The organism is Erythrobacter fulvus (genome assembly GCF_028595285.1).
Lineage (GTDB): Bacteria > Pseudomonadota > Alphaproteobacteria > Sphingomonadales > Sphingomonadaceae > Erythrobacter > Erythrobacter fulvus.
The window spans coordinates 108,590-164,713 of record NZ_JAQQXQ010000007.1 but is presented as its reverse complement, the minus strand read 5'-3'; the positions used below and the strand labels follow the sequence as shown (position 1 = coordinate 164,713).

Annotated in this window: 51 protein-coding genes, 1 tRNA gene and 1 pseudogene (2 of these 53 only partly in view); 20 read left to right on the top strand and 33 right to left on the bottom strand. The window is 64.3% G+C overall.

Translation table 11 applies throughout. From position 1 onward, the window contains the following. From OIK40_RS10740 to OIK40_RS10710, 7 genes are all read left to right on the top strand, one after another. Positions 1-149, top strand: partial view of an alpha/beta fold hydrolase gene (locus tag OIK40_RS10740; RefSeq protein WP_273678327.1) — the 3' end only. 832 nt of this gene lie to the left of the window's left edge; only the last 149 of its 981 coding nucleotides appear in the window; its start codon lies beyond the left edge, outside the window; it ends in the stop codon at positions 147-149. Between the two features lie 80 nt (positions 150-229). Further along, positions 230-934 (top strand): aspartate/glutamate racemase family protein, encoded by a 705-nt coding sequence (locus tag OIK40_RS10735; RefSeq protein ID WP_273678326.1) that lies wholly within the window; start codon positions 230-232, stop codon positions 932-934. Positions 935-1,226: 292 nt separating this feature from the next. After that, positions 1,227-2,393 carry a deoxyguanosinetriphosphate triphosphohydrolase gene (locus OIK40_RS10730; RefSeq protein ID WP_273678325.1) on the top strand — a complete coding sequence of 389 codons (1,167 nt, stop codon included), beginning with the start codon at positions 1,227-1,229 and terminating at the stop codon, positions 2,391-2,393. Then, a complete protein-coding gene (locus tag OIK40_RS10725) occupies positions 2,386-3,102 on the top strand; it encodes an NAD(P)H-binding protein (RefSeq protein ID WP_273678324.1) in 717 nt (238 codons plus the stop codon). Before OIK40_RS10730 ends, OIK40_RS10725 begins: the two co-directional genes overlap by 8 nt. Further along, entirely contained in the window at positions 3,099-3,551 is a 453-nt protein-coding gene (locus OIK40_RS10720) for an ABA4-like family protein (RefSeq protein WP_309557540.1), read from the top strand. The genes OIK40_RS10725 and OIK40_RS10720 overlap by 4 nt, the downstream gene beginning before the upstream one ends. A gap of 71 nt (positions 3,552-3,622) precedes the next feature. Next, positions 3,623-5,185: a long-chain-fatty-acid--CoA ligase gene (locus OIK40_RS10715; protein WP_273678323.1), complete on the top strand. Its 1,563-nt coding sequence runs from the start codon at positions 3,623-3,625 to the stop codon at positions 5,183-5,185. Next, positions 5,182-5,781 (top strand): DUF938 domain-containing protein, encoded by a 600-nt coding sequence (locus tag OIK40_RS10710; RefSeq protein WP_273678322.1) that lies wholly within the window; start codon positions 5,182-5,184, stop codon positions 5,779-5,781. Before OIK40_RS10715 ends, OIK40_RS10710 begins: the two co-directional genes overlap by 4 nt. Here the strand turns inward: OIK40_RS10710 and OIK40_RS10705 are convergent. Together OIK40_RS10705 and OIK40_RS10700 are read right to left on the bottom strand one after the other, a co-directional pair. Beyond that, positions 5,778-5,909, bottom strand: a complete 132-nt coding sequence (locus OIK40_RS10705; RefSeq protein ID WP_273678321.1) for an Entericidin EcnA/B family protein — start codon at positions 5,907-5,909, stop codon at positions 5,778-5,780. The two genes, OIK40_RS10710 and OIK40_RS10705, sit on opposite strands and share 4 nt — an antisense overlap. 47 nt (positions 5,910-5,956) lie before the next feature. Continuing rightward, positions 5,957-6,880, bottom strand: a complete 924-nt coding sequence (locus OIK40_RS10700; RefSeq protein ID WP_273678319.1) for a DMT family transporter — start codon at positions 6,878-6,880, stop codon at positions 5,957-5,959. Between the two features lie 65 nt (positions 6,881-6,945). Between OIK40_RS10700 and OIK40_RS10695 the strand changes: the two genes are divergently transcribed. Further along, on the top strand, positions 6,946-7,188 hold the full coding sequence (locus OIK40_RS10695; protein WP_273678318.1) for a hypothetical protein: 243 nt from the start codon (positions 6,946-6,948) through the stop codon (positions 7,186-7,188). 195 nt (positions 7,189-7,383) lie between these two features. Here the strand turns inward: OIK40_RS10695 and OIK40_RS10690 are convergent, their stop codons facing one another. Continuing rightward, positions 7,384-8,922: a TadA family conjugal transfer-associated ATPase gene (locus OIK40_RS10690; protein WP_273678317.1), complete on the bottom strand. Its 1,539-nt coding sequence runs from the start codon at positions 8,920-8,922 to the stop codon at positions 7,384-7,386. A 319-nt stretch (positions 8,923-9,241) separates the two neighbouring features. On the opposite strand from OIK40_RS10690, the gene glmS reads away from it, so the two are divergent. Beyond that, positions 9,242-11,077 carry a glutamine--fructose-6-phosphate transaminase (isomerizing) gene (glmS, locus tag OIK40_RS10685; RefSeq protein ID WP_273678316.1) on the top strand — a complete coding sequence of 612 codons (1,836 nt, stop codon included), beginning with the start codon at positions 9,242-9,244 and terminating at the stop codon, positions 11,075-11,077. A gap of 150 nt (positions 11,078-11,227) precedes the next feature. Next, the gene (locus OIK40_RS10680) at positions 11,228-13,531 is read left to right on the top strand and encodes a putative bifunctional diguanylate cyclase/phosphodiesterase (protein ID WP_273678315.1); all 2,304 of its coding nucleotides are present in this window, start codon (positions 11,228-11,230) and stop codon (positions 13,529-13,531) included. Between the two features lie 3 nt (positions 13,532-13,534). On the opposite strand, the gene purQ is transcribed toward OIK40_RS10680, so the two are convergent. Both purQ and purS read right to left on the bottom strand, forming a co-directional pair. After that, complete coding sequence (purQ, locus tag OIK40_RS10675; RefSeq protein WP_273678314.1) at positions 13,535-14,224, bottom strand: phosphoribosylformylglycinamidine synthase subunit PurQ; 690 nt, start codon at positions 14,222-14,224, stop codon at positions 13,535-13,537. Then, a complete protein-coding gene (gene purS, locus OIK40_RS10670; RefSeq protein ID WP_273678313.1) occupies positions 14,224-14,466 on the bottom strand; it encodes a phosphoribosylformylglycinamidine synthase subunit PurS in 243 nt (80 codons plus the stop codon). The genes purQ and purS overlap by 1 nt, the downstream gene beginning before the upstream one ends. Before the next feature lie 314 nt (positions 14,467-14,780). Here purS and OIK40_RS10665 point away from each other — a divergent pair, with 314 nt between their 5' ends. Beyond that, a complete protein-coding gene (locus tag OIK40_RS10665) occupies positions 14,781-17,027 on the top strand; it encodes a TonB-dependent receptor (RefSeq protein ID WP_273678312.1) in 2,247 nt (748 codons plus the stop codon). Positions 17,028-17,104: 77 nt separating this feature from the next. Here the strand turns inward: OIK40_RS10665 and OIK40_RS10660 are convergent, their stop codons facing one another. From OIK40_RS10660 to infA, 7 genes are all read right to left on the bottom strand, one after another. After that, on the bottom strand, positions 17,105-19,990 hold the full coding sequence (locus tag OIK40_RS10660; RefSeq protein ID WP_273678311.1) for a M16 family metallopeptidase: 2,886 nt from the start codon (positions 19,988-19,990) through the stop codon (positions 17,105-17,107). Positions 19,991-20,060: 70 nt separating this feature from the next. Then, positions 20,061-20,864 (bottom strand): phosphoribosylaminoimidazolesuccinocarboxamide synthase, encoded by an 804-nt coding sequence (purC, locus tag OIK40_RS10655; protein ID WP_273678310.1) that lies wholly within the window; start codon positions 20,862-20,864, stop codon positions 20,061-20,063. Between the two features lie 39 nt (positions 20,865-20,903). Continuing rightward, a tRNA-Phe gene (locus OIK40_RS10650) sits at positions 20,904-20,978 on the bottom strand. A gap of 122 nt (positions 20,979-21,100) precedes the next feature. After that, on the bottom strand, positions 21,101-21,286 hold the full coding sequence (gene yacG / locus OIK40_RS10645; protein WP_273678309.1) for a DNA gyrase inhibitor YacG: 186 nt from the start codon (positions 21,284-21,286) through the stop codon (positions 21,101-21,103). After that, on the bottom strand, positions 21,283-22,242 hold the full coding sequence (locus OIK40_RS10640; protein WP_273678308.1) for an Rne/Rng family ribonuclease: 960 nt from the start codon (positions 22,240-22,242) through the stop codon (positions 21,283-21,285). Before OIK40_RS10640 ends, yacG begins: the two co-directional genes overlap by 4 nt. After that, the gene (locus OIK40_RS10635; RefSeq protein WP_273678307.1) at positions 22,235-22,807 is read right to left on the bottom strand and encodes a Maf family protein; all 573 of its coding nucleotides are present in this window, start codon (positions 22,805-22,807) and stop codon (positions 22,235-22,237) included. The genes OIK40_RS10640 and OIK40_RS10635 overlap by 8 nt, the downstream gene beginning before the upstream one ends. Before the next feature lie 15 nt (positions 22,808-22,822). Further along, positions 22,823-23,068, bottom strand: a complete 246-nt coding sequence (infA, locus tag OIK40_RS10630; protein ID WP_007163491.1) for a translation initiation factor IF-1 — start codon at positions 23,066-23,068, stop codon at positions 22,823-22,825. Between the two features lie 222 nt (positions 23,069-23,290). Here infA and OIK40_RS10625 point away from each other — a divergent pair, with 222 nt between their 5' ends. Then, positions 23,291-26,464, top strand: coding sequence for a TonB-dependent receptor (locus OIK40_RS10625; RefSeq protein WP_273678306.1), 3,174 nt, complete (start codon positions 23,291-23,293; stop codon positions 26,462-26,464). On the opposite strand, the gene OIK40_RS10620 is transcribed toward OIK40_RS10625, so the two are convergent. The 3 genes from OIK40_RS10620 to OIK40_RS10610 form a co-directional block, all read right to left on the bottom strand. Next, positions 26,461-27,654, bottom strand: a complete 1,194-nt coding sequence (locus OIK40_RS10620; protein WP_273678305.1) for a BaiN/RdsA family NAD(P)/FAD-dependent oxidoreductase — start codon at positions 27,652-27,654, stop codon at positions 26,461-26,463. The two genes, OIK40_RS10625 and OIK40_RS10620, sit on opposite strands and share 4 nt — an antisense overlap. Positions 27,655-27,758: 104 nt before the next feature. Beyond that, complete coding sequence (locus tag OIK40_RS10615) at positions 27,759-29,171, bottom strand: peroxidase family protein (RefSeq protein ID WP_273678304.1); 1,413 nt, start codon at positions 29,169-29,171, stop codon at positions 27,759-27,761. A gap of 221 nt (positions 29,172-29,392) precedes the next feature. After that, positions 29,393-30,649: an APC family permease gene (locus OIK40_RS10610; protein ID WP_273678303.1), complete on the bottom strand. Its 1,257-nt coding sequence runs from the start codon at positions 30,647-30,649 to the stop codon at positions 29,393-29,395. Between the two features lie 95 nt (positions 30,650-30,744). Here OIK40_RS10610 and uvrC point away from each other — a divergent pair, with 95 nt between their 5' ends. Further along, positions 30,745-32,706: an excinuclease ABC subunit UvrC gene (uvrC, locus tag OIK40_RS10605; RefSeq protein ID WP_273678302.1), complete on the top strand. Its 1,962-nt coding sequence runs from the start codon at positions 30,745-30,747 to the stop codon at positions 32,704-32,706. 38 nt (positions 32,707-32,744) lie between these two features. Here uvrC and OIK40_RS10600 read toward each other — a convergent pair whose 3' ends face one another. From OIK40_RS10600 to OIK40_RS10590, 3 genes are all read right to left on the bottom strand, one after another. Beyond that, positions 32,745-33,659: an OmpA family protein gene (locus tag OIK40_RS10600; RefSeq protein ID WP_273678301.1), complete on the bottom strand. Its 915-nt coding sequence runs from the start codon at positions 33,657-33,659 to the stop codon at positions 32,745-32,747. 192 nt (positions 33,660-33,851) lie between these two features. Then, the gene (locus tag OIK40_RS10595; protein WP_273678300.1) at positions 33,852-35,672 is read right to left on the bottom strand and encodes a DUF885 domain-containing protein; all 1,821 of its coding nucleotides are present in this window, start codon (positions 35,670-35,672) and stop codon (positions 33,852-33,854) included. Positions 35,673-35,792: 120 nt separating this feature from the next. Continuing rightward, on the bottom strand, positions 35,793-37,289 hold the full coding sequence (locus tag OIK40_RS10590) for a carotenoid oxygenase family protein (RefSeq protein ID WP_273678299.1): 1,497 nt from the start codon (positions 37,287-37,289) through the stop codon (positions 35,793-35,795). Positions 37,290-37,425: 136 nt separating this feature from the next. Between OIK40_RS10590 and OIK40_RS10585 the strand changes: the two genes are divergently transcribed. Continuing rightward, positions 37,426-38,241, top strand: a complete 816-nt coding sequence (locus OIK40_RS10585; RefSeq protein WP_273678298.1) for a universal stress protein — start codon at positions 37,426-37,428, stop codon at positions 38,239-38,241. A gap of 97 nt (positions 38,242-38,338) precedes the next feature. Here OIK40_RS10585 and OIK40_RS10580 read toward each other — a convergent pair whose 3' ends face one another. The 7 genes and pseudogenes from OIK40_RS10580 to hisG all read right to left on the bottom strand — a co-directional run bounded on the left by OIK40_RS10580 (position 38,339) and on the right by hisG (position 45,234). After that, on the bottom strand, positions 38,339-39,262 hold the full coding sequence (locus OIK40_RS10580; protein ID WP_273678297.1) for an acyl-CoA thioesterase: 924 nt from the start codon (positions 39,260-39,262) through the stop codon (positions 38,339-38,341). Between the two features lie 33 nt (positions 39,263-39,295). Continuing rightward, positions 39,296-39,506: pseudogene (locus tag OIK40_RS10575) on the bottom strand (transcriptional regulator); the annotation flags it as partial. Positions 39,507-39,605: 99 nt separating this feature from the next. Beyond that, positions 39,606-41,726: a sodium-translocating pyrophosphatase gene (locus OIK40_RS10570; protein WP_273678296.1), complete on the bottom strand. Its 2,121-nt coding sequence runs from the start codon at positions 41,724-41,726 to the stop codon at positions 39,606-39,608. A 186-nt stretch (positions 41,727-41,912) separates the two neighbouring features. Continuing rightward, positions 41,913-42,770, bottom strand: a complete 858-nt coding sequence (gene thiL, locus OIK40_RS10565) for a thiamine-phosphate kinase (protein ID WP_273678295.1) — start codon at positions 42,768-42,770, stop codon at positions 41,913-41,915. Between the two features lie 15 nt (positions 42,771-42,785). After that, on the bottom strand, positions 42,786-43,256 hold the full coding sequence (gene nusB, locus OIK40_RS10560) for a transcription antitermination factor NusB (protein WP_273678294.1): 471 nt from the start codon (positions 43,254-43,256) through the stop codon (positions 42,786-42,788). Then, entirely contained in the window at positions 43,253-44,548 is a 1,296-nt protein-coding gene (gene hisD / locus OIK40_RS10555) for a histidinol dehydrogenase (protein ID WP_273678293.1), read from the bottom strand. Before hisD ends, nusB begins: the two co-directional genes overlap by 4 nt. Beyond that, a complete protein-coding gene (gene hisG / locus OIK40_RS10550; protein ID WP_273678292.1) occupies positions 44,545-45,234 on the bottom strand; it encodes an ATP phosphoribosyltransferase in 690 nt (229 codons plus the stop codon). Before hisG ends, hisD begins: the two co-directional genes overlap by 4 nt. Positions 45,235-45,279: 45 nt before the next feature. Here hisG and OIK40_RS10545 point away from each other — a divergent pair, with 45 nt between their 5' ends. Further along, a complete protein-coding gene (locus tag OIK40_RS10545; protein WP_273678291.1) occupies positions 45,280-46,368 on the top strand; it encodes a DUF2332 domain-containing protein in 1,089 nt (362 codons plus the stop codon). Here OIK40_RS10545 and OIK40_RS10540 read toward each other — a convergent pair. Genes OIK40_RS10540 through OIK40_RS10525 form a run of 4 tightly spaced genes read right to left on the bottom strand, consistent with a single transcriptional unit; the run spans position 46,365 to position 48,838 of the window. Continuing rightward, positions 46,365-47,261 carry an alpha/beta fold hydrolase gene (locus OIK40_RS10540; RefSeq protein ID WP_273678290.1) on the bottom strand — a complete coding sequence of 299 codons (897 nt, stop codon included), beginning with the start codon at positions 47,259-47,261 and terminating at the stop codon, positions 46,365-46,367. The two genes, OIK40_RS10545 and OIK40_RS10540, sit on opposite strands and share 4 nt — an antisense overlap. Then, positions 47,258-48,070: an SDR family NAD(P)-dependent oxidoreductase gene (locus tag OIK40_RS10535; RefSeq protein WP_273678289.1), complete on the bottom strand. Its 813-nt coding sequence runs from the start codon at positions 48,068-48,070 to the stop codon at positions 47,258-47,260. The genes OIK40_RS10540 and OIK40_RS10535 overlap by 4 nt, the downstream gene beginning before the upstream one ends. 52 nt (positions 48,071-48,122) lie before the next feature. Further along, positions 48,123-48,575, bottom strand: coding sequence for an NUDIX hydrolase (locus OIK40_RS10530; protein ID WP_273678288.1), 453 nt, complete (start codon positions 48,573-48,575; stop codon positions 48,123-48,125). Continuing rightward, positions 48,572-48,838, bottom strand: coding sequence for a BolA family protein (locus OIK40_RS10525; RefSeq protein ID WP_273678287.1), 267 nt, complete (start codon positions 48,836-48,838; stop codon positions 48,572-48,574). Before OIK40_RS10525 ends, OIK40_RS10530 begins: the two co-directional genes overlap by 4 nt. A 78-nt stretch (positions 48,839-48,916) precedes the next feature. Between OIK40_RS10525 and OIK40_RS10520 the strand changes: the two genes are divergently transcribed. Further along, a complete protein-coding gene (locus OIK40_RS10520; RefSeq protein ID WP_273678286.1) occupies positions 48,917-49,510 on the top strand; it encodes a DnaJ domain-containing protein in 594 nt (197 codons plus the stop codon). Here OIK40_RS10520 and OIK40_RS10515 read toward each other — a convergent pair. Then, positions 49,507-50,133, bottom strand: a complete 627-nt coding sequence (locus OIK40_RS10515) for a glutathione S-transferase family protein (protein WP_273678285.1) — start codon at positions 50,131-50,133, stop codon at positions 49,507-49,509. The genes OIK40_RS10520 and OIK40_RS10515 overlap by 4 nt on opposite strands. Before the next feature lie 23 nt (positions 50,134-50,156). Beyond that, entirely contained in the window at positions 50,157-51,008 is an 852-nt protein-coding gene (locus OIK40_RS10510) for an oxygenase MpaB family protein (RefSeq protein WP_273678284.1), read from the bottom strand. Between the two features lie 117 nt (positions 51,009-51,125). Between OIK40_RS10510 and cobS the strand changes: the two genes are divergently transcribed. Together cobS and OIK40_RS10500 are read left to right on the top strand one after the other, a co-directional pair. After that, positions 51,126-52,115: a cobaltochelatase subunit CobS gene (gene cobS, locus OIK40_RS10505; protein ID WP_273678283.1), complete on the top strand. Its 990-nt coding sequence runs from the start codon at positions 51,126-51,128 to the stop codon at positions 52,113-52,115. Between the two features lie 113 nt (positions 52,116-52,228). Then, positions 52,229-54,352, top strand: a complete 2,124-nt coding sequence (locus OIK40_RS10500; protein ID WP_273678282.1) for a transglycosylase domain-containing protein — start codon at positions 52,229-52,231, stop codon at positions 54,350-54,352. Positions 54,353-54,362: 10 nt separating this feature from the next. Here the strand turns inward: OIK40_RS10500 and OIK40_RS10495 are convergent, their stop codons facing one another. Beyond that, positions 54,363-54,764, bottom strand: coding sequence for a PaaI family thioesterase (locus OIK40_RS10495; protein ID WP_273678281.1), 402 nt, complete (start codon positions 54,762-54,764; stop codon positions 54,363-54,365). Then, positions 54,757-55,239, bottom strand: coding sequence for a PaaI family thioesterase (locus OIK40_RS10490; protein ID WP_273678280.1), 483 nt, complete (start codon positions 55,237-55,239; stop codon positions 54,757-54,759). Before OIK40_RS10490 ends, OIK40_RS10495 begins: the two co-directional genes overlap by 8 nt. Positions 55,240-55,369: 130 nt before the next feature. On the opposite strand from OIK40_RS10490, the gene OIK40_RS10485 reads away from it, so the two are divergent. Next, positions 55,370-55,528, top strand: coding sequence for a hypothetical protein (locus OIK40_RS10485; RefSeq protein WP_273678279.1), 159 nt, complete (start codon positions 55,370-55,372; stop codon positions 55,526-55,528). Between the two features lie 43 nt (positions 55,529-55,571). Further along, positions 55,572-56,124, top strand: partial view of a hypothetical protein gene (locus tag OIK40_RS10480; RefSeq protein ID WP_273678278.1) — the 5' portion only. The gene runs 359 nt beyond the window's last position; only the first 553 of its 912 coding nucleotides appear in the window; its start codon is at positions 55,572-55,574; its stop codon lies off the right edge, out of view.

Below are 56,124 nucleotides of genomic sequence, written 5' to 3'. Positions count from 1 at the left end.
CCGAACATCTACCGAACAGCACATTGCACATTTACAACGGGATCGGCCATTTGCCTCACGAGGAGGCGGTCACAGCGAGCGTGAACGACCTCAAAGCGTGGCTTTCGAGCCTTGATCGTCCTCGACAGACGGATGAATCGCAAGAATAGGCAGCGCGCTATGGACGCGGCTTTGCATTGGCCGCTAAGTCAGCGGATTACCCCCCACCCTAGGATTCGAGGACTTCCATTTGCGCAAACTGGGGATCATCGGCGGCATGAGCTGGGTGTCGACGGCGATGTATTACGACCGCATCAACCGCATCGTCCAGAAGCGCGCCGCCCCGATGGCCAGTGCCCCGCTGCTGATCGAAAGCCTGGATTTCTGCCAGCTCTACGCCCTTGTCGAGGAACGCGACTGGCAGCGTGCGGCAAGCGTGCTGATCGACAGCGCGCGCAGGCTTGAAGGGGCGGGGGCACAAGGCCTCATCATCGGCGCCAATTCGATGCATCGCCTGTATGATGATGTCGCGGCGCACGTGAACATCCCGATCCTGCACATCGCCGAGTATGTCGGCATGGAGATCAAACGCGCCGGCCTGACCAATGCCGCCCTGATCGGCACCCGCAACGTGATGACCGAAAGCTTCTACCGCAAGCGGCTGGTCGCGCACGGGATCGACTTGCTGCCGCCCAGGATGGAATTCGTCGAGATGCTCGAAAAGATCATTTATGACGAACTGATGGTCGGCAAGGTGACGCGCGAGGCGCAGCGCACCATGAAGACGATCATCACCAACAAGGCGCAGGAAGGCGCGCAGGCGATCGTACTGGCCTGCACCGAACTTGATCTGGTGGTGGACGTCGATGCCAACATACTGCCGGTGTTCGACAGCACCCGAATCCACTGCGAGGCCGCCGCCAACTGGATCCTCGAACAGGAAGGGGTGCATTAGTCACCGCTTCGTCCTTTAACCGAAACGTTCTGGCGCAAGCCGGGCTTGCACCTGATGCAACAGGCTGAGGTAACCTTTAAGTGCGCCTGCGAAATTTGTCGTAACGAAAGTCAGGCAGGTTTCGGGTCTTCGGGTCGCACCGACAGGCCCATGGGGCTGCTCTCCTTCCCCCCCAATCACCGGTGAGTAGCCCCATAATTTCCTCCGTTCACAGGGTTTCACGCGGATTACCGCAAGGTTGCCTGTCTGTTCCGGTTGAGCCGCAGCGCGCGCTGACCTAATCGCTCGTCCCGTGACCAACCGCGCCCCTTATGCTGCCGATCCGCATGCCCATGGCGGGCGTGAATGGAGCCGCGACACCGGCGGCGAACAACGCGGGCCCCGCACCGCTTTCCAGCGCGACCGCGATCGCATCATCCATTCGATGAGCTTCCGCCGGCTGAAGGCCAAGACGCAGGTCTTCATCTCGCCGCTGGGGGATCACTATCGCACGCGCCTGACCCACAGCCTCGAAGTCGCGCAGATCGGACGGGTGATAGCCCGCTCGCTGGGGTTGGACGAGGATCTGACCGAGGCGCTGTGCCTTGCGCATGATCTTGGCCACCCGCCGTTCGGTCATGCGGGGGAATCCGCCCTGTCCGAGGCGATGGCGCGCCACGGCGGCTTTTGCCACAATGCGCAGGCACTGCGCACGGTGATGCGGATCGAATGCCCCTATCCCGAACATGACGGGCTGAACCTGACGTGGGATCTGCTGGAAGGGCTGGCCAAGCATAATGGGCCGGTGATCGCCCCCAACTGGGCGCTTGCCGAACTCGACGCGGCCTTCCCGCTGATGCTTGGCACCTGGCCCTCGCTTGAAGCGCAGGTGGCGGCCGTGGCGGACGACATCGCCTATGACAATCACGACATCGACGATGGCTTGCGCGCCGGTTTTCTTGATCTCGACGATCTGATGACGCTCGATTTCGTTGCCGACCAATGGCGCGCGGTGGAACGGCGTTTTCCCCGTGCCCCGCACGACCGGCTGCTGCGCGAAATGGTGCGCGACCAGATCGGCTTGATGGTCAATGACGTGCTTGAACATACCGCCGCGCAGGTGAAGGGCATGCGCTCTGTTGCCGAGGTGCGCGAGGCCGGGCGCCAGCTCGCCGGGTTCTCGCCCGCCATGGCAGCGCAGGAAAGGCGGCTGAAAGCCTTCATGTATGATCGCCTTTATTATCACTCCGAGCAGGTCGCTGCCGCAGAGCGCGCGCGCGACGTCGTGGCGCGGCTGTTTGCCGCCTATGCGCAGGATGCGCGGCTGATGCCGGAGGACTGGCAGGCACGATTGCCGGAACATGATCCCCAGCGCGCCCGGGTGATTGCCGATTTCATTGCCGGGATGAGCGATCGTTTCGCGATGCAGGCCTGCACCGCGATCTATGGCGAACGACCTGCGGGGCTGGTCAATGTCTGAAACCCGTGCCCCCGTGCGGATCGCGCTGGTTGGCGCAACCGGTCTTGTCGGCCGCAAGGTGATCGAGCTTTCGAGCGCGGGTGACGAGGCGCGCATCGTCGGCATCGCCCGGCGCGAGGCGCCACTTCCGCCCGGCGCACGGATGGAGATGTTCGTTGCCGAGCCCGACAAGTGGGGCGAGGTGCTCGAAGCGGTGCGCCCGCGCGCGCTGATCTGTGCGCTCGGCACGACCTGGAAGAAGGCCGGACGCGACGAGGCGGCGTTCCGCGCGGTCGATCACGATCTGGTGCTGGCGACTGGCCGGGCAGCCCAAGCCGCCGGCGTGCCCAACATGGTGCTGGTAAGCGCAGCCGGGGCCGATGCGCGTTCCAAGAGCTTTTACATGCGGGTGAAGGGCGAGACCGAGGAGGCGCTCTCCCGGGTCGGGTTCAAGCGGCTCGATATTCTGCGTCCGGGGCTGCTTAAGGGCGAGCGGGTCGATGACCTGCGCTTTGCCGAGCGTGCCGCGATCATCGCCGCCCCGCTGATCGATCCGCTGCTGTCGGGATCGTGGGAGCGGTATCGTTCGATTGACGCAAGCATGGTGGCCGAGGCGGCGCTGGGTCTGGCACTGCGGCGGGCCGGAGGGCGCTTTACCCACGATAACGAAGCGATGCGCCGCGCCGCGCGCGAATGGCGGCGGGTGCGCGAGACGGAGAACGTCGAATGATCGACTGGGATGCGCTGTTCAGCATGGTCAACGGCCTCGCGCTGATCGCGTGGGTGCTGCTGATCTTTCTCCCGCGCTGGCCCGCGCTGCTTTCGGGGGTGCTCTATCTCGGTGTCGGTCTTTTGTGCCTGATCTATGCCGCCAGCCTGATCGGGCTGCTGAGCGGCCTGATCCCCAATCCCGAAGGCGGGGGGGCGGACTTCACGACTATCGAAGGGGTGCAGGCGATCTTCGCGACCAAGGCCGGCACGACGATCGGCTGGACCCATTACCTCGCCTTCGATCTGTTCGTGGGCCTGTGGATCGCGCGCGACGGGGATGCGAAGAAAGTGTCGCGCTTCATTCAGGCGCCGATTTTGCTGGCGACATTCATGGCCGGGCCGTTGGGCCTGCTGGTATGGCTGGGCCTGCGCGAGCCGGCCGCGCGCAAACAGGGCCGGTTTCGCTAAATCGCAGGTAGACCGGCGCGCCTGCTTTGGCCTAACCCTGATCCCACACGCTTTTGGGAGAGAGCACGGCCATGGCGCGAAACGCCTATCACGATTTTTCGACCTTCGACGAGATCATGCACTTCTGGGCGAAGGAGCGGCCCGACGGGCACGCCTTCGATCAGTATGGGCGAGTGACGACCTATGCCGCGGCCGATCACCTTACCCGGCAATTGATCGCGCTGCTCCAGTCGCGCGGTATCGCGGCGGGAGACCGGATCGCATGGCTCGGCAAGAACCGAGACATCTATTTCTTGCTCTACATTGCTGCCGCGCGGATGGGGGCGGTGATGGTGCCGATCGGCTGGCGCCTTGCCCCGCGCGAAATCGCTTACATCCTCGGCGATACCGAGGCGAAGCTGCTGTTCGCGGACGCCGAATTCGTCGAAACCGCGCACATGGTTGCCGGTGACGTGCCCGCCAATCCCGAAGTGATCGAGGGTGAGGCCGCGCGGCTGGCAGCGCAGGGTTTCGAGCCTGCTGAATATGCCCCGCCCGGCCCGCATGATCCGGTGCTACAGCTTTATACCTCGGGCACGACGGGCAATCCCAAGGGCGCGATGCTGTCGAACAACAACCTGCTGGGGCTGCGCAACCCGGGTTGCGAAGCCGGGCTGGACTGGCAGTTCTACGAACCGGGCGATTGCATGTTGGTCGCCATGCCCTGCGCGCATATCGGCGGGACGGGGCTGGTCAACATCGCCGTCGCTAACGGGGTAAGAAGCGTGGTGCAGGCGGAGTTCACCCCCGTGGGCGTGCTGGAAGCGATCGAGGCCGGGGCGACGCACATGTTCATCGTGCCGGCTGCGCTGCAAATGGTGGTGCAGCACCCGCGCGCTGCGACGACCGATTTCGGCAATCTCAAATACCTGATGTACGGCGCCGCGCCGATGCCCCTAGAACTGCTCAAGGAAGCGGTGCGCACCATGCCGACCACGAAGTTCCTGCAGGCTTACGGCATGACCGAGACGTCAGGCACGATTTCGATCCTGCCGCCTGAGGATCACAGCCTTGAAGGCAACCAGCGGATGCGTTCGGCGGGCAAGGCCTGTCCGGGGGTGAGCATTGAAGTGCGCGGGCCCGACAACAAGGAAGTCTCGCGCGGCGAGATCGGCGAGGTCTGCATCCTCTCGCCGTCCAACACCGCAGGCTACTGGAAACTGCCCGAAGCCACCGCGAAAACGATCGACCCGGACGGCTGGCTTCACACCGGGGACGCCGGCGTGATGGACGAGGACGGCTATGTCTACATTCAGGACCGCATCAAGGACATGATCATCTCCGGCGGCGAGAACGTCTATCCCGCTGAAGTAGAAAGCGCGATCTACGGCCACCCCGCCATCGCCGAGGTCGCAGTGATCGGCGTGCCGAGCGCCAAGTGGGGCGAGGAGGTCAAGGCCTGCGTCGTCGCCAAGCCGGGGCATGAAGTGGACGAGGCCGACGTCATCGCCTGGGCGCGTGAACGGATCGCCGCCTTCAAGGCCCCCAAGAGTGTCGATGTCATCCCGCTGATGCCGCGCAATGCCAGCGGCAAGATCCTGCGCCGCGAGCTGCGCGCGCCCTATTGGGAAGGGCAGGAGCGGCAGGTCTCGTGAAGCAGCACGCCCCCGCCACCCTGCGCAACCGCGAGCCCATCGCCGAGGTGCTGACGAGCGAGTTGCCCGGCAGCGGCACGGTTCTCGAAATTGCTGCTGGCACGGGGGAGCATGCGGTGTTCTTCGCCGAGAGGTTCCCCGCGATTCACTGGCAGCCGACCGATCCGTCGCCCGAGGCTCTGGCCTCGATTGCCGATTATCGCGCGGATCATGCGGGCGGCAATCTGGCCGCGCCGCTGCTGCTCGATGCTTGCGCACCCGTCAGCTGGCCCCTTGCCCAAGCCGATGCGATAGTATGCATCAACATGGTGCATATCAGCCCGTGGGAAGCGACCCTTGGCCTGTTTGCCGGCGCTGCCCGCTTGCTGGCCGCCAGCGGAGGGCCGCTGATCCTTTATGGCCCCTATATCGAAAAGGGCGTGGAAACCGCGCCCTCCAACCTGGAATTCGATGCCAGCCTGAAGGCGCGCAATCCGCTCTGGGGCCTGCGCGAGGCCGAGGCGCTCGATGCCTTGGCGGCGCAGCACGGCATGGCCCGCAGCGCGCGCTACGCTCTGCCGGCCAACAACATCACGCTTGTATACCGAGCGGTTTAATCGATCGCGCGCTTGCCCGCGCGGCCAACCGACTTGATGTCGTCGCCCAGCCCGTCAACCGTGTTGCAGGCGGTGCCTGTGATGGTGAGCGCGGCGAGCGCGGCGGCAATGATAGTCTTGCGAATCATGAGAGTGAATCCTTTCGTCGAATCCTTCAACGCATGAACATGGATATCTATTCCTGACCAGCGCGTGAAGCGGCGGTCCGTTCCCTGGCCAGTTGCCGTTCGCGCCACGCGATCAGCACTCCCGCGCCGATGATCAGCGGTGCGCCAAGCCACAGGCTGGCGGGCGCTGCGCGGTCGAAGACGTAATAGCCGTAAAAGGTCGCCCACAGCAGCGCGGTGTAATCAATCAGCAGGATCACCGCAGCCGAACCGAAGCGCAGCGACGTGGTGAGCAGCATCTGCGCCAGCGCCCCCATCAGCGCCATGGCCAGAATTATCGCCCAGGTTTCCGTGTCATGCGCAGCCATCGCGAAAGGCAGGCCCAGCGCCGCCACCGGAGCGCTGAGTGCTGCGAACCAGAACACGATGCTCCACGGGTTTTCGGTGGTGTTGAGATCCTGGATCTGGAAACTGATCAATGCGACCATGAAGGGCGCGATCAGGCCGACGATCACTCCCGCGACGGTTACGCCCTGATGCAGTCCCGCGCCCGGCTGCATCACCACCAGCACGCCGGCAAATCCGATACCCACCGCAGCCCAGCGATAGGGGCCGATCTTTTCGCGGAACAACACCAGCGCGATCAGCACCGCGAAAATCGGCGCGGTAAAGCTCAGGGTGGTCGCCTCCGCCAGAGGCAGCAGCAGTACCGCCCCGTAAGTGAACAGCATACCGAGCAGGCCCGTTGCCGCGCGCCGGGCATGGGCACCCAGCCTATTCGTGCGCAGCAGCGCCAGACGACCGGTCAGAGCAAGGCCCGTGCCCAGCAACACGGTGGCCAGCAATTGTCGCCAGAAGATCAGTTCGATCAGATGCGCACCGCGTTCGCCCGCAAGCTTGACCAGCATGGCCATGGTGGCCAGCGCCGCCGCAGTCAGCAGGCGTACGCCGAGCGCGAGCAACGGGCGGGGGCGGGCGATTGAGCCATCCATCATCCCTGCGCTTGGCCGAGCGGCAGGGATTGCGCAAGCGCCCGGCGAGCCTAAATGGGCAGCCGATGGAACTTCTCGCCCGCTTCGAACTGCTCAGCGATGCCGCGCAGCTTGCCGTGATCGGCGGGCTGTTCTGGGTGTTTGCCGGTTTTGCCGGGGTGATGGAACGTCGCCGGATGAAGCGGCGCGACGTTACGCGGCTGGAACAGGTCGGCTGGGTGCCGTGGCTGGGCCTGTTCATGGGCGCGGCAATCATCGGCGGCGGCTGCCTCGCGATGAGCCTGCCCGTGGTGCTAGGGAGTTTGTAGTACACTCGCTCGGTCATTTGACGCCAAACGAACCCGAAGGGTTCGCAAGCGCGACCGCGCGCCGGCCGGTCAGGCCGAACAGCGTGCCGCCAAGGCAGGCCACAAAAACGAACCCGCAGGCATCGCAAGGCCGACCGGCTGTCGGCCGGTTAGGCCGCAGCTATCGGGCCGGAGGGCCCGATAGCGCCTGCCTCGTCAGAGGCAGGCCTCAAGATAAGCCTGGTCAAAGCCGAACTGCCGCGCCTTTTCCAGCGTGTAGGGACGCAGGCCTGACGAGCGGAACTCGCCGAGGATCTTCCCGTCCTCGCTCTCGTCGAGATATTCGAACTTGAACAGCTCCTGCGTCACGATCACGTCGCCTTCCATCCCGATCACCTCGGTGATGTTGGTGGTGCGGCGCGAACCGTCGCGCAGACGCTTCACCTGCACGATCAGGTCGACCGATTCGGCGATCTGGCGGCTGATGGCTTCCTTGGGGATCTTGATGTCGCCCATCAGGATCATGTTTTCCATACGGCCAAGGCATTCGCGCGGGCTGTTGGCGTGCAGCGTACACATCGAACCGTCGTGACCGGTGTTCATCGCCGCGAGGAGATCGAAACACTCCGCGCCGCGGATTTCGCCCAGGATAATGCGGTCAGGACGCATACGCAGGGCGTTCTTCACAAGGTCGCCGATGGTGATCGCGCCTTGGCCTTCGAGGTTCGGCGGGCGGGTTTCGAGCGGCAGCCAGTGCGGCTGCTGCAGGCGAAGTTCTGCCGCGTCTTCGATGGTCAGCACGCGCTCGCCCGGGTCGATCATCTTCGACAGGGCGTTGAGCATGGTGGTTTTACCCGAACCCGTACCGCCCGAGATGACGATGTTCATCCGGCATGCGCCCGCGATCTTGAGCGCGGTACACATCTTGTCCGACATCGAACCGAAGTCGCGCAGCATGTCGAGCGTGATCGGCTTTTCGGAAAACTTACGAATCGAGATCGCAGTGCCGCGCAGCGAGAGCGGCGGGACGATCACGTTCACACGCGAGCCGTCCTTGAGGCGGGCGTCGGCGAGCGGGGTGGTCTGGTCGACGCGGCGGCCGACCTGGTTCACGATGCGCTGCGCGATCTGGAACAGGTGCTGTTCGTCGCGGAAGCGGATCGGGGCGAGCTGCAGCTTACCCTTCTTTTCGATGTAGGTCTGATCCGGGCCGTTGACCATGATGTCGGACACGTCCGGATCGTTGAGCAGCTCTTCGAGCGGGCCGAAACCGAGCAGTTCGTCGATCAACACCTTTTCCAGCGCGAACTGTTCGCGCCGGTTAAGCGTGACCTTCAGCTCGGCCAGCACTTCCATGATGATCGGACGGAATTCTTCGGAAAGCTCTTCCTTCGACAGGGTCGCGGCCGCTTCCGGGTCGACACGTTCGAGCAGGCGCGGAAGCACCTGTTCCTTAATCTTGTGGACGCTGGCTTCAAAGCCGCCGACTTCGGAATTGCCGTCGTTGACGGCCGCCATGCGTTCGTTGAGGCGGTCGATCGCCTCGGCACTGCTGGTCGGACGCGAAGGCGCGGCAGACGGAACAGCTGCGGGGCCTTCCCCGGCTCCTTCGCCCGGGATCGGCGGAAATTGTTCGCCGCCGCGCTGCGCGGTTGCCGGCGTACCGGCCCCCTTCATCGGCCTTGCCACCCCGAAAGCCGGTCTGCCGCCGGGCTTCAGTCCGCCAGCATTGCCCTTCTTACCGAATGCGCTCATTCCCAGCCCCCAAGGCTTGTCATCATATCATCCACCCCTGTCGCCAATCGTGCGAAAGGTGTCTTCCGAGAAATGGTGAATAGGGAGGAAAGCTTATTTTTTCCCTAAAGCCGGGTGCATCGCACCGCTGGCCGAAGTGGATTGTGCCGGCTCGGTGCTGAACGTCCATCTCGCTCGCGTGCCGACGCAAATCCTGACGAGTGCAGGACTGATTATCATTGCCGGGCTCTATCTTTGGCACGGTACTGCACACAGGGCCTTGCCGCAGAATCGCCAGCGGCTAGAGCATGACGCGGACAACAAGAGGGATCATCCGGCTATGTGCGGCATCATCGGGATCGTAGGCAGCTTCAGCGTGGCCGACCGGCTGGTCGACGGCCTCAGGCGGATGGAATATCGTGGCTATGACAGCGCCGGGATCTGCACGCTTCACGATGGTGCCCTGGTGCGCCGCCGGGCGGAGGGCAAGCTTGCCAACCTTGCGCGCGTGCTGGAGAGCGATCCGGCACCGGGTAATGTCGGCATCGCGCATACCCGCTGGGCCACCCACGGCGCGCCGACGGCGGCCAATGCCCACCCGCATGCGACCGGCGAGGTCGCCATTGTCCACAACGGAATCATCGAGAATTTCAAGGAACTGCGCGGCGAACTCGCCGCACAGGGCCGGGTATTCGAAAGTGAAACCGACAGCGAGGTGGTTGCACACCTGATCTCGGCCGAGGTCGAGCGCGGGGCCGATCCCGTCGAAGCCGTGCGCGAGGTTCTGCCTCGGCTGCGCGGTGCCTTCGCGCTCGCCATCGCATTCCGTTCGCACCCCGATCTGCTGATCGGCGCGCGGCTCGGCTCGCCGCTGGTGGTCGGCTACGGCCCCGAAGGCGACGAGGCAGAGATGTATCTCGGCTCCGACGCGCTGGCGCTGGCTCCGCTTACGCAGCGCATCACCTATCTCGAAGAAGGCGACTGGGTGGTGATCCGCCGCGACAGCGCGCAAATCTACGATCTCGAGAACAAGCCCGTCACCCGCGAAATCCGCGCGTCGGGCGCATCGGCAGCGGCGGTGGAGAAGGGCAATTACCGCCACTTCATGCAGAAGGAGATCTACGAGCAGCCGACCGTGGTGGCGCAGACGCTCGCCTCCTACCTGCGGCGTTCGGACAATTCGGTGGCCCTGCCGCAGATGGATTTCGACCTGTCGGCGGTGCGCCGTCTGACTATCGTCGCCTGCGGCACATCCTTCTATGCCGGGATGGTTGCCAAATACTGGTTCGAACAATTCGCGCGCGTTCCGGTCGATATCGATGTGGCGTCGGAGTTCCGCTATCGCGAACCGGTGCTGGAGGAGGGTGGACTCGCGCTGTTCATCTCGCAGAGTGGAGAGACGGCCGATACGCTGGCGGCGCTGCGGCACTGCAAGGCTCACGGCCAGACCATCGCGGTGGTCGTCAACGTACCGACCAGTTCCATGGCACGCGAGGCAGACCTGCTGCTGCCCACCCATGCCGGTCCGGAAATCGGCGTCGCTTCAACCAAGGCATTCACCTGCCAGTTGGCGGTGCTGGCCGCGCTGGCCGCGCATATGGCGGTGAAAAAGGGCCGTCTGACCCGCGAGCAGGAGGCCGAGATCGTGCATCACCTGCTCGAAGCGCCCGCTGCGCTCAATGCCGCGCTCGACCATGACGACGATATCGCCGCGATGGCGCACCTTGTCGCCCCGGCGCGCGACGTTCTTTATCTGGGGCGCGGACAGGACTATCCTCTGGCTCTTGAAGGGGCATTGAAACTAAAGGAAATCAGTTACATCCATGCCGAGGGCTATGCTGCGGGCGAAATGAAACATGGCCCCATTGCGCTGATCGACGACGCCGTGCCGGTGGTTGTCATCGCGCCGTCCGGCCCGCTGTTCGAAAAGACTGTCTCCAACATGGAAGAAGTGCGCGCGCGCGGCGGACAGGTGGTGCTGATTTCCGATGCCAAAGGCCTCGAAGAGGCGGGCGAGGGCTGCATCGCCACGATCGAAATGCCCGTGGTCCACCCGCTTATCGCGCCGCTGGTATATGCCATTCCAGTGCAATTGCTGGCCTATCACGTGGCGGTGGTAAAGGGCACCGACGTCGACCAGCCGCGCAATCTCGCGAAGTCGGTTACCGTGGAATAGCCTTCCTCCGATTACCCCTGCGACCGGTTAATCACTCGCGGCCGCGAATGATCTGCTTAATTTACCGCAATCTAACCTTTGACGGTTAAGCGCATTTGCGTGAGCGAACCGCCTTCATCCCGAGCGCCGTTGAGCCCGGCAGATCTGCCTGTGACCGACGTTCTCGGACTGTCGGACAAGGGTAATTTCGACTGGGCGCGGCTGAGAGGCCTGCAATATCCGGCGCTTGCCAAGCTCGCTTTCTACCGCATCTTCGTTCACGCGATCCTCGCCGTGTTCGTCGCGCAGATATATCTTCCCAAGGTCGGGATCACGTGGCTCGTGATCTGGATTACGGTGCTGGCGGGCATCCACTGGCGCGGCACCCGGATCGACCTTTCACTTGCCGATGCCGATCGCAGACGGGTGACCCGCGGGGAATTTCACAAGCAGGCGACAACCGCTATCCTGTCCGGGCTGGCCTGGGGGGCGGGAATAGTCGTGTTCCCGTTCTACGGAACGCCCGGCGATCTGATGGCTTTCATGATGATTGTCGCTGTGTTGGTATCGGGCTCGGTGTTCTTCTACACGGCCGCGCCTTTCGGGATTATCTGCTTCAGCACCATCATCTCGCTTGCGGCGGTGCTCCATCTCGGGCTGACGGGCATGTGGTTTGCGGCGGTGGCGACGCTGCTGTTCATGATCGTTGCGCTGCTGGGAACTGTCGAAGTCGGACGCACTTTCTTGTCCGCGCGGTTTGCCGAAGCGGCGGTGAGCGAGAAGGAGCAAGTAGTTTCGCTGCTCCTGCGCGAATTCGAAGAGAACGAAGCCGACTGGCTGTGGGAGGTCGACACCGCGCGTCGTCTGCGTTCGGTCAGTCCGCGTTTTGCCTTTGCCCTTGGCCGTCCGCAGGTTGAGGTGGAGGGCTTGCCGCTGCTTGAACTGGTGGCCGGGCGCAGCTGGGCGAGCGGACAGTTTCCGGCAAGTCTCCACGATCTCGCCGAACGGCTGAAGAACCGCGAAAACTTCTCCAACATGCTGGTGCAGGTCTCGATCCTCGGCGAGGAGCGCTGGTGGGAGCTTTCGGGCACACCGATGCGCGACGATCGCGGACGCTTCACAGGCTTCCGCGGGGTGGGTTCGGACGTAACCGAGCAGCGCAAGTCGTCCGAAAAGATCGCCTTCCTTGCGCGCTTCGACACGTTGACGCAGCTGCCCAACCGCCTGCAGCTGACAGAGGCACTGGGCGAAGCGCTGCGTTACGCCGAACAGTGGCGCACGCGCTGTGCGCTGATGATGGTCGATCTCGACCGCTTCAAGTCCGTCAATGATTCGCTCGGGCACATGACCGGCGACAAGCTGCTGGCGCAGGTGTCAGCCCGGCTTAAGTCGCTGATGGGCGAAAACCAGTTATGTGGCCGGCTCGGCGGGGACGAATTCGCCATTGTCATCCGCGATCTGGGCAGCACTGACGAGGTTGACCGTCTGGCCACCCGGGTGATCGAGAGCCTGTCGGAGCCCTATCAGGTCGATCAGCATACGCTATATGTCGGTGCCAGCGTTGGCTCCGCGCTTGGTCCGCGCGACGGCAAGACGGTCGAGGAACTGATGCGCAACGCCGACCTTGCGCTGTACCGCGCCAAGGATGCCGGCGGGGGAGAACATCGCCGCTTCGAACCGGTGCTGCATGCGTCGGCCGAGGAACGGCGCCAGCTCGAAGTGGCACTGCGCAAGGCGCTGGGCCGCGACGAGATGGAACTGCACTATCAGCCGGTGGTCGATTCCCGCAGCGAAACCGTGGTCAGTTTCGAAGCGCTGGTGCGCTGGAACAGCGCGGACCACGGCTTTGTCAGTCCCGGAAAGTTCATCCCGCTGGCCGAGGACACGCGCCTGATCGTGCCGATCGGCAAGTGGGTGATGCGCAAGGCCTGCGAAGAGGCGCGCAATTGGCCCGAACACGTGAAGGTCAATGTCAACGTCTCGCCCGAGCAGCTGCTTGAACCCAGTTTTCACGAGGAAGTTGTCGAGGCGCTGGCGGCCACCGGACTGCGGCCCGAACGGCTGGAGGTGGAAGTGACAGAGAGCATCTTCCTGCGCGATGCCAGCGTGGCCCGCAACGCGCTCGAACAGATCATGGCTCTGGGCTGTTCGGTCGCGCTCGATGACTTCGGGACCGGCTATTCATCGCTTGGCTACATCCGCAAGCTGCGCTTCTCCACCATCAAGGTAGACCGCACCTTCGTGCAGGGCGCCGCGCAGGGGAGTGCGGAAAGCCTTGCCATCATCAACGCAGTGGTGGCGATGGCAAAGAGCCTCGACATGACGACAACTGCCGAGGGCGTCGAAACCGAAGAGGAGGCGGAACTGATCCGCAATCTGGGGTGCGACAAGATTCAGGGCTATTACTTCGGTCGCCCGATGGCCAGCCATGATGCGCAGAGGCTGTTCAGCACCCAGCGCCAGATCCGCGCCTGATCCTTAGGCGCTGGCGAGCGCCGAAAGGATGTTCTCGAACAACCGACGACCATCCGCGCCTCCCAGTGCCGTCACTGCAGCCGGTTCGATTGCGCGTTCGGGATGCGGCATCATGCCCAGCACACGTCCATTTTCGCTCAGCACCCCGGCAATGTCGCGCGCCGAACCATTGACGGGCTCGGCATAGCGAAAAGCGATGCGGCCTTCGGCTTCGAGCCGGTCGAGGGTTTCGCTATCGGCGAAGTAATTGCCATCATGATGGGCGACCGGAATGTGCAGCGCCTCGCCTGCGGTAAAACCCGCGGTGAACAGCGAATCCGTGTTCTCAACGGTCAGCTTGACGGTGCGGCAGATAAAGCGCTGTCCGGCATTGCGCATCAGCGCGCCGGGCAGCAGGCGTGCCTCGGTAAGCACCTGGAAGCCGTTGCACACACCCAGCACCGGTACCCCGCGCTCTGCTGCAGCCACCACCGCGCGCATGATCGGGCTCATCGCCGCCATTGCGCCCGAGCGCAGGTAGTCACCGTAGGAAAAGCCGCCGGGCAGGGCGATCAGATCGAGCCTGTCGGGCAGGTCGGCATCGCCATGCCACACGCGGATTGCGGGCTGGCCCGAAACTGCCTCAAGCGCCACCGCCATGTCGCGGTCGCAATTGGAGCCGGGAAAGGTGATTACGGCGGCGCGAAAGCCCATCACTTGCCTCCTTCGCCGGTCTCGATCGTGAAGTTCTCAATCACGGTATTCGCAAGCAGCTTCTCGCACATCTCGGTGAGTGCGGCCGGGTCCGTATCATCGGCGACATCGAGTTCGATCAGACGGCCCACACGCACATCCTCGACCCCGGCAAAGCCCAGGCCTTCGAGGGCATGGTGCACGGCGCGGCCCTGCGGATCGAGCACGCCGGGCTTCAGACGGACAAGGACGCGAACTTTCATGGGCAGGGGCTCCTCGTTGAGGGGTGGGCCGGGGGCATGTTTGCGCCGCTATAGCGTGCGCGCGCCGCGGTGCAATCGCATCGCTGCGGCTTCTGCACCGCGCGCGGGCAACGCTCCGGCTAATCGGGTTCGGTCATACAGCGGTCGCACTGCGGCAATTTCTGTAACTTCGATGCAACAACTGCAAACAGATTGCCGTCCGAGCCCCGGTTTCGCCCCGCAAAGGCGCCCGCGAATCTCGCCCGAATCGGAGAAAACTGTCAGCGCATTCAACTGCGCCCACTCTCTCCTTTCAAACCAAAGGGACTTGCCCGATGTCTCAGCGTTTCCATGCCAACCGTGCCGCACTGGCCGGATCGACCATTCTTGCCGCCGCCGCCGCTTTTGCTTTTGCCGCACCCGCCGCCGCGCAGGACGGCGAGTCTGCTGCCAGCGAAGAAGGCCAGCTTGCCACGATCATCGTCACCGCCAACCGTCGTCAGGAAAACCTGCAGGACGTGGCGGTTTCGGCCGAGATCCTCGATCAGGGCCGTGTCGATACGATCTTCAGCGCCGCCGGCGACGTGACCGCGCTGGCCGGTTCGGTGCCGGGCCTCAACATCGAAAGTTCGAACGGCCGTGTGGCTCCGCGCTTCTACATCCGCGGCCTCGGCAATACGGACTTCGATCTTGCCGCATCGCAGCCGGTCTCGGTGCTGCTCGATGACGTTGTGCTCGAGAATGTGACGCTCAAGAGCTTCCCGATCTTCGACGTTGAACGCATCGAAGTGCTGCGCGGCCCGCAGGGCACGCTGTTCGGGCGCAATACGCCGGCCGGTATCGTCAAGGTCGATTCGATCAAGCCCAGCCACGAGACCGACGTGCGCGCCGCGATGTCGTTCGGCAGTCTCGATACCATTTCGCTGAGCGGCGCAGCCGGCGGCTCGATCGTCGAAGACGTGCTGGCCTTCCGTGTCGCTGCCCAACTCCAGCGTCGCGGCGACTGGATCAGCAACGGCTTTACGGGCGAGGAAGACGTGCTCGGCGGGTTCACCGATTTCGCGGTGCGCGGACAGCTGTTGTTCACCCCGACCGAGCGTTTCAGCATGAATGCGTCGGTTAACTTCCGCGATCTGGACGGTTCCTCCACTTTCTTCCGCGCTAACGTGCTCGGGCCGACCGCCAACCAGCCGACCAACACCAACAAGCTGAACGACAATTACGATCGCGACACGGTGTTCTATGATGCGGGCGGCGGGAACAAGGCGAACTACCAGCAGTTCGGCGTCACCTTGAACACCTCCTACGAATTCGACTTCGCCACACTGACCTCAATCGGCAGCTACTGGACCAGCGAAGGTTCGAGCCGCGGCGATGTCGATGGCGGCTTCGGCGCGTCGTTCCTGCCGGTGATGGGCCCGGGCTTCATCCCGTTCCCGTCCGACACGCAGGATTCGATCGACCTTGAACAGTACACGCAGGAAATCCGCCTTGCTTCGAACGGCGACGGCCCGCTGAGCTGGCAGGTCGGCGGTTTCTACTTCGAAAGCGATTTCGACGTCACCACCGTCGGCTTCACCTTCCCGCCGCCGGTCACCGTCAACCACACCAACGAAGCCTGGGCGCTGTTCGGGCAGCTTTCCTATGCACTGACCGATAGCCTGAAGGTAACCGGCGGCCTGCGCTACACCGACGATCAGAAGGATTTCTTCGTAGTGTCGGGCGCCGCGCCGCAGCCGGTCAGCGTGCAGGATGATCAGTTCGACTGGGACATCGCCCTGTTCGCCGATGTGTCGGATGACGCCAGCGTCTATGCCAAGATCGCCAACTCGTTCCGCGGGCCGACCATTCAGGGCCGCGACGTCGCGTTCTTCTCGGCTCCGTCGGTGGCGCAGTCGGAAAACATCACGTCCTACGAAGTCGGTTTCAAGACCGAGCTGGCCGATCGCCGCGTGCGGCTGAACGGTGCTGTCTTCTATTACACCGTCGAGGATCCGCAGTTCACGGCCGTGGGCGGGGCAGGCAATCTCGTCCAGCTGATCAACGCCAACAAGGGCGAGGCTTACGGCTTCGAACTCGACAGCGCGTTCCAGATCACGCCGGAATTCCTTGTGACGCTTGGGGTCGCCTACAACAACACCGAGATCAAGGATAACGCGCTTGCCGTCGGCATTTGTGCGCAGTGCACCGTGACCGATCCGACCGTGGACATCGGCGGTACCACCCGTGCGCTGGTGGGCGGCAACCCGTTCCCCAATGCGCCCGAATGGAGCGGCGATCTGACCGCGCGCTACGGCATCCCGGTGGGCAATAGCGGTGAATTCTTCATCTTCACCGACTGGACCTATCTCGGCGAGACCAACTTCCTGCTGTACGAAAGCCGCGAATTCAACGCCGGCAGCCGCATCGAAGGCGGCCTGCGGGTGGGTTATTCGGGCAATAATGGCGAGTGGGAACTGGCCGCCTTCGCCCGCAACATTACCAATGAAGACAATGTGCTGGGCGTGGTGGACTTCAACAACAACACCGCCTTCGTCAACGATCCGCGCGTGATCGGCGTATCATTCGGCGTGAAGTACTGAGGGTATGCGCCCTCTCGGGGGCGCGCCGCAAAGGGGAAAGCCGGCAGGGGGCGACCTGCCGGCTTTTTCTTTGCCTGCTAATCGGCCGTCGCGGCGGTCGCAGCTGCTTCGGGGATGACGGTGAAGGCCACCGCGCCCGCGGGATCGAGATATTTGAGCGCGGTCTGGTGGATGTCCTCGGGGGTGATCGCCGCCATTACCGCGGGCGTCGCCTTGAACCGTTCAAGGCGCTCCGGCTCGCTCTGCGCGCGCGAGGCAAGCCTGATCCAGCCGCCCAGATCCTTGAGGGCATTGTTGTAATCCTCCAGATAGGGTTTGCGCGCGCGTTCGATCACATCGGCGTCGAGCGGCGATGCGCGTAGATCGGCAATCAGCGCATCGACCGCAGCCTGCGTGGCCGCGCGCTGGTCGGCGGCGACCGAGGCGCTGATGATGAATACGCCATAGCCGGGATAGTAATGGCTCGGCTGCGACCCGGCCGAGGGGGAATAGGCCTGCCCCAGCTCCTCGCGCAGCCTGTCGGTCAGTTCCAGCCGGACGATGCGCGACAACAAATCGAGCCGCAGAGTCTCGCCGTGATCGCTGTCGTCGGTGGTAGGCCAATGCCATTGCAGCAGGGCCTGATCAGGCTCGCCGGTGTGGGTCAGCACCCGTTCGCCCCGCGTGGTGGTGAAGCTGCGGTCGCGGTTGTCGCTGCGCGGATTGAACGCTGCCTCGCGTTTCGGCAGTGCGCCCAGGGTCGAAGCGACCGCCGCGATGGCGGCTTCCTCGTCGAGATCGCCGACCAGCGCCACCTCGATCGCGCCGTTCGCCAACCGGTCGCCGATCGCGCTGCGCAGTTGTTCGTAATCGAGCGCGAAGAAGGCCTCGCGCGGTTGCAGGGTAAAGCGTGGGTCGTTGTCCGACAGGATGCCCCCGCTCGCCGCCGCCAGCGCCCTGCCCGGAGTGGAATCGAGCGTATTGAAGAAGTTGTCGATGTTCTTGCGGAACCGCTCGACCCCTTCGGCCCGGTAGCCCGGATCGGTCAGAGTTGCGGCCATGACCTGCAATTGCAGCGTCAGGTCGCGCGGCGTGGTAATCACCGAAGTGGTGAAGGCATCGGTGCTGCTGTTGAGATCGAAGCCGACGCTGCGCCCGGCAAGCACGCTGGTGATCTCGTCCTGACTATGCTTGCCAAGGCCGCCGGAGGGCAGGGCCGCGGTGAGATAGGTTGCCAGAGGCGCTTCGCGGGTGTTCATCAGATCGCCGCCGTCCACTGCGAGCGTAACTCCGATACGATCCTTGCGTACGTCGGTTTTTCTGATCGTCAGCCTGACGCCGTTGTCGAAGCGGATCTGCCTGAGGTCCAGCAACGGTTCGACTGTGTCGCTGACCACCGTGCCCGGCGTGCCGAAATCGGTGTAGGCGAAGGCCAGCGGGCCATTGTCGACCGGCGCGGTGATGGCGAGCGCCATGCCCTCGCCAAAGGCGCTGCGCAGCGCAACTTCGCCGCCTTCGGGCGAGGTGCGGCCGGTGAAGCGGATCAGCGGCTCTGCGAGCGGCGCGGCATCCTCCCGCACTGCCTCCCATAGCGCCTGCGGGGTCATTTCTGGGGCGAGCCGCTCGAACTCGGCGAGTTGCCATTCGGGGGTCACCGGCACCCGTTCGTTCCCTGCCAGCGCCAGCGCTGCGCCGACAAACACGTTGTTACCGCGCGTGTCGGCGGATTTTACCGCATTTTCCAGCGCGGTTCGCCGATTGGCGAGCTGTTCGTCGACTTCGACTTGGGTGAAGCCGAAGGTCAGCGCCTGATTGACCTCGCGCACCGCGGCGAGGACGCCCTTGTTCCACTCGCCATCGGCGCTGTTGATGCTGAGGCTGGTGATGCGCGCATCTTCGAAGATGTCGGCGGTGCCGAAGCCCGCGCTCCGGAAGGGCGCATCGGCCCCGCGCGCTAGTCGCGCAAGGCGGCGGTTGATGATCGCGTAGCCGAGGCTGCGCAGCGCAGCGGCGCGGCGGTTCGCAATGGTATCCGGATCGTCGCGCCAAGGGGCGAGGCGGCTGATGGTGACGCTTTCGGGCAGGGCGGGATCAATGTGGATGTCGGTCAGGCCCTTGGCCGTCACGTCGATCGGCCCGGCCTCTGGCTCGGCGGGGGCAGGGGCGGGCGCCCAGCTGGCAAAGCGTTCGCGGATGGCGGCCTCGACCACCTCGACCGGGAAGTCGCCGACCACCACGAGTACCGTGTTGGCCGGGCGATAGGTGCGCTCGTAAAGCGCGCGGATTTGGGCGGCGGTGGCGTTTTCGAGCACTTCGGCCGTGCCGATCGGCAGGCGCTCGGTATAGCGCGCGCCGGGGGCGAGGAAAGCGGCGTTGTCTTCGTAGTTGCGCAGCTGGAAGCCCGCCCGGTCGCGCCGTTCGGCGAGGATCACGCCCCGTTCACGCGCCACCGCGTCTTCGGAGATGGTCAGCTCGCTCGCGGTCTCGCGCATCAGCATCAGCGCGGTGCCGAGCAGCGCTTCGTCATTGCGCGGTAGATTGAGCATGTAGGTGATCGCCTCGAAGCCGGTCGAGGCATTGGTATCCGCGCCGAAGGCCAGCCCCTCACGCTCGAGCAGCTTGACCATCTCGCCCTCTGGGATGCCCTTCGACCCATTGAAGGCCATGTGCTCGAGATAGTGCGATAGCCCGCGCTCGCTGTCGGTCTCGTCCAGCGCGCCCGAATCGATCCGCATGCGCACCAGCGCGGTGCCCGCGGGCGTGGCGTTCTGGCGGATGACGTAGCGCATCCCGTTGGGCAGTTGGCCGAAGGTGTAGCCGGGGTCGACCGGCACATCGCTGGTCTCGAAGGCCCAAACCGGGGCGGGGGCCCTGGTGGCAGCAGGCGCTTCGGCAGCTGGGGCATCCTGTGCGACCAGCGCAGTGGTGAATGCAAGCGGCGACAGGGCCAGCATCATGCTGGCGACAAGGGAAAAATTCCGCATCGATATCAGACGTCTCTCTCGGCCCATTGGCGTGACGAGAGAGACTAGCGGCTGAAACCGGGCTGTCAGCCTATTTCTTGAGCGGTGGTGGCCCGCGCAGGCGCGAGCGGGCGTGCGACAGGTCGAACACCTCGCCCGGGCCGTTGTCTTCGGCATTGAGCAGCCCGAGACGGCGGGCGACTTCGCGATAGGCCTCTTCCTCGCCGCCCAGATCGCGGCGGAAGCGGTCCTTGTCGAGCTTTTCGCCGGTCGCCATGTCCCACAAGCGGCAGCCGTCAGGGCTGATCTCGTCGGCGAGGATCACGCGGCTGTAATCGCCGTCATAGAGCCGTCCGAATTCCAGCTTGAAGTCGATCAGGCGGATGTCGATCGCGGCAAACAGTCCGCACAGAAAATCGTTGATGCGGATCGCCATCGAGGAAATGTCATGCATCTCTTCGTTGCTGCACCAGTTGAAGCAGGCGATGTGCTCCTCCGCGACCAGCGGATCGCCCAGCGCATCGTCCTTGTAGTAATATTCGATCAGCGTATGCGGCAGCGGTTCGCCTTCCTCGATGCCCAGGCGTTTGCTGATCGAACCGGCGGCGACGTTGCGCACCACCACTTCGAGCGGGATGATCTCGACCTGCCGGATCAGCTGCTCGCGCATGTTGAGGCGGCGGATGAAGTGGGTGGGGATGCCAATGTGGCCGAGGCGCGTGAACACATGCTCGGAAATGCGGTTGTTGATCACGCCCTTGCCGGCGATCGTGCCCTTCTTCTCGGCGTTGAAGGCGGTCGCATCATCTTTGAAATACTGGATCAGCGTGCCGGGCTCGGGGCCTTCGTAAAGGATCTTGGCCTTGCCTTCGTAGATCTTGGTGCGGCGGGACATTGGCACTTTCCCTTTGGGCGCTCGGCCCTTTTCAGCGAATGGTGCCCGAGGGCGGATTTGAACCACCGACACGCGGATTTTCAATCCGCTGCTCTACCCCTGAGCTACTCGGGCATTCGCTGCGAGCGACGGGCTGCGAAAACCCGGCGAGCAAATGAGAGCGGCCCTATGGCGAAGGCGTGGCGGGTTGGCAAGGGGGTTTTGTTCCCCGCCGACACGAATATTGCGCGCAGCGTTCATTCCTGTTCGCGCCAGCTTTCCTGCGCGATTTCCTCCGGGTCGGCAGGCGGGCCCGGGACGGTGTAGGAATCGGAGAACCAGCGCGCCAGATCGCGGTCGCGGCAGCGCTGGGAGCAAAAGGGATGAAACTCCTCGACCCGCGGCTTGCGGCAGATCGGGCAGGGTTTGGTCTTAGCGGTCATGCTTCCACCAACTGGGCATGGGCGGCTTCGATGGCAAGTCCGGGATCGCTTTCCACGCGCACTTCGCGCCCCGTCCGGCGGGCGAGTTCGGCGAGCCATGCTTCCTTGAGTTTCGGCTTTAGCGCGGGGTGAACCGTCAGCAGCAACACCCGCCCTGTCCCTTCCGCCGCCAGTTCCGCCCGGCGCAGTGCCATGCGCGCCGCCATACCAAGCCGGGCAGTCGCAAATCGGTGCAGCAGCGAAGGCCCTTCAAGCCGCGCCACGAGCTGGACGAATCCGAAGCCATTCATCGCCGTGCGTTCGTGCGGCCATTCGGCCAGCGCGGCGCCGAGCGCCTCGTCGACAGCACGGCGATCAGTTTTGGCGGCAAGCGTGGGAAAATCTATCCCGATATTGCCGCCGATGTCGAACCAGGCGAGCGCATCGGCAATCGCCGGAACCGCCGCCAGCGCAAGGCTGCGGGGATCACCCGTCCCGTCGATATCGATCAGCGTCATAGCAGGCGTGACGCTGACAAGGATTTCGCCGTCCGAAAATTCGAGACTGGCCGAGGACGCTGCGTGCCACACCTCCTCCCACAGGCCGGCGGGGAAGCGGCGAACGCTGCGGCCCACGGGAAAGGACGGGGGCGGAAGGGCGGTGTCGGCACCGGCGACCCGCGCCTGCGCGAGCTTCAACCTGCCGCGTTCGGCCAGCGGGGCGCGGGTGATGACGAGATCGAGTGTCTGTCCTTCGGTCACGGGGGGCGGCAAGTGATCGACAAGCGCCTCGGTGCCGTTATCGAGTTGTGCGAGCCCGCGCCGTGTACCCTTCAACTTGGCGGAAAGCCTGCCGGTGCAGCGGGCCCCGGCGGTCAACTCGCCCGGCCATACGACCCGCGCAGCAAGCACCCGTTCGCCTTCGACCAGCAAAGCGCGGCGTTCGGCGATGCCGTCCTCGATCAGCCACTCAGCCAATCGCGAACCCAGCCGATTTCAGCAGCGCCCGCGTCTCGTAGAGCGGCAGGCCCATTACGCCGGAATGGCTGCCTCTTATCCATTCGACCAGACCCTCGGCCGCGCCCTGGATAGCATAGCCGCCCGCCTTGCCGTGCCATTCACCGCCCGCAAGATAGGCATCGATTTCTTCATGCGACAACCGCTTGAAGCGTACCACCGTTTCGCTTAGCCGTTCCCGCAAGGTGCCATCAGGCGCACGTAGAACGACGCTGGAAAGCACCTGATGCCGCCTGCCGCTCATCAGTTCGAGGCAGGCGCGCGCCTCGGTCTCGGACTCGGTTTTAGGCAGGATGCGTCGGCCTACCGCGACCACCGTGTCGCCAGCCAGCACGAAGCCCGGCGCATTGATCGCCAGCGCCTTTTCGCGGCCCATGCGCAGCGCATAGGCGCGCGGCAGTTCGCCCTTCAGCGGGGTCTCGTCGATATCGGCCGGGGTAACGGCATCGGGCCCAAGTCCGAGCCGCGCGAGCAGTTCGCGCCGCCGGGGCGAGGCCGAGGCAAGGGTGAGATGCAGCGCGCCCATCAGGGCAGCGGGCAATTACTGCGGACCGGGGCCGCCGCGACCCGGCATGAAGCGGTAGGTGATGCGCGCCTTGGTAAGATCGTAAGGCGTCAACTCGCACAGCACTTCGTCACCCACCAGTACGCGGATGCGGTTCTTGCGCATCTTGCCTGCAGTGTGGCCGAGCACTTCATGGCCGTTTTCAAGCTCCACCCGGAACATCGCATTGGGCAGCAACTCAACCACACGCCCGCGCATTTCGAGGAGTTCTTCCTTGGCCATGAAATTCCTTTTTTATCGTGATGAGGCGCAAACTGCGCCGGTCGAAAATCTAGCGCGCTTTAGCGATGCGGGAACCAAAAGGGAAGGCTCGAGCGTTAGGGGGCACGTCGGCCTGATAAAAGCCGCCAGCCGGACGCGTGCCGGGTGGCCGGACGCCATTGGGTTCACATCGGGTCAAGGTAACAGCCTGCACCCTCTATCAAACTGTTCTAAAGGGACTAAATGAACCTCTCCCCGCTTTCCCGCGCGGTGCTGCGCGCCGGCACCTGTGCCGCCAGTCTGGCAATCGCGATGCCGGCCCTCGCCTCCGCTAACGAAGCGACGCAGCCGCAACAGACGGCTGTAAAGCAGGTTCAGGACGACGAGCTGGACAGCGCGAGCGGCACTGCCGTGTCGGCTGACGAAATCGTGGTCAGCGGCAAGCGTATCCGCGGTCAGCTGCTGGTCGAACAGGCCCCGCTGCTCGAACTCGACGAGCAGGCGATCGCGGCCGAAGGCGTGACGTCGATCACCGATCTCATCGCCCAGATCAGCGCGCAGACCGGTTCGGCACGCGGGCGCGGGGGCGGCGGTCGTCCTGTGATCCTCGTCAACGGAATCCGCATCGGTTCCTTCCGCGAATTCGCGTCCTATCCGCCCGAGGCGCTGGCGCGGGTCGAGGTGTTCCCCGAGGAAGTCGCCCAACGGTTCGGCTTTCCGCCCGATCGCCGGGTGATCAACCTGATCCTCAAGGACAACTACTCCAACCGCGAGGTCGAGCTCGAATTCGAAACGCCTTCGCGCGGAGGCTTCGTGCGTACCGAGCAGGATTTCGGGACGCTCAAGATTGCCGATGGCGGACGGTTCAACCTCGATTTCGAAATCAGCGACAGCACGCTTCTTACCGAGGATGAACGCGATATCATCCAGACACCCGGATCGGTGTCGCAGGTGCCGGGTGATCCGGCGCAGGCCCCTTACCGCAGCCTTCGTGCCGACACGTTTGGCCTAGAAGGCAATCTCAGCTGGGCCAAGGCGCTGATCGATAGCGGCACCTCGCTGAGCGCAAACCTCAATTACGTGCGCAACGAAAGCCGCAGTCTCGACGGGCTCAACACTGTGGTGCTGGCCGATGATCCGGCGGTGCCGGGGATCGTGCGCACTTTCGGCGCGGACACGCCGCTGGCGCGGCGATCCTCGACCGATACGCTCTCGACCGCAGGATCGCTCACGCGGCCCGTCAATGCGTTCCGCCTGACGACCACCTTCGACGCGTCGCTGTCGGAAACCGAGACCGAGATTGACCGGCGTTTCGATACCGTCGCGCTGCGGCAGGCGGCCCTCGACGGCACCTTGGCCCCCGACGGCCCGCTGCCGACCAATGCCGCTGCCGGGTTCGACGTTGCGCGCAGCCGCAACCTTACCGGCCAGTCGCAGACAACGCTTGAAGGGCCGCTCGGTGAACTTCCTGCTGGTGAAGTGCTTGCAACCTTTAATTTCGCGCTCGACTGGCAACGGATCCAAAGCAACGATACGCGTTCCAATCAGGACGTCACCCTGACCCGTCGACAGCTGGCAAGCGGTGCCAATGTGGTGGTGCCGATCACCAGCCGCCGCGCGGGCTTTGGCGATGCGCTGGGCACCATCACGCTCAACCTTCAGGCTGGGGTGCAGGACTTTTCCGATTTCGGGGTGCTGGGCGACTGGAATGCAGGTCTCAACTGGTCGCCGGTTAACGGGCTCGACCTGTCTGCGACCTATATCTGGCGCGAGGTGGCCCCGGGGCTGGCAACGCTCGGCAACCCGGTAATCGTCAACCTCAACGTGCCGGTATTCGATTTTACCCGCGGCGAGACGGTGCTGGCGGATGTCACCACCGGCGGCAATCCCGATCTTCCGGCGGAAACCCAGCGCGACTGGAAATTCGCCGCCAACTGGTCGCTGCCGTTCTGGGAAAACACCCGTCTGACGGTGGAATATGTCCGCAACCGTTCTGACAACGTCGTCAGCGGCTTCCCGCAGATCACGCCCGAGATCGAAGCGGCCTTTCCGGGACGCATCACCCGTGATGCGACGGGCAGGCTGATCGCGGTTGACCGGCGCGCGGTCAGCTTTGCCGAGACACGGGCTAACCGGTTGCAGTTCATCTTCTCGACCGGCGGCAGCATCGGCGCGGGCGCACAAGGCGGGCCGGGCGGCGGCGGGCGCGGCGGTGCAGGTGGACCGCCTTCAGGCAGTACTGCCAAGCCGACGCCGACGCCGGCTCCGTCACCCGCAGCAGGCGGCGGCGCGCGGTTTGGCGCGGGCGCGGCGCCCAGCCCCGAGCAGCGCGAGCAGTTCATGGCCTTCCGCACGCGTCTGTGTGCCGACGACGGGCTTGAATTCCTCCAGAAGCTGGTGGCTGCGATCGATAGCGGGGCGGATATTTCCGCTGAGTTCCCGGGCATCGATCCGGCGCGGCTGGCCCCCATGCTGGCGCGCGTGCGCGGCGCGGATGGCACGATTGATCCCGCACGGCTGGAACAATTCCGTTCCCGCATCTGCAGCTTCGATCCGGCGATGATGGGCGGCGGCAGGCCGGCCGGTGCGCCGGGCGCGCCGGGGCAGGGTGGTGCTGAAGCCAACCCGCAGCTTACCGCCTTCCGCGAACGCGCCTGCGGTCCGGACGGCAATGCCGCCATCCTCGAACTGATCGCCAAGATCGAACGGGGCGAGGATGTCTCGGCCGAGCTGCCGGGCGTCGATCCGTCCTTCATCAAGATGGCGATCGATCGTTCGCGCGCGCCTGACGGCACTATCCCGCCCGAAGCGCTCGAGCAGTTCAAGCAGCGCTTCTGCGCCGCTGCACCGCGGCAGGCGGGAGCTGGTGGACAAGGTGGCGGCGCGCCTGCAGGCGGCGGCGCACCGGCCTTCAACCCCCTCGGCGGGGGCAGTTTCCAAGGCTGGCGCTATTTCCTCAACCTGACCCATGCGATCGAGCTGGACAACCAGATCCTGATCGCACCCGGCCTTCAGCCGCTTGATCAGCTCGACGGTCAGGCGACGGGCGCATTCGGCTTGCCACGGCATAGCAGCCGGCTTGAAGCAGGCCTGTTCGGCAAGGGACTCGGCTTCCGTCTCTCCGGCATCTATACTGGCGAGACGCGGCTGGACGGTTCGGGGCTGCCGGGCAGCACCGATCTGTTCTTCGACGATCTGCTGACCTTCAATCTTCGGGTCTTCGCCAATATCGGCGAAATGACCGGCAAGAACGAGGGCTTCCTCAAGGATACACGCATCAGCCTGCGTGCCGACAACCTGTTCGATGCCCAGCGCCGGGTGCGCGACGAGGCGGGCAATACCCCGATCAACTACCAGCCCTTCGTGATCGATCCGGTTGGGTTGTATCTTGGGATCGATCTCAGAAAGCTGTTCTAGCTTTTCCGTTCGGCGAGCGCCTCTGCACAGGCATAGGCGCTCGCCCAGGCCCACTGGAAATTGTAGCCGCCAAGCCAGCCGGTGACGTCCACCGCCTCGCCGATGGCGTAGAGGCCGGGGACTTTCGCAGCCTCCATTGTGCGGCTGGAAAGCTCCGCCGTGGCGATCCCGCCGGCCGTGACTTCGGCCTTGGCATAGCCTTCGGTGCCGTTGGGGGCGAAGCGCCAGTCGGCGAGGCGCGTCTGTACGGCGCGCAGATCCTTGTCGGAGACATTGCCCAGCTCGCGTTCGAGGCCCAGCCTGTCAGCCAGCGCGTCGGCGAGGCGATCGGGCAGGCGTTCGCGCAGCAAGGTGCGCAGATGCGCGCGCGGACGATCGCGTTTGCCCTCGATCAGCCAGTCGCTTGCTGCGTCGGGGAGGAAGGTGATGCAGACTTCCTCGCCATGCCGCCAATAGGACGAAACCTGCAAAATCGCCGGGCCGGAAAGGCCCTTGTGGGTAAACAGCGCTGCTTCGGCGAATTCGGTTTTTCCGGCCCGGGCGCGCACCGGCGCGGCAACCCCCGACAGCTCGCGAAACAGGGCATCCTCACCGCCAAGCGTCAGCGGGACGAGGGCAGGACGCGGTTCGACCACTTTCAGCCCGAACTGCCGCGCCAGGCGATAGGCGAAATCGCTTGCACCCATCTTTGGGATCGAAGGGCCTCCGGTGGCGATAACCAGTGCGGGTGCGCGCCATTGCCGGCCATCTGCGGCGGTGACGGTGAAATTGCCGGTGTCGTCCCGCGCTACATCGGCCACATCCACCCCGCAGGTCAGCGTAACCTTGTCCGCAGGACATTCGTCCAGCATCATCGCCACGATCTGCTTGGCCGAACCGTCGCAGAACAGTTGCCCAAGCGTCTTTTCGTGCCACGCGATTCCATAGCGATCGACCAGCGCGATGAAATCGGCAGGCTGGTAGCGGGCGAGCGCGCTCTTGGCGAAATGGGGATTGGCCGAAAGGTAATTCGCAGGCCCTGCGCCGAGGTTGGTGAAGTTGCAGCGCCCGCCACCGGAAATCAGGATCTTCTTGCCCGGACTTTCGGATTTTTCGAGCAATGCAACCGACAACCCGCGTTGTCCGGCCTGCCCAGCGGCGAATAGCCCGGCTGCGCCAGCGCCGAGGATGATGACGTCACTTTCGGTCATTGCCCCGCGCGATTAGGCGCATGGCGCGAGAGCGCAAGCCGCGCCGTGCATAAAAGATCGGGGCGGAGCCTGTCGGGGCCGCACGGCTCCGCCCCGGGCCGGCCTCAAGGCAGGGCCGGCTGAGCCACGGTCACGAGTTTGCCCAGCGTGTTCCACTCGGGCCGCGGAGACCAGTTGCGGTTGGCGCCCAGCCATGAACGGTCATCGAGTTCCAGCAAGCCGATCAGTGTTTCGGCAACGATAGTCGCGCCGACCGGGCCGAGCGCTTCGCCTGCCAGCGTGTCGCCATTGGGCTCCTCGCGTCCGATAACCTCGGCTTCGGCCAGGATGTAAAGCCACAGCGGGATGCCTTCGCGTCCGAGATCGCCATTCACATCCTCCACCTTGTCGAGCACCCGGTCGATTTGTGCCTGCGGGCATCCGATAGCGGCCGCAACTTTCTCTCCGCCGGGCAGGAGGAAGGTGTTGCCGCGCAGCAGGTTTCGGGTTGCCAGCGAATTTTCGTCGGGCGGGCTGATAAAAGGCAGCGCCAGCAGATCGCCCGCCAGTTTCGTATCGAGCTTGAGCGCGCGTTCGACCTGGCGGTTGGCAGGCGTGAACAGCAATTCGTGCCAGTCCACCACCGCATCGGGATCGCCCACCGGATCGAACCCCGATCCCAGCGTCGTCCCGAACAGTTCGAATTGCGAACCGCCCTTGCGCAGTTGCAGCTTCATCGGGATCATCGAATGGCCGAAACGGTAAGCAGCGACCGAAAATTCGATCGGGATGAACGGGACGTCGCCGCAATAGACCTGCCGTCCGCAGCCGAGGATGCGTTCAATCACCGGACGCCCGCACATTGCGGCAAGGAAGTCATGCACCAGCGCCCATTGATAATGCCATGTCGTCTCGCGCCGCGCCTCCTCGTAAAGCGCGTGGCCGGTCAGGCCGTGTTCGTCCTGCAGGGTCTGGGCGACATGATTATGGAAGCGGATGATGGCGAGCTGTATCTGGCTGATCACCCGGTTTTCGTCATTGCGCGGGTCGCCGATGATCGCGCGGCCGTTGGGAGAGCGCAGCAGATCGTGTTCGGCGATGCCCGCCTGTCCGGGATTGTCTGCCCCGGTCAGCAGCTTGACCCCGCCGAAGGGCCCGCCCTGCACAAACAGGTAAGGCTGGGCTTCGGGCCCCAGGCCGTAGATGCAATCGAGATCGAGCGTCGGGGTGCGCACGTTGGGGATTTCGCCGGGATCGTCGACCACGCTGGCGAACGAGGTCGAGGCATCGAGCGTCACGTCGTGATCGACGAACTGGCCGAAGAACACCATGCCGACGGGAATGGTGGCAGTGCGGCTGGCGGTGCTCTTGCCATCCATCGGCCCGTTGCGTGCGCCGATGGTTCTCAAGATGTCGGGCCGTGTAAAGGCGGGCGCAAGTTCGGTGAACAGGCGACCGAAGCGGTCCTCGCGCCGGTTCTGGTGCTGGTGATACAGGCTCATCCGGCAGAACGGCGAAATCCCGGTGAGCGATTTCATTCCATGGTGTTCGTGATTTGACATCAGGTTGCCTCCATTTAACTGAATTTTAGCTAACCCGTTGTTTATATTTGATAATTGATACTTGATTCGACCAAGTATCACTTGGCGAAACGCGACGTTTTTCGGGGAAAGTTTGATTACGGATACGCGCGGAAGCCCGCGCAAACTTGGAGTAACGCAGGCGGACGCCGCCGTAATCGATTGGCCGGTTTCGGGGCCTATTTGCGGCGTGAAACGAAATAGAGGCCGGTGCCGACTGCCAGCAGGACGCCGAAGACCGCGTAGGATTCGGCTTTGGCGTGACTGGCAACCCACAGGGTCGATGCCGCTGCCAGCAGGGCTGCCGGCAGATGCCACCAGGGCGCCTTCTTGTCGTCTCGCCGTTCCAGCACCGGAAGCGCGAGGGCCGAGAGCAGGTACATCACCAGCCGCGACAGGGTGCTCGCCACTGCGAGTGTCGCAAAGCCCGCCCAAAGGCTGAACAGCACTGCCAATCCGCCAAAGAACAGGATCGAGACATCGGGTGTCTGGAAGCGGCGCGAGACATGCGCGAAGGCCGCAGGCAGCAGGCCCTGTTCGGCCATTCCGAAGGTCAGTCGCGGGGTAACGATCCCTCCCGAAAGCGTGTTGGCGCCGATCGAGAACGCAGCGGCGATGGCGATCACAATCGCGCCGATTGGCCCGGCAACCGCTTCGGCCGCCGCGGAAAGAGCGCTTGTGTTGCCTTCCACTTCCGGCGCAATCGCGAGGTAGGCCCAGATCACCAGCATGTAAAATACCGCCACCGCCGCCAGCGTGGTCATGAGCGCCAAGGGCAGGTTCCGCCGGGGATTGCGCATTTCCCCAGCGGCCAAGGTTGCGTTTTCGAACGCCATGTAGGCGTAGAAGGTGATAAGTATGACGCTTTCGAATTCGCCGAAGCGCGGCAGGCTGAAACCGATTGCCGGATCGCGGGTCGTAAGGCCGATGATGACAAGGGCGACCAGCGGGGCCAGCTTGACGAAGGTCATAATGCCCAGCGTTCCCACCGACGTCCGCATCCCCACCAGATTGACGATGGTCGTGAACAGGATGAAGCCGATCACCGCGCTCGCCTTGATCGCCGGATCTTCAAGCAGGGGAAACAGCACCGCGAGATATGCAACCGCGACCTGGGTATTGGCCGCGACCGCGACCACGCCCGAGGCATAGCGCGACCACCCGGCCTGAAATCCCAAGAACGGCCCGAAAGCCGCTGTGGCGTAGAGCATCGGTCCGCCGTGACTGTCGAACCTTGCCGACAGCGCGGCAATTACAAACACCAGCGGCAGCACCAGCAGCGCCCCGAACAGCATCATCCACGGTGCGAAACTGCCGACTGCGGCAACCATGATCGCAGGCAACGCGAAAATGCCCGCGCCGATCATTCCGTTTACGGGGAACAGCGCCGCGCCCCAGAATCCCACCGTGCGCGGCAGGCTGGCCGTCTTTTCCATTTCGCGTTTCCCCCATTGCGGAATGGCATGGTGGACTGTGCAAGGGTGCAGCACAAGCTTTGCCAAACCTCGTCGGCCCTCCTATCTGCCGGGACATGACCCGAACCCCCGCTGGCACACCCCATGATCCGCGAGGGGGCGACCGCTTCAACGAGGAGCGCGCCGCCTACACCGTCGCCAGCGCACAGCCCGATCTCGACGCGGGTGTCGCGGCGATCCGCGATATGGTGAAGGTGCTGAAGCCGGTGCCGGGCGTTTACCGCATGGTCGATGCCCGGGGAGAGGTGCTCTATGTCGGCAAGGCGCGCTCATTGAAGGCCCGCGTCGCCAACTACACCCAGATTGCCCAGCTTTCGGGCAGGCTCCAGCGCATGGTCAGCCAGACCCGCGCAATGGAGATCATCACCACCAATTCCGAGGCCGAGGCGCTGCTTCTGGAAGCGCAACTGATCAAGCGCTTTCGCCCGCCGTTCAACGTGCTGCTGCGCGACGACAAGAGCTTTCCCTTCATCCTGCTGCGCGCCGACCACGCCTTCCCACGCATCCAGAAGCATCGCGGCGCGCGGCGGGCCAAGGGCAATTACTACGGGCCCTTCGCGAGCGCGGGGAGCGTCAACACCACCCTGAACGCGCTCCAGAAGCTGTTCCTGCTGCGCAGCTGCACCGACAGCTTCTTCAACAATCGCGACCGGCCCTGTCTGCTCTACCAAATCAAGCGCTGCTCGGCGCCTTGCGTCGGGCGGATCGACGAGGCCGGCTATGACGCGCTGGTGCGGCAGGCGAAGGATTTCCTGTCGGGCAAGTCGGGCGCGGTACAGGCCGATCTGGAACGCCAGATGGCCGAGGCTGCGGAAAACCTCGATTTCGAGACCGCGGCGATGCTGCGTGACCGGCTGCGTGCGGCGACCTTTATTCAGGGCAGTCAGGCAATCAACGCCGCTGGGCTGGGCGATGCCGACGTGTTCGCGCTCGCAGCCAAGGGCGGGCAGATGAGCGTGCAGGCCTTCTTTATCCGTGGTGGTCAGAACTGGGGGCACCGCGCCTTCTTCCCGCGTCACACGGCAGACGTGGACGAGGCGCAGGTGCTGGCCGATGTGATGCTGCAATTCTACGAGGAGGTTCCGCCGCCGCCGACCGTGCTGGTTGACCGCGAGCTGCCCGAGCGCGCGTTGATCGAGGCGGCGCTGAGCGAGTTGGCGGGGCGCAAAGTACTGGTTTCCGTCCCCCAGCGCGGCGACAGGCGCAAACTTATGGCGCAAGCGCAGCGCAACGCGATCGATGCGCTCGATCGGCGGCTGGCCGAAACCGGCACCAAAGCGAAACTCAACCGCGAGCTTGCCGAATTCCTCGAACTCGATTCCCCGCCGCAGCGGATCGAGGTCTATGATAACAGCCACATTCAGGGCACCAAGGCCGTGGGCGCAATGATCGTTTCGGGCCCGGACGGGTTCGAGAAGGGACAATACCGCAAGTTCAACATCCGCGAGGCGCAGACGAACGATGACTTCGCCATGATGCGCGAAGTGATGGCGCGGCGCTTCCGCAGCTTTGCCGAAGGCGAGGCAGGCCCGGACGCCAAGCCGGGAGGCCACGAGACGATCCTGCCCGATCTGGTGCTGATCGACGGAGGCAAGGGTCAGTTGTCGAGCGTGATGTCGGTGCTGGAGGAACTGGGGCTCGCAGACGAGGTCGCGGTGATCGGCATCGCCAAGGGACCGCATCACGGGCGCGAGGGGCGGGAGGTATTCCACTTCCCCGATGGCCGCGAGAAAATGCTGCCGCCGGGTTCACCGCTGCTGTTCCACCTGCAGAACCTGCGCGACGAGGTGCACCGTTATGTCATCGGTGCGCACCGGGCAAAGCGTTCAAAGGCGATCACCGCATCGCCGCTTGATGAAATCCCCGGGATCGGTCCGGCGCGCAAGCGTGCGCTGCTGCTGCATTTCGGGACCGCGTCGAAGGTCCGCGCTGCGGCGCTTGAAGACCTGCAACGCGCGCCGGGGGTAAGTGCGACGGTGGCCCGCAAGGTCTATGATTTCTATCATGCGGGCGGATAGTAAGGGGGCGAGCTTTCAAGTCCCGCCCCCTGCGACCCTTACTGCTCGTCGAGCGCCTTGCTCACCAGCACATTGACCGAAACGCGACGGTTCTGTGCGCGGCCGGCTGCAGTGGTGTTGTCGGCTGCCGGATCGGCAGTCGCCATCCCGGTCGGCGTGAGCATGCGATAGGGCTTCCACTTGCACACCTGCTGGAGGTAGTTGACCACCGCCGCGGCACGCTTTTCCGACAGCGCCTGGTTCACTTCCTGCGAGCCGGTGGAATCGGTGTAGCCCAGCACCAGCATCAGCGAATTCTCGTTCTGGTCAGCCTCGCGCGCGGCGGCACACAGATCGTTCTTGGCCGAGGGCGAGAGAGCCGACTTGCCAGTGTCGAAATAGACATTGGTCGTGCTCTTGAGGTTGTACTTGTCGATGTCGCCAAGCCGGCCGCGCAGCGCCTCGGTGGCGGCGGCGTTCTGCTGGATACCGGCGGTGTTGTCCTGTATCGCGGCACCCTGTTCGGCGAACTTCTGCGCGGTTCCGCCACGGATCATCGCGGCGATCAGGCGATCATCGCTGGTAAAGCGCACTTCGCTCGCCACCAGGCCGTCACCGTAATAGCGGGTGCGCACCTTCACCGGCAGGCCATTGATCAGCGCGCTCTGGTCGAAGGTCTTGTTGCCGATGCCGAGGAACCCGCCGCGGGTGCGGATCTCGGTTTCCGGGTGCAGCGTCAGGATGGTGCTGTTGCCGTCTTCCGAGGTGACCTGAAGACGCTGGCCCTGACGCGCCGAGATAATGCCTTCGATCCGCGGGCCTTCGTTCATCTCGGTCATCGGCGGCAGATTGCCGTAAACCGTAGTCAATACCTCGCTGTCCTGAGCGTTCTGCGCGGCAAGGCCGGTGGCGGTCGTCATCGAAAGCGCGGCGACCAGCGCGAGTGTAAGCGGAGCGCGTGCAGGGGCATTCATCGTATCAATTCTCCTGTCGTTCGGGCCCACGATCCCGTTGGTTCGGCCCTTTGTTGGCATAGTGCACGCGAACCGGTGTTCAGGACAACATTGCTAGTTGATGAACGCCGATTGCCCGGTTGCCACTGGAGCGGGCAACCGGGGCATGGGATACGACGAATCGAGCCTTCGGCTGGTGCCAAAGGGGCAGGATCAGCGCGCTGCTTCGGCCTCGATCCAGCGGTTGATCTTCTGTTCAAGGATCGCAAGCGGCAGGCCGCCGGTATTGAGAACCTGCTCGTGGAACGCCTTGATGTCGAACTGCGTGCCCAGCCTTGCTTCGGCCCGTTTGCGCAGTTCCTGGATCTTGAGAGCGCCGATCTTGTAGCCCAGCGCCTGCGACGGGATGGCGATATAGCGTTCGACTTCGGCCACAACTTCGGTGCGGGTCATGCCCGAGTTTTCCAGCATGAAATCGATCGCCTGTTCGCGGGTCCAGCCCTTTGCGTGGATGCCGGTGTCGACAGCGAGACGCATCGCACGCAGCTGTTCGTCCTGAAAGGTGCCGTAACGGTTCCACGGGTCATTGTAGAAACCCATCTCGTAACCCAGCGTTTCGGCATATAGCGCCCAGCCTTCGACAAAGGCGGTGGTGCCGCCGAAGCGCATGAAAGCGGGCAGATCCTCGTTTTCCTGCGCGAGGCTGATCTGGAAATGGTGCCCCGGCGCGCCTTCGTGCAGGTAGAGCGTGACATTACCCGTCGTCAGCCTGCTCGGCAGGTCATAGGCATTGAAATAGAAGGTGCCCGGACGCGAACCGTCGGGCGTGCCGGGCTGGTAGGAGCCACCCGCCTGAAACTGCTCGATCGACGGATCATAAGGCTCGATCTTGAGCGGGGCCTTGGGCAGCAGCGAGAAATAATCCCCGATCTTCGCGTCGACCTGTTTTCCGATGTCGTAATAGGACTGGGTCAACGCCTCGCGGCTTTCCGGGTGGAACTTGGGATCGTTGCGGACATAGTCGAAGAACTCGTTGAGCGTGCCCGCAAAGCCGACCTCGGCCTTGATCTTTTCCAGCTCGCCCTTGATCCGCGCGACTTCCGACAGGCCAAGCTGATGGATCGTCTCGGCATCCAGCGGCAAGGTGGTCGTGTTCTCGACCAGCTGGGCATAAAGCTCCGCGCCGCCCTTCATCTGCGACAGGCCAACACTGTCGCGCGCGGCGGGGTAGTATTCGTCGCGCAGGAAGGTGCGCAGTCGTTCATGGACGGCGTAAATTTCGCGGGTCTTGGCCTCGTAGGCGTTCGCCAGCCGCGCCTTATCGGCATCGCTAATGCCTTCAGGAAATTCCTTCAGCGGCCCCATGAACTGCGAATCCGCGACCGGGATCGCAAGCTGCGTGTCGAGCTGCTTGATCACGTTGCCGATGGTCAGTTTGGTTTCCAGCACGCCCGATGCCATGCCTTCGCGGAACTTGGCGATCGCGCGGTCGGTGAAGGCAATATAATCGTCGTGCCGCTTGAGGTTATCCTCGTAATTGGCAAGCGTCTTGAACGGCGCGGCACCCTTGCCACTGGCGAAGTTGGGATAGAAGGTGTGCAGCCCGAAGAAGTGGTTGATCGGGCGCACCTCGGTCAATTCGCGGATGCGGTCGGTCGCGCCCGCCAGCGACTGCTGCTCAGTATATTCGAACACATCATAGGCAAGCTGATCGGTGGGCGAGAGCTTTGAACGGTCGATCTGTGCGAGCAGCGCGAGATTGAGCTGGGTGTCGGTACGATCGGCGAGGAAGGCGGAATCGGTCAGCAGATCGCCGAGCCGGTCGGCATCCTCGTCGTCGCCGCGGAACAGGCGACCGAGCGGATTGAGAGCCAGTTCGCGCGCGTCGGCATCCTCGAACAGCGCGAACAGCTTGTCATGCTCCGTTTGCGATGCCTCCGCGGCAACGGGGGTGGCGGCGTGGTTGTCGGCCAACGCGGGGGTTGTCACCGTCAAAAGCGCAGTGGTTGCAGCAAGAGCTAGACGAAATTTCATTGTGGCGGTCCCCGCAGGATTAAGTGCAATCGCGGGCGGCTAGATCGCCGGAAGGGAGCGGACAAGCGCCTGCGCGACGAGCGACGCAGGCGCCTCGACCGGTGTCATGAGGATGCCGGATCAGGCGGAGGCAAAGCGGCGCGCGTGGAAGGCGGCATCCTTGCGTAATTGATCATGTTCGACCCACACCGAATGGGTCCCCGAACAGATCTTGTGTGGCAGCGCGAGGCGGCAGATCGGGCCTTTCGACAGATCCGAGGCATCGAGGATCGCGCATTCGGAGGTGCCACTGTTCTCGTCAATCAGGAAGGTGACCAGATACCCGTCATCCTCTGCGGTTGCTCCCTTTCTCGGAATCATCGGGCTTTCGCTGGCATAAACTCCTTCGGGCAGGCGATAGACCTGTTCCTCACCCGTCTCGGTATCGTGGCGAACATAGCCGTTGAACAGAAACCAGCCGGGCCGCGTGGTGGTGGACCAGACATAGCGGCTCTTTTGCATGGCGTATCGCGGATTGATCATCCCAAATTCGACGATGCGTTCCGAAAGGCTCTCCTCTCGGGTCTCTCCGGTCTTCAGGTTGAAGCGCCAGCGGTGCAGGCGGGACTGGAAGGAGTGTTCGTCCACATAGGCCATCATGTGGCTGTAACGGCCCATCTCCTCCAGCGGATCGGGCATCGGCTTGGCTTGATGATAGCCTTCGAGCACCACCTCGTCGCCTTCTTCCCACGCATTGGTCCAGTGCAGGACATACGTCGGCGCGGCTTCGAACCAGCGGATGTCCTCCGGCTGGCCGTGGCGCGGGATCAGGGCGAAGCGGGTCGGCACGCCTTCGTGCAGCCGCGCGGCGTGGATGTTGTTCGCCAGCAGGCTTTCGTCCCAGAATAGCGGCATGTCATTGAGGATCGACCAGTTCTTCGTGATCGCCATGTCATGCGGCAGGCGCGGGCCGGGAAGGGGAACGGGTACGTAATGCACCAAGCGCCCTTCGCGATTCACCACGCCGTAATGCATGAAAGGCGGGTATTTGGAGTAGTTGAAGAACATCAGTTCCCCGGTCTCCTCGTCCACCTTGGGATGGGCCGATATGCCGTCCAGCGGCACCCATGGCGCCTTGCCGCGGCTGCCCAGCGTAACCGGATCGAGCATCCACGCCTCGCCGCACTGGTAGAGCGTGGCATAGGCGGTTCCGGCGTGAACGATGATGTCGGTGCTGCCGGTGTCCTTCAGGCCCCCGTGTGCGCCGAAGCCGGGGCGTAGCGAAGTCCCCCATGGATCCATCAGTCCGCCCCACAGCGATTGCCCCGCGATCTGCTCCGCCTCGAAGCAATGGGTGCGTACGAAGCGGTTGCGATAGCTCGCCTTGCCGCCCGAGATATTGACCTGATGGATCATCGCGTCGCCATCGAAGGGATGGTGGCGGCCGAGCGGCTGGTGCACCTGGTTTTCGGTGTTACGCAGATAGATCCCGTCAATGTCGGCGGGAATTTCGCCCGCGATCACAGGCAATTCGGCAACGTCGACCTCCTCGTGCAGCGGCGTCCACGCCCCTGTCAGATAGGGATGGTTCGACGGTTCGAGCGTGGTTTTGACGGGCGGGTGGCGCGTGATCTGCATGGGTTCCTCTCCCTCGGGGCAAGAGAATGAACCGCGTACGGTTGCTCTGCAAGCGGCTTGCGGAGCAAATTTGATCCCGATCAAAGCCGCAGGCACAATGTGGGTTCATCGTGGCACCATCAGTGGGAGAACAGCCATGAAATCGATTCTGCTTCACGTCGATCACGACCCTGCGATGGAGGCTCGGCTACAGGTCGCGCTCGACATTGCCCGGGCGTCGGGCGGCCACATCACCTGCCTGCAATCGGTCAGCTACGAGGTATTCGCACCCGGCGATTTCTACGGCTCGGCGATCGCGGCTGCGATGCCGGTCATCAAGGAGAATGCCGAAAAGCTGCGCCAGCAGACCGAGGCGCATCTCGCCAATGAAGGCGTGCCGTGGGACTGGCGGTTCCTGTACGGCATTGCCCAGCACCGTCTGCTGGAGCTTTCACCGCTCGCCGATGTCGTTATCGTCGGTCCTTCGGACACGGGCGAAGGCGGCAAAGGCCCCTCTGCGCTGGTCGGCGATCTGGTGCTTAAGGCACCGGTGCCGGTGCTGGTGGTGCCGGAGGGAACCAAAAGCTTCGACGTTAACGCGCCCGCGATGGTCGCGTGGAACGGTTCGTCCGAAGCCTGCGTTGCGCTGCGCGAGGCGGTGCCGCTGCTGGCGGCTGCGCGGAAAGTCTACCTTGTCAGCGTGGCCGAGCCTTCGGACAAGCAGCGCTTCGATTTCCCCGCGCTGGAAGGTGCGCAGTATCTCAGTCGTCACGGAATTGAATGCGAGATGGTCGAAATCCCGCGCGGTGATGCGAAGATTTCCGATACCCTTTTCTCGGCAGCGCAACTGCGCGAATGCGGGTTGATGGTGATGGGCGCCTATGGTCATTCGCGGTTGGCGGAAATGCTGCTTGGCGGCGTCACCCGCCGGATGCTGTCCGATCCGCAGATGCCGATCCTGTTAGCGCATTGAAGGTTTCGCAGCCTCTAAGGGCTTCGCAATCCTCGCTCATGCGACCTGAAGGTCGGGTGTCCCGCCTGCGGCGGCTGTGCCGCTGATATGCCCGGCGTTAACGGGAGACCCTCTTCCTCATCATCCCTTCCTGCGCGACGCTCGCAACGAGTTCGCCCGCCCGGTTGAAAATGCGACCACGATTGAAGCCGCGCCCGCCGCCGCTCCACGGTGCGTCGGTGGCATAGAGCAGCCAGTCGTCGACCCGTGCGTCGCGGTGGAACCAGATCGCGTGATCGAGGCTGGCACCGACCAGTTCGCCCCGCATCCACGAAAGACCGTGCGGCAATGCGCTGGTGCCGAGCAGGGTGTAATCGCTGGCGTAGGTGATGATCGCGCGGTGGAGTTCGGGCGTATCGGCCTCTCCGGTGATCGGGGCCACCACCCGGAACCACGTATGCGCGCGCGGTTCGCTGGGGGTGCGGTTCATCCAGTGCAGGGCATCGACCGTGCGCATCTCGATCGGGCGAGGGCGGAGCATCAGGCGGCGCTGCTGCTCGCTCATCCGGTCGCCCAGTCGCTCGGCAATCTCCAGCCGCTGCTCCATGTCCGAACGCAGTTCGTCCGGGCCGGGTACGTCGGGAATTGGCGAATCATTATGCTCCAGCCCGTCTTCCGGCAGCTGGAAACTGGCGGTGAGGTTGAGGATCGGCACTGGCATGCCGTGTTCATCCTCCTGCGAGGCGACCACCCTGCGGTTGGCAAAGCTGCGCCCGTCGAAATCGCGCTGGATCCGATATTCGATCCCGACACCCTCGCGACCGCCGCGAAGGAAATAGGCGTGCAATGAATGGGCGCGTTTGCCGTCGGTGATGCTGGCCTGTGCCGCCTGCAGCGCCTGCGCCAGCACCTGCCCGCCGAACACCCGCCCGATCCCGTCCTGCTGCGGCGGGCCCGCGAAAATATCGGCCGCGCGCTTTTCGACGGTCAGCAGGCGGACGAGGCCTGCGACGAGTTCTTCGTTTGTGGGCGTATCAGTCATGGCAAAGGGCCATGCTTGGCGCTTACGAACCCGTCAAGCCGAGCTTTCTAAGCCATCGGCCTTGGCATAGTTCTGCTGCGGCCAGCGGCTGGGTGCGCTGGGCGAAAAGCCGCGTTCGCGCAGGATCGCATTGCGCGCGCGCATCGCTTTCGCGGTAGCTCCACTCGCTTCGCCAGGTGATCGACAGCGAGACGGAAGGGGCTGGGCCGTTCTTCACGAAGTGCGGTGCCATGACCGGCACGAACGGGGATGCGCGCAAAGATAAACCCCGCCGGAATTGCTCCCGGCGGGGTTGAGTCTTTCGCGGCCCTACCGCTTACCCACTATAGGGCCGTGATGTGTCTCAAGCGGCACCATGCGCCAGCGCGGCCAGCAGCAGCAGCGCGACGATGTTGGTGATCTTGATCATCGGGTTCACGGCGGGGCCGGCGGTGTCCTTGTAGGGATCGCCGACGGTATCGCCGGTCACTGCGGCCTTGTGCGCTTCCGAGCCCTTGCCGCCGTGATTGCCGTCTTCGATGTACTTCTTGGCGTTATCCCATGCACCGCCGCCGGCGGTCATGGAGAGTGCCACGAACAGCCCGCCGACGATCACACCGAGCAGCAGTGCACCCAGCGCCGCAAAGCCGTTTGCCTGCCCCGCGATCATGGTGATCACGAAGTAGACCACGACAGGTGCCAGCACCGGCAGCAGCGAGGGGATAATCATCTCCTTGATCGCGGCCTTAGTGACCAGGTCCACGGTGCGGGCATAGTCGGGCTTGGAGGTGCCGGCCATGATACCCGGATTGTTGGCGAACTGCTCGCGTACGTCGACAACCACGTCGCCCGCCGCGCGGCCGACCGCGGTCATGCCCATTGCCCCGAACAGGTAGGGCAGAAGCGCGCCGAGGAGCAGGCCAACGATCACGAAGGGGTTTTCGAGGCTGAAGTCCACTTCCACGTTCGGGAAGAAGGTCCGCAGGTCGGTGGTATAGGCAGCGAACAGCACCAGCGCGCCGAGGCCCGCCGAACCGATCGCGTAACCCTTGGTCACGGCCTTGGTGGTGTTGCCGACTGCGTCGAGAAGATCGGTCTTCTCGCGCACGCTGTCGTCCAGACCCGACATTTCGGCGATGCCGCCGGCATTGTCAGTGACGGGGCCGTAGGCGTCGAGGGCAACGACCATGCCGGCCAGAGCCAGCATCGCGGTGGCCGCATAGGCGATCCCCATCAGCCCGGCGAGGCCATAGGCGATGATGATGCCCGCCACGATCACAAGCGTCGGCAACGCGGTCGATTCAAGGCTGATCGCAAGGCCCTGGATCACGTTGGTGCCGTGGCCCGTTTCCGAAGCCTTGGCGATCGAGCGCACCGGACGGAACTTGGTGCCGGTATAATACTCGGTAATCCAGATGATCAGCCCGGTGATGGCAAGGCCAAGCAGGGCGCAGTAGAACAGCGTCCGTCCGGTGAATTCGACCATGCCCTGATCGGGGTTGATCACCGTATTCATGTCCATCCCGACCGAGCCGAGCGCGAACTGGGTAACGATCCAGATCAGCGGGATCGAGGTGACGGCAGTGACGATGAAGCCTTTGTACATCGCCCCCATCACGTTGGTCCCGCCGCCGAGGCGGACAAAATAGGTGCCGAGGATCGAGGTGACGATGCACGCGCCCCCGATCAGCAGCGGCAGCGCCATCATCGGCAGCAGCAAATCGCCCAGCTGCGTCAGCAGCAGCGCCGTCAGCACCATGGTGGCGCCGACGGTGACGACATAGGTTTCGAACAGGTCGGCCGCCATCCCGGCGCAGTCGCCGACATTGTCGCCCACGTTATCCGCAATCACGGCAGGGTTGCGCGGATCATCCTCGGGGATGCCCGCTTCCACCTTGCCGACAAGGTCCGCTCCGACGTCGGCCGCCTTGGTGAAGATGCCGCCGCCCAGACGTGCGAAGATCGAGATCAGCGAGGCGCCGAAGGCAAGGCCGACGAGCCCGTCGATCACCGTGCGGCTCGAGGGGGTGAGCCCCATCGGCCCGACCATGACGTAGAAGAACACTGCGATGGCGAGCAGCGCGAGGCCAGCCACCAGCATGCCGGTGATCGCGCCGGCGCGGAACGCCAGCGTCAGGCCCGCCTGAAGGCTGGTGCTGGCCGCTTCGGCGGTGCGGACGTTGGCGCGCACCGAGATGTTCATGCCGATGTAGCCGGCTACACCCGAAAGCACTGCGCCCGTCACGAAGCCGATCGCGGCGATGGTGCCAAGCGCGAAGGCGACCACGGCCGCGACCACCACGCCGACGATGGCGATGGTGGTGTATTGACGGTTCAGATAGGCCTGCGCGCCTTCCTGGATCGCCGCAGCGATTTCCTGCATCCGCGCATTGCCGGCACTGGCCCCCAGCACCTGAATGCTGGTGATCACGCCATAGACAATGGCGAGCAATCCCAGCCCGATGGAAATGAGCAATAGGTTCACGAGTTATCCCCTCTCGTTTGTGTCCTGTCCCTGTCGGGAAGCCTCGCGCTCCTTTGAAATCCCGTTGGCGCAAGGGCGCACAGTCATAGGGGCTCGAAAGGCGCTGGCAAGCCTCGGGCGATGGAGAAACGGCGCTTTCTGGCGGGTTTCACCAGTTTTGGCAGGGTTAGGGCGCGTGCGGCGTAATCAGCCGTGGCGATAGCCGAGATTCGCCGGATCTGGCAGCGGCATGTCGTCAAGCATCAGCGGCGCATGTTCGCGGCTGCGCACGGTGCCAATGCGGGTCGCCGCGATGGGCGGGGCGATGCCTTCGGGAAGCGTGAACAGCAGTTCGTAATCATCGCCCCAGCGCAAGCATTCCTGCATCCGCGCGCGCGACGCGACAGGCACGGCGGCGCTCTCCAGCGCGAAGGTCACACCGCTTGCCCACGCCATGCGCCAGCAATCGAGCAGCAGTCCGTCGGAGATGTCCATCATCGCGCTGACATGGGGGGCGAGCGCGATCCCTTCGGCAAGGCGCGGTAGCGGGCGGTTGAAAGCAGAAAGATGGTCCGGATCGCCCTCGTAGCCGAGCATCGCACGTCCCACCGGGCCGGAAACAAAAATGCCGTCACCCGGCGCCGCGCCCTTGCGCGAGGGCACCGGCACGTGGGTCGCACGCCCGATCGCCGTCAGGCCGTAGGTGCTGGTGCCGGTGGTGGCGACCGTGTCCCCGCCCATCAGCGGCACGCCATAGGTTCGCAGTCCCTCGGCCAGCCCTTCAAGAAAGCGGGCATCGTCGCTGCCGAGCGAATAGCCTAACAGCACGCCGATCGGCTCTGCACCCTTGGCCGCAAGATCGGAAAGATTGGATGCGAGCAGTTTCCACGCCACGTCGGCCATGTCGGCATGGGGGCGAAAATGGGTGTCCTCAGCCATCATGTCGTGGGTGATGACGAGCGTTTCGCTGCCGATGGCCAGGATCGCGCAGTCATCCTCCAGCCCGCGCGCGCCCTTATGGAGCGGCAATTTGCGCAGGGCGGCGACGAATTCGGACTCGTTCATGGTGCGAACCGAGGTTTAGCCCGCGCGCACCTCTTTGGCCACGGCATCGAGGATGCCGTTAACGAATCTGGCCTGTCCGTCGTCGAAGAAGGCCTTGGCGACCTCGACATATTCGTTGATCGCCACAGCCGCAGGCACATCGGGCCGGGCGAGCAGTTCGTAGGTTCCGGCGCGCAGCACTTGCAACATCGCCTTGTCGAGCCGGGCGATGTTCCATCCGGCGGCCAGCTTTCCGGCGACAGCAGCATCGATCTCGTCGCGCCGGGCATCGACACCGCGCACCACATCATCGAAGAACGGCACTTCGGCCTCGGCATATTCGGCATCGCCGAAATCATCGCTGTCGATGTCGCGTCCCAGCCGATGCTGGTGGAATTCGTCGAGCAGCCGAGCCAGCGCGGTGCCTTCCATATGCTGCTGGTAGAGCGCCTGAACGGCGGCGAGGCGCGCGGCCGAACGGGCCTGCGAACGGGCGGGATTGTTCATTTGATTCTCAGTTCCACGGACTTGGCATGCGCCGGAAGCCCTTCGGCATGGGCAAGGGTCGCGGCGGCGGGGCCGATCGCGGCGAAAGAGGCTTCGTCAAGCCCGAGGAAGCTGGTGCGCTTCATGAAATCGAGCACCGAGAGCCCGCTCGAGAAGCGTGCCCGGCGGCCAGTCGGAAGCACGTGGTTCGGCCCGGCGACGTAATCGCCGACCGCCTCGGGCGTCATCCGGCCGAGGAAGACGCTGCCCGCGTGGCGGATCTTGTGCATCAGGGCTTCGGGATGATCGACCGCGAGTTCGACGTGCTCGGCGGCGAGACGATCGGCCAGCGCGGGAGCCTCGGCCTCGAGATCGTTGACGACGATGATCACCCCGTGCGCATCCCAGCTCGCCCGCGCGGTTTTGGCGGTGGCAAGCTGGCTGATCTGCAGGTCGACGCAATCCTCGACCTGCCGCGCAAAGCCCGCATCGTCGGTGATGAGGATCGATTGCGAGGTCGGATCATGCTCCGCCTGCGACAGCAGGTCGGCGGCGATCCAGTCGGGATCGTTCTTGCCGTCGGCAATCACAAGGATTTCGGAAGGGCCTGCGACCATGTCGATACCGACCACGCCGTAAAGCTGGCGTTTGGCTTCGGCGACCCAGGCATTCCCGGGGCCGGTGATGACGTCGACCGGGCGGATGCGCTGCGTGCCATAGGCCAGCGCGCCGACTGCCTGTGCGCCGCCAATGCGCCAGATCTCGTCCACGCCCGCGATGTGCGCTGCGGCGAGCACCAGCGGGTTGGTCTGGCCCTGTGGCGTGGGGGTCACGATGGCGAGCCGCTCTACGCCGGCGACGCGCGCGGGGATCGCGTTCATCAGCAGCGAGGACGGATAGGCCGCGCGGCCTCCCGGAACATACAATCCCGCCGCATCCACAGCCCGCCAGATCGCACCGAGCCGCACGCCCGCCGCGTCGGTGTAGTCGCGGTTCTGCGGCAGCTGCGCCTCGTGGTAGCTGCGAATACGCGCCGCCGCGAGTTCGAGCGCCTCGCGAAGATCGGGGGCGAGCGTCTTGTAGGCTTCCTCGCAGGCCTCGCGCGGGATCGACCAGTCGGCATCATCGGCGAGCGTGTAGCCGTCAAAGCGCTGGGTGAACTCAGCCAGCGCCGCGTCGCCGCGCAGCTTCACGGTCTGGAGAATGTCGGTCACCTGCCCGGCGACATCGGCATCGGATTCGCGCCGGGCATCGACGATCCGCGCGAATTTCTGCGCGAAATCGGGCTGGAGGGTGGAAAGGATCGGGATCATGCGGCTGCGCTCCGGCTGCGCGCCTCGGCATCGCGGCGGAAGGCATCGACCAGCGCGGCGACACGGGCATCAGTCTTCAGCGCGGTGCGGTTGACGATCAGTCGCGCCGAGATTTCCAGGATGACGTCGGTTTCGACCAACCCGTTTTCCTTGAGCGTCTTGCCGGTCGAGACGAGATCGACGATCTGCCGTGCCAGGCCGAGCGAAGGTGCGAGTTCCATCGCCCCGTTCAGCTTCACGCATTCGGCCTGCACGCCCGCAGCCTCGAAATGGCGGCGGGTGAGGCTGGGATACTTGGTCGCCACGCGCAGATGGCTCGCCCCCGCAGGCTCTTCGCCGTCAGCGGCCAGCCGCGCAACCGACAACCGGCACAGCCCGATGCCGAGATCGACCGGCGCATAGAGATCGGCGTAGTCGAATTCCTCGATCACGTCCGAGCCGACGATCCCAACCTGCGCTGCGCCGTGGGCGACGAAAGTGGCAACATCGAAGGCGCGCACGCGGATGATCCGCATGTCAGGGCGAAGGCATGCGAAGGCGAGCGCGCGGCTCTTGGGATCGTGGAATTCCGCGTCGGGCTCGACGCCTGCGCGCGCCATAACCGGAAGCGCCTCGTCGAGGATGCGCCCCTTGGGGACAGCGAAGGTCAGCTGTCCGGGATTGTCGTGATTGCCATTGATGGTCATGATTGGCCGCGCACTTAAGGGCGCAGGCGCGAAAGGGCAATGGAAATGGCGGTGAGCGAGCCGGGAATCATGGGTCTGGAAGACTTTGCCGCCGCTCTTGAATGGCAGGCGCGCCATGCCGAGGAAAACGGAGCGCCAGCAACCGGGCGGGTGATCCGCGCACTAGCCGGGGTGCGGGCGAGCGATACGGCGACCGGACGCCGGATCGCAAACTGGCAGGGCCTGACGCTCAAGGACGCGATGCCGCTGCGGATTGCGGGGGGCTTTCACCATCTGGTGTTGACCGGCGCGGACGCGCGGCTGGCCGCGGTCTATTCCGGAGATATTACCGATCAGGCCGAGGTCGATGCGCTGGTGCTCGACCTTGCGCACCGCTTCGATGCGCAGCTGCTCCCGTGGCTCGATGGCCCGCCGCAGACCAACGAGGCGGGCCGCGCGGCGAGCATCATGGCGGGGCTGCTGTGGCTGGCGCAGCGGGTCCGATCGCCCCGGTTCGACCTGTTCGAACTAGGTGCAAGTGCCGGGGTCAACACCATGATCGATCGTTATTTCTTCCGGCTTGGCGAAACTGAGGTCGGGCCGGAAGCCTCGCCGATGCGGATCGTGCCCGAATGGCGCGGTGCCTCGCCGCCACCGCCGCCTGCCGGTTTCGCGATCACGGGCGTGAAGGGTTGCGACATTGCCCCGATCAACCTCGCCGATCCCGAAGCGGCGCTGCGGCTCAAGGCCTATGTCTGGCCCGATGCAGGCGAGCGGTTGGCGCGGATCGATGCCGCAATTGCGCTGGCGGGAGCCGAGCCGCCCGATCTGGTCGCTGCCGATGCGGGGAACTTTGCCGCTGCGATGCTGGCGCGCCCTGCCGTGGCTGGCACGGCGCGGGTGATGTTTCATTCGATCATGTGGCAATACATGCCCGCCGCCACGCAAGCCCGCATCACCGCCGCCTTCGATGCCGAGGGCGCCGCGGCCACTCCTGAAACCCCGCTCGGCTGGATCGCGCTCGAGACCGACCCCGCCACCTTCCGTCACGAATTGCGCGTGCGCCTTTGGGACGGCGCGGGTCATCAAGGTGAGGAGCACCTGCTGTCCCATGCGCATCCACATGGTGCATGGGTGGAGTGGCTGGGGGCTTAGCCCGCCAGAAACGCTTCCATCGCCGCATTCACCGCCTCCGGCGCTTCCCACGGAACGAAGTGCCCGCAATTCGGCACTTTCACGATGGTAAGCGGGTCGATGATGTCTTCCAGTCCGTCGAGGTTTTCCGGAGGCAGGGCGAGGTCGTCGAGCGCCCAAATCACCAGTGTCGGGATCGTCAGCTTGGGCAGGGCAGGGGGCGTCCAACCCTCGGGCACGGCGAAAGGTGCGTCCATTGTGGGCACGTCGATTGGGCTGGCGCGGTAGTAATTGAGCATCCCGAAGGCGGCATCGCGGTTCTGCCAGTCGAGCAGCAGCGCGTCGCGCTCATCGGGCTCCATCGCACTGGGGCGGTCCCACTTCACTTCCTTAAGCAGCAGACCAGTGAGGCCGTGTTCCTTCACCAGCGCATCATTGGCCGAATCGCGGAAGCCCCGGATATACTGGCTCGCCTCGCGCTGGCCGGGGTGGGTATAGAGCAGCTTCTGGAAGATGACCGGGTGCGGGGCGTTGGCGATCACCGCCTTGTTCACCCGCGCATGCTGACCGCCCAGCGCCACACCCCAAGCAATCGCGCCGCCCCAGTCGTGCCCGACGATAGTGAAGCTTGGGATCGCCAGGGCATCGGCAAGCAGGAAAATGTCGCCGATCAGCTTGTCGGGCGTATAGGCCTCCACCGCCTGCGGCTTGGACGACCCGCGATAGCCGCGCTGGTCCGGTGCGATGCAGCGGTAGCGGTCCTTGAAATGCGCGATCTGGTGGCGCCAGGTGCGGTGGCTTTCGGGAAAGCCGTGCAGGAAGATCAGCACCGGCGCGTCGACCGGGCCTTCGTCTACCACATCAAGATGGATGCCGTTGGGCAGATGCACCCGCTTCAGTTCGAACCCGCTCATTCGGCCGCCTCCAGCTTTTCCATATATCCGTTCGCGACCATGTTCGCGATCTGATCGAACAGCGCATCGGGCGTGCGGCGCAATTCGCCCATCGCCTTCTCGCCGCCCTCGGCCACGATGATCTCGCGCGTTCCGGCGGCGATTTCATCGAGCATCTGGCGCGCTGCCGCGTCGGCGGGAATGCCATTGTCGATCGCGGGATCGGACTTGCCGCGCCGACCTCCTTCGGCAGTGAGTGCGTTGCGAGAAACATTGGTGGCGACCGAGCCGGGGTAGATCGTGTGAACGGTTACCCCGGTCTGCGACAGCTCCCCCCGCAGCGCGTCGGCATAGCCGGCGAGGCCGAACTTTGCCGCGCAATATGCGGTGCGCATTGGCACGCCGACCTTGCCCGCGATTGAGGAAATGAACCCGAGCGCCCCGGAACCGCGCTCTGCCATATGGCCGATCAGCCCTTGCGTGAAAGCGATCTGCGCGACCAGATCGACATCGATGATGTCGCGATAGACCTGCATCGCCGTCTTGAGCGCGCGGCTGCGCTGGGAGATCCCGGCGTTGGCGAAGACGATATCGATGCCGCCCTTCCACGCTATGGCCTTTGCGGTGGCTTCGGCCAGTGCGGCTTCGTCGCGTACGTCGAACGCAATGATCAGGGTTTCGCCGCAATCGGCCGCAACCTCGGCCAACCGTGCCTCGTCACGGCCTGACAGCACGACATGCGCGCCGCGTGCCGCCAGTTCGCGCGCAAGCGCCGCGCCAATGCCCGATGAAGCCCCGGTGATCCACGCCACCTTGCCTGCGTAATCCATCGCTTTCTCTCCCGTTTGCACGAGGAGTAGCGAGAGCAGGCGGGCAGGGCAATCAGGTTGCGAATTGCGACCTTATCATCTCGGCCAGATTGACGGGGAACACTGCTTCCGGCCAGTTTTCGAGCTCGTCCAGCGTGAACCAGCGGTGCTGCGTCATCAGCTCCTGTTCCAGCACAGTGTGGCGGCTGGTATCGATGCTTGCCTCCTCCACGCGGATCAGGAAAAAGCGTTCGTCAGCCTGCACCGGTTCGCCTTCGACGGTGACGAATTCGGGGGTCATCCGTGCGATCTGCGCGCCCGGATCGGCGATGATGCCGGTTTCCTCCAGCAATTCGCGCCGCGCCGCATCCTCGAAACTTTCGTCCGGCTCGCATTCCCCGCCCGCCGTGACCCAGAAGGGCGGACGACCGGGAACATCATAGCGGAACATCAAAGCCCGGCCCATGGGATCGAGTACGATCAGCCGCGCCGCGCGGCGCAGCCGCAGAGCATGATTGAGCGTCATGCCTCCGGCACACTCGCCTTGATGGCCACCGCGTGCACCCGCTGGCCGACGATATCGCCCAGCGCCGCGATCACCGCGCGCTGGCGGGCGAGGCGGTTCATCGGGGCAAAGGCCGCCGCCTCGATCTCGACGGTGAAATGCGATTCGCCCGATCCGTCGTCGCCCATGTGGCCCGAATGCTTCGCGCTGTCGTTGATGATGGCGAGGCGGGTGGGGGCAAAGGCCTCGGTCAACAGGGCGTGCATTTCATCGGCAACACTCATCAGGGCTTTCCTTCTTTGCAAGCGCAGGGGGGTATTGAGACTTGGAACTTGGGGCCCTTATCGCCATTCTCAAGGTCTATGTCTGCATCACGGTTTCATGGCCGCGTCGAAAGTGCGGGGCGCGATTGCGAGGCGCCGGGCTGCCGCGAGGCGGGGGAGTTCCGCGCGCCCGGACGCCGTCCGCATGGCTTCGACGGGCCGGGCGAGTGGCGCTGGTTCTGCCTTGATCACGTGCGCGAATTCAATGCCGGTTACGACTGGTTCGACGGCATGAGCGCCGACGAAATACTGGCTGCGCAGTCGCCGGTGGCGGGGTGGCGGACCGAAAGCCGGGCGTTCCGCCCCGAAACCCATGTCGACGGCATGCCGCGCTGGGCCGACTATGCCGATCCGCTCGATGCCATTTCCGCCCGTGCGAGCGGTATCCGCAGCCGCGCCGAACGTCAGGCGAAGATGGCGATGACAGGCAGGTTCTCGCGCGAGGAGGCGCAGGCGCTGGAGACCATGGGGCTGGGCTCGGACACCGATCGCACGCGGCTCAGGCGCCGCTATTCCGAACTGGTGCGTCGCTACCACCCAGACCGCAACGGCGGCGATCGCAAGCACGAGGCGCGGCTCAATCAGGTGGTCGAGGCCTATCAGCTGCTCAGGAAAAGCCGCGCTTTCGCCTAGCCTTCCGCGCCCTTGATGATTGCCGCGTCGATCGCATTGGCCGCCGCATAGGCCGGGCGCTGGGTGATCCGTTCGACATAGGCCTTGAAGGCGGGGCGCTCGGGGATCGAGCCGAACCTCAGACCCCAGACGAACTGGCTGCCGACATAGGTGTCGGCCATGGTGAAACGGTTGCCGGCGGCGTAATCATTGTTCTTGAGCCATTCCTCGATTGCATCAAGGGCAAGCTCGAGGCTGCCGAAGCCCGCCATGCCGGTGCGGCCCTCGGGCACTTCCCAACCCATCGCCTTTGCCACGACGGCCTGTTCCAGCGGTCCGGCGGCGAAGAACAGCCAGCGGAAATAGGCGGCGCGCTCGTGCGCGTCAGGCAGAAGGCCCGCCTGCGGGTGGGTTTCGGCGAGGTAGTGGTTGATCGCTGCGGCTTCGGTGACGACGTGATCGTGGGCGCCATGGTGATGCACCAGCGTGGGCACCTTGTTCATCGGGTTGAAGCTTTTAAGGATCTCTGGGCGGGTCGCCCAGTCGAAAACCACGTGTTCGTAATCCGCGCCTGCTTCATGCAGCGCCCAGCGCGAAATCTGACCGCGGCTCATGGCGACGGTGTAGAAGGTGAATTCGGCCATTGTCGGTCCCTTCCTGAAAGCGGTTACTTGCGAGCGGGTGCCTGCCGGAATGCCCATCGCAGGGTGCGGCCCATGCCCCATGTCGCGGCGCGGGCGGGCAGGGCGGTGAGCCGCGGGCGTTGCAGGTGGAGCATGTTGCGCGCCCAGTCGGGCAGCATCGTCACGGCATCGGCGGTGATCATCGTCTGGACGCTGCGCGGTGTGCCTTTGGGGCGCTGGCTCAATACCAGTTGCGCGACCTCTCTCGCTTGCGGAGATGTTGCAAGATCGTGGCGCAACATTCTGAAGATACGATCCGCCTCCGCGCGCGTCTCGGGCACCGGATCGGCCCCCAGTGCGCGGGCGATCACCGCGAACTGGCGATAATATTCGTCCTGTTCCGCACCAGGCATATTTGGCCGGACATGACGAAGATAGCCTGCGAGGAAGCTCTGCGCTTCGGTCACGTGCACCCACGCCAGCGTTCGGGGGGAAGTCGCCGAATAGGGCGAACCGTCGGGCAGCGTCCCGCCAACCTTGGCATGGATGCGGTTAACCCGGTCGATCGCTTTCATCGCCTCGTCGCGGTGGCCGAAGGTCGTCACGGTGATAAAGCGGGCGGTGCGCCGCAGCCGCCCATGCATGTCCTCACGGAAATTGGAATGGTCGAGCACGCCTTGCAGCGCCTCCGGATGCAGCATCTGCAAAAGAAGCGCACGCACGCCGCCGGTCATCATTCCCACGATATCGGCATGCACCAGACGGATCGGCGTGTCGCGTTCGAACAGCGCATCGTCCGATGGCGGAGTGGGTTGCTGGCCCTTGCTCGCGTCGTGAAACACGCCGCGCACCTGCCCGATCAGCTTCATGCGCAGCGATTCGACGGGGTCAGGCATGGCAAGCAATATAGGGGCGCATCGGCCTTGAGGGAAACGAACTCGCCAAAATTGCCAGCCTTTCGCGGCAAAGCACCGCTTGCAGCCTGCGCCCATGCGTTCTAACCGGACCCGGCAATGACTTCATCCTCTCGCACCAATGTCGCCGGCGAAAACGCCATGCCCACCCAGCCCGACACCACCGTGGACGTCCGTGACGTGTTCGGCATCGATGTCGACTGGCAGGTTCCCGCCTTCTCGGTGAAGGACGAGCATGTGCCGGAAACGGACGATGCCTATGTGTTCGATCCGGACACCACGCTGGCGATCCTCGCAGGCTTTGCGCATAATCGCCGGGTGATGGTGCAGGGCTATCATGGCACCGGCAAATCGACCCACATCGAACAGGTCGCAGCGCGCCTCAACTGGCCGAGCGTGCGTGTGAACCTCGATGCGCATATCAGCCGTATCGATCTGGTCGGGCGCGATGCCATCGTGCTGAAGGACGGGCTGCAGGTCACCGAGTTCAAGGAAGGCATCCTGCCCTGGGCGCTTCAGCACCCGGTGGCGCTGACCTTCGACGAATATGACGCGGGCCGGCCCGACGTGATGTTCGTGATCCAGCGCGTGCTCGAATTCGACGGCCGGCTGACGCTGCTTGACCAGAACCGCGTGATCACGCCCAACCCGTGGTTCCGCCTATTCGCCACCACCAACACGGTGGGCCTTGGCGATACGTCGGGCCTCTATCACGGTACGCAGGCGATCAACCAGGCGCAGATGGACCGCTGGAACATCGTCGTCGCGCTGAATTATCTCGCGGCAGAGGTGGAACAGCAGATCGTCAAGTCCAAGACCCCGCAGGCCGACGACAAGATGATCGCCGACATGGTCAAGGTTGCCGAACTGACCCGTCAGGGCTTCATGAACGGGGACATCTCGACTGTGATGAGCCCGCGCACCGTTATCACCTGGGCGCAGAACGCGGCGATCTTCGGATCGGTGGGCTTCGCCTTCCGCCTTTCGTTCCTCAACAAATGCGACGAAGCGGAGCGCACGCTGGTGGCCGAATATTATCAGCGCGTGTTCGGCGAAGACCTGCCTGAAGGGGCGGCAAGGAAGCGCTGATGCCAAGCCGCTTGCGGTGAAGTGTCCTAGGCTGATAACACAGTCCCGCTATGGCGCTGTTCGACCGATTCTGGAAAGGCTCACGCTCAGGCGCCGATAACGGCGGGGCTGACATGCCGGCCGGGTTTTATCCGCTTTACGAATCGATGCAGCCTGTCGACCTTGATGACGAGGACGACGTCCTTCCGCGCCCGCGCGCTTCGGCGACGCCCGATTTCGACGCCTGGGATGCCAAGCTCGCCGGGATAGACGAGGCGCTGGAGGTCGAGGAGAAGCGCCGCCTGCGCTGGTGGCAGCGCGATTACTGGCGCGAACGTTCGAAATTGTGGTGGACGGGACGCGGCATCATGGCCGCGCTGGCGCTGTTCGTGGCGCTGATCGGCTGGCTTGCGATCACCGCGCCGCTTTCGAAAAGCCTCGAACCTATCGCCCCGCCGCAGGTGACGCTGCTGGCCAGCGACGGCACGCCGATCGCCCGGCAGGGCGCGGTGGTCGAGGCTCCCGTAAAGCTCGCCGATCTGCCTGCGCATGTTCCGCAAGCCTTCATCGCTATCGAGGACCGACGTTTCTATTCGCACTGGGGGATCGACCCGCGTGGCATCGCGCGGGCATTGTGGACGGGTTATGGCGGCGGCTCGACCATCACCCAGCAGCTGGCCAAATTCACTTTCCTGACCCCTGAACAGAGCCTCAGCCGCAAGGCGCGCGAGGCGCTGATCGCGTTTTGGCTCGAAGGCTGGCTGACCAAGGACGAGATCCTCGAACGCTATCTTTCCAACGCCTATTTCGGGGACAATCAATACGGGTTGCGCGCGGCATCGCTGCATTACTTTTACCGCCAGCCGGAAAATCTGAAGCCCGAACAGGCAGCGATGCTTGCGGGGCTGCTGCAGGCACCATCGCGCTATGCGCCGACCAAGCACTACGACAAGGCCAAGGCGCGGATGGAGTTGGTAATCGGGGCCATGGTTGAGGAAGGTTATCTTTCCCAGGCCCAGGCGCGTGCGTTGCCCGATCCCCGGATCGATGTGCGCCAACGCGACGACAATGTGCCGACCGGCACCTATTTCGCCGACTGGGCGCTACCGCTGGCACGTGAAGGGCTAGAGGCGAGCTATTCCAGGCAGGTTCTTACCACCACGCTCGATTCGCGTTTGCAGTCGCTCGCCAGCCGGGTAGTGGCGCGCGCGCCGCTGGGCGGAGCGCAGGTCGCGCTCGTTGCCATGCGTCCGAACGGCGAGGTCGTCGCGATGGTCGGCGGGCGCGATTACGGCAAATCGCCCTTCAACCGGGTGACGCAGGCCCGCCGCCAGCCGGGATCGACCTTCAAGATCTTCGTCTATCTTGCCGCGCTGGAAGCCGGCTGGGAGCCTGACGATACCATTCCCAACACTCCGATCACGCAAGGAAGCTATCGCCCCAAAAACGCGCGCGAACGCTATTCCGAACAGATCACGTTGAAAGATGCCTTTTCGCAATCGAGCAACGTTGCCGCCGTCAGACTTTTGCAAGCGGTGGGCAGTGACAAGGTGATCCGCACCGCGCGTTCGCTTGGGATCACTGCACCGATGGCAGAGGGCGATCCCAGCCTTGCGCTTGGCACATCATCAATGACGCTGATGGAGCTGACCGCTGCCTATGCGGGGATCGCAGCGAACGAATTTCCGGTCGAACCGCACGCCTTTGCCCGCGACGATCAAAGCTGGTGGGAATGGCTGACGACGCGCAAGGACAGCCTTTCGCGCAGGGATCACGAGGCCATGGAGACGATGCTGCGCGCCGCGATCAACCGCGGAACGGGGCGCAACGCGGTGCTGCCCATCGCCAATTACGGCAAGACCGGTACCACGCAGGATTACCGCGACGCGCTGTTCGTGGGCTACGCTGGCGATCTGGTGGTCGGCGTGTGGGTCGGCAATGACGACAATACTCCGATGAAAGGCGTTACCGGCGGCAGCACGCCCGCGCGTATCTGGCGCGATTTCATGCGCGGCGCGCTTAAACTGGAGGCTGGCCCGAAACCCGCGCCCAGCACATCACCCGACCCCGAAGGCCCGGTCCAGCCGCTCGATCTGGAAGAGGGGGCAACTATCCCCGTTGGCGAGAACGGCGCGGTTCTGCGGGTTGAAGGCAACGGGCTGACGTTGTCGCAGGAAGGCGTGCCGGTTGAGGTCAGGCTGAGCGAGGATGGGCTGGTGGTCCAGCCCGCGCCGTCGTCCAGTCCGACACCGCCTTAACCCATCAGGCTTAACCCATCAGGATGTTCATCACCGCGGTCGCGATCGGGCGGCTGCGATCGTCTTGCCATGCCTCGACCGCGATATTGACGTTGCGACGTCCCAGCCGCGTTATGCGGCCGAGCGCATAGGCCGGCTTCGATTTGCCCGCGGCGAGATATTGCACGGTGATATTGATCGGCTTGAGCTTCGGGTCGCGTCCCTGTGCCAGCAGCGCGTTGCGCAAGGCGGCATAGCCGGCCGCCTCAAGAAGCCCGGCGGTTGCCCCGCCATGGAAATGCGCCGGACGGCCTTCGACATTCGGCCCGAAATCGACCGACAGCAGCGGCATGCCTGTGTCCTCACCGACAACCTTGATCCCGAGCGAGCGGGCATAGGCCGTCAGTTCCTGGGCCGAATGCGCGTCAGTCATTACCGGCGCTCCCGCCGAGTGCCGGGTTTTCCTTTCGCGGATCGGCAGCGATGGTCATGAATACACCCGCGACATGGGCCACCGGATCGTCCGGATCGCCGTCATGCGCGATCCCGCGCACGAAGGCGGCGGAGCGGGTGCGACGATAGCATTCCACCCGCCCGAGTACGCTTGCCCGTTCGCGTGCCGGGCGCTGGTAATCGACCCTCAGATCGAGCGTCGCCACGGGATTGAAGGTCCGGCTTGCCTGCCAGATCGCCATGCCGCTGGCCATGTCCATCAGGCTGATGATCGGTCCCGATGCCAGCACCGGGCGGCTGCGATCGCCCAGCAGGTCCTCGCGCCAGGGCAGTTCGAGCTCCACCCAGTTCTCCCCCTGATCGGCGAATCTCAGGCCGAGCCAGGCCGTATGGCCGTGACGGAAAAACCATTTCGATGCTTCGCGGGCATCGAACCGGGCAGGGGGGGTGTTCATGCCGCGCTGCATAGGGGCGAGGGCGGGCGGGTTACAATCATTTAATTTCGCGGGATGCGCTGGGCTTGCCACCTTCATGTCCGGCGCATTGGTAAGGGGCCAGTTGCGCCGAACAAGAAGGAGAGCAGTGATGAACATTCCCAGCATCGATCTTGCACAGATCCCCGGTCTCGAAGGCGCGCAGGCGCTGTTTGGTGCGGCGCTTGAGGCTGGCGCCCAGGTCGACGACCGGATCGTGGATATCATGGTCTATCTCTACGAGGTCATGCCGCCCGAAGCGGTGCTCTGACGGCGCGGGACGGACGGCAGTGCAGGTCCATCCGGCAATCGAGATGCTGCGGAGCAAGGGCGCTCCGCAGCCCCGCACCGATGCGGCGCTTTCCGCTTGGCGTGCGCTGCCCGATGTCGCGCAGGTGCTGGAAGAACTAGCGGCCTATGGTGCAGGTGCGCCGTTGTCCGGCTTGTCACGTCTGTCAGAATGCATCGGGGCAGAGGCGCGCGCGCGCGGATTTGCCGCCGGTTTTCTCGTGCCGCTGATGGCGGCCCAGCGCGCCGAGCCGCTGGCGCAGCCGCGCCTCGGCTGCTCTGCCGCGACCGGGATCGACCGTATCCGGCTGGGCGAAAGCGGGCGCGCGGCGCTGACCCTTGCCGTGTTCGGGCGCCGGAGCACGGTAGTTCCCCGCTCGGTGTTGTTCGAGGATTGCGAGGCTTTCGAGATCGTTCTGGCCGGTCGGGGGCAGGCGATTTGCTACCGGCACGGCAGGGGCACAATCGAACATACCAAGCTCGATTGCTCGCCCGGTACGCGCATCGTCCGCACCGGTATCGGGGACGCGCGCCAGATCATCGCCGTCACCCGGCCCTTGCTGGTGTTGCAGTTGACTC

What these genes read in the sequence shown, in the direction of transcription:
- OIK40_RS10725 (WP_273678324.1), top strand. Translation starts at nt 2,386, where the DNA reads ATGTCTGAAACCCGTGCCCCCGTGCGGATCGCGCTGGTTGGCGCAACC.
- OIK40_RS10720 (WP_309557540.1), top strand. Translation starts at nt 3,099, where the DNA reads ATGATCGACTGGGATGCGCTGTTCAGCATGGTCAACGGCCTCGCGCTG.
- OIK40_RS10715 (WP_273678323.1), top strand. Translation starts at nt 3,623, where the DNA reads ATGGCGCGAAACGCCTATCACGATTTTTCGACCTTCGACGAGATCATG.
- OIK40_RS10705 (WP_273678321.1), bottom strand. Translation starts at nt 5,909, where the DNA reads ATGATTCGCAAGACTATCATTGCCGCCGCGCTCGCCGCGCTCACCATC.
- OIK40_RS10700 (WP_273678319.1), bottom strand. Translation starts at nt 6,880, where the DNA reads ATGGATGGCTCAATCGCCCGCCCCCGCCCGTTGCTCGCGCTCGGCGTA.
- OIK40_RS10695 (WP_273678318.1), top strand. Translation starts at nt 6,946, where the DNA reads ATGGAACTTCTCGCCCGCTTCGAACTGCTCAGCGATGCCGCGCAGCTT.
- OIK40_RS10690 (WP_273678317.1), bottom strand. Translation starts at nt 8,922, where the DNA reads ATGAGCGCATTCGGTAAGAAGGGCAATGCTGGCGGACTGAAGCCCGGC.
- glmS (WP_273678316.1), top strand. Translation starts at nt 9,242, where the DNA reads ATGTGCGGCATCATCGGGATCGTAGGCAGCTTCAGCGTGGCCGACCGG.
- purQ (WP_273678314.1), bottom strand. Translation starts at nt 14,224, where the DNA reads ATGGGCTTTCGCGCCGCCGTAATCACCTTTCCCGGCTCCAATTGCGAC.
- purS (WP_273678313.1), bottom strand. Translation starts at nt 14,466, where the DNA reads ATGAAAGTTCGCGTCCTTGTCCGTCTGAAGCCCGGCGTGCTCGATCCG.
- OIK40_RS10665 (WP_273678312.1), top strand. Translation starts at nt 14,781, where the DNA reads ATGTCTCAGCGTTTCCATGCCAACCGTGCCGCACTGGCCGGATCGACC.
- OIK40_RS10660 (WP_273678311.1), bottom strand. Translation starts at nt 19,990, where the DNA reads ATGCGGAATTTTTCCCTTGTCGCCAGCATGATGCTGGCCCTGTCGCCG.
- purC (WP_273678310.1), bottom strand. Translation starts at nt 20,864, where the DNA reads ATGTCCCGCCGCACCAAGATCTACGAAGGCAAGGCCAAGATCCTTTAC.
- yacG (WP_273678309.1), bottom strand. Translation starts at nt 21,286, where the DNA reads ATGACCGCTAAGACCAAACCCTGCCCGATCTGCCGCAAGCCGCGGGTC.
- OIK40_RS10635 (WP_273678307.1), bottom strand. Translation starts at nt 22,807, where the DNA reads ATGGGCGCGCTGCATCTCACCCTTGCCTCGGCCTCGCCCCGGCGGCGC.
- infA (WP_007163491.1), bottom strand. Translation starts at nt 23,068, where the DNA reads ATGGCCAAGGAAGAACTCCTCGAAATGCGCGGGCGTGTGGTTGAGTTG.
- OIK40_RS10625 (WP_273678306.1), top strand. Translation starts at nt 23,291, where the DNA reads ATGAACCTCTCCCCGCTTTCCCGCGCGGTGCTGCGCGCCGGCACCTGT.
- OIK40_RS10620 (WP_273678305.1), bottom strand. Translation starts at nt 27,654, where the DNA reads ATGACCGAAAGTGACGTCATCATCCTCGGCGCTGGCGCAGCCGGGCTA.
- OIK40_RS10615 (WP_273678304.1), bottom strand. Translation starts at nt 29,171, where the DNA reads ATGAAATCGCTCACCGGGATTTCGCCGTTCTGCCGGATGAGCCTGTAT.
- OIK40_RS10610 (WP_273678303.1), bottom strand. Translation starts at nt 30,649, where the DNA reads ATGGAAAAGACGGCCAGCCTGCCGCGCACGGTGGGATTCTGGGGCGCG.
- uvrC (WP_273678302.1), top strand. Translation starts at nt 30,745, where the DNA reads ATGACCCGAACCCCCGCTGGCACACCCCATGATCCGCGAGGGGGCGAC.
- OIK40_RS10600 (WP_273678301.1), bottom strand. Translation starts at nt 33,659, where the DNA reads ATGAATGCCCCTGCACGCGCTCCGCTTACACTCGCGCTGGTCGCCGCG.
- OIK40_RS10595 (WP_273678300.1), bottom strand. Translation starts at nt 35,672, where the DNA reads ATGAAATTTCGTCTAGCTCTTGCTGCAACCACTGCGCTTTTGACGGTG.
- OIK40_RS10590 (WP_273678299.1), bottom strand. Translation starts at nt 37,289, where the DNA reads ATGCAGATCACGCGCCACCCGCCCGTCAAAACCACGCTCGAACCGTCG.
- OIK40_RS10585 (WP_273678298.1), top strand. Translation starts at nt 37,426, where the DNA reads ATGAAATCGATTCTGCTTCACGTCGATCACGACCCTGCGATGGAGGCT.
- OIK40_RS10580 (WP_273678297.1), bottom strand. Translation starts at nt 39,262, where the DNA reads ATGACTGATACGCCCACAAACGAAGAACTCGTCGCAGGCCTCGTCCGC.
- thiL (WP_273678295.1), bottom strand. Translation starts at nt 42,770, where the DNA reads ATGAACGAGTCCGAATTCGTCGCCGCCCTGCGCAAATTGCCGCTCCAT.
- nusB (WP_273678294.1), bottom strand. Translation starts at nt 43,256, where the DNA reads ATGAACAATCCCGCCCGTTCGCAGGCCCGTTCGGCCGCGCGCCTCGCC.
- hisD (WP_273678293.1), bottom strand. Translation starts at nt 44,548, where the DNA reads ATGATCCCGATCCTTTCCACCCTCCAGCCCGATTTCGCGCAGAAATTC.
- hisG (WP_273678292.1), bottom strand. Translation starts at nt 45,234, where the DNA reads ATGACCATCAATGGCAATCACGACAATCCCGGACAGCTGACCTTCGCT.
- OIK40_RS10545 (WP_273678291.1), top strand. Translation starts at nt 45,280, where the DNA reads ATGGCGGTGAGCGAGCCGGGAATCATGGGTCTGGAAGACTTTGCCGCC.
- OIK40_RS10540 (WP_273678290.1), bottom strand. Translation starts at nt 47,261, where the DNA reads ATGAGCGGGTTCGAACTGAAGCGGGTGCATCTGCCCAACGGCATCCAT.
- OIK40_RS10535 (WP_273678289.1), bottom strand. Translation starts at nt 48,070, where the DNA reads ATGGATTACGCAGGCAAGGTGGCGTGGATCACCGGGGCTTCATCGGGC.
- OIK40_RS10530 (WP_273678288.1), bottom strand. Translation starts at nt 48,575, where the DNA reads ATGACGCTCAATCATGCTCTGCGGCTGCGCCGCGCGGCGCGGCTGATC.
- OIK40_RS10525 (WP_273678287.1), bottom strand. Translation starts at nt 48,838, where the DNA reads ATGAGTGTTGCCGATGAAATGCACGCCCTGTTGACCGAGGCCTTTGCC.
- OIK40_RS10520 (WP_273678286.1), top strand. Translation starts at nt 48,917, where the DNA reads ATGTCTGCATCACGGTTTCATGGCCGCGTCGAAAGTGCGGGGCGCGAT.
- OIK40_RS10515 (WP_273678285.1), bottom strand. Translation starts at nt 50,133, where the DNA reads ATGGCCGAATTCACCTTCTACACCGTCGCCATGAGCCGCGGTCAGATT.
- OIK40_RS10510 (WP_273678284.1), bottom strand. Translation starts at nt 51,008, where the DNA reads ATGCCTGACCCCGTCGAATCGCTGCGCATGAAGCTGATCGGGCAGGTG.
- cobS (WP_273678283.1), top strand. Translation starts at nt 51,126, where the DNA reads ATGACTTCATCCTCTCGCACCAATGTCGCCGGCGAAAACGCCATGCCC.
- OIK40_RS10500 (WP_273678282.1), top strand. Translation starts at nt 52,229, where the DNA reads ATGCCGGCCGGGTTTTATCCGCTTTACGAATCGATGCAGCCTGTCGAC.
- OIK40_RS10495 (WP_273678281.1), bottom strand. Translation starts at nt 54,764, where the DNA reads ATGACTGACGCGCATTCGGCCCAGGAACTGACGGCCTATGCCCGCTCG.
- OIK40_RS10490 (WP_273678280.1), bottom strand. Translation starts at nt 55,239, where the DNA reads ATGAACACCCCCCCTGCCCGGTTCGATGCCCGCGAAGCATCGAAATGG.
- OIK40_RS10485 (WP_273678279.1), top strand. Translation starts at nt 55,370, where the DNA reads ATGAACATTCCCAGCATCGATCTTGCACAGATCCCCGGTCTCGAAGGC.